Below are 57,671 nucleotides of genomic sequence, written 5' to 3'. Positions count from 1 at the left end.
ATGCGAAAAGTACCGTGTCTTATCAAGCAGAATTTACCATACGGAGCATCCCGGTATACAGCGATTACAATTTGTTGAACTCCCAGCAAACTATGGGCGTTTATCAGGAAATGGAAAGAAAAGGTTTCCTGAACCTTTCCTCCTCTACACAAGGAAGATACGGAGGTGTCTACAATATCATGTACAGAGCCATAAATACTCCGGATCCGGTAACCGGTGAATTTAATGTGGTCAATACCCCGGAAAGCAGGAATCAATTTCTCCGACAATATGAAATGGCTAATACCGATTGGTTTAAGACGCTGTTCCGATCGACTCCTACGCAAAACCATACGCTCAGTTTTTCGGGAGGGGGAGAAACATCTTCGCAATACGCTTCTATAGGATACTTTACCGACCCGGGATGGAGCATTGCAGACCGTATCCGAAGGATTACCGGAAACGTAAGGAACACCTATCATTTTTCCGATGCCATAACTGCCGGAGTTTTGGTACAGGGATCGATACGGGATCAAAAAGCTCCGGGAACGTACAACCGTCAAACCAATACGGTGGATGGCGAATACACGAGAGATTTTGATATCAATCCGTTTAGTTATGCATTGAATACGTCAAGAACCCTAAGACCCCGGGACAATAACGGCAACCTGGAATATTACAGGTTCAACTGGGCGCCTTTTAATGTGCTCAATGAAATGCAGAACAATGCTATAGATCTCAAAGTGCTGGATTTAAAGCTACAGGGACAACTGGAAATCAAGTTCAATAAAGACCTGAAATATAACTTCCTCGGTTCGGTACGCTACGTAAAAAGCACCAAGGAACATAATATTTCCGAAAACTCCAACGTAGCAGCAGCCTACAGGGCCAACGAAACCAAGGTGGTGGCGGACCAGAATATATTTCTTTACAGGGACCCCGACAATCCCCTGGCCCTTCCCCAGGTAGCGCTACCCAACGGTGGTATCTATAATCTTGCCGAAGACAATCTACAAAGCTTTTATTTCAGAAATGCTCTTGATTACTCTAAAACATTAAATAACAAACACGATATAAAGCTATATCTCGGACAGGAATACCGCTACACGGACAGGGGAAATAACTTCTTCACCGGTTTCGGTTATCAATACAGTCGTGGTGGAATACCATTTACCGATTATAGGATATTGCAGAAAAACCTGTTGGAATCCAACGACTATTTCGGAAAAACAGAAACCAGGGAAAGAGGTGTCGCCTTTTTTGCACAAGGCACCTACGCCTTTGATAATCGCTATGTCATCAGTGCTACCGGGAACTATGAAGGGTCCAACAGATTGGGAAAATCTTCCAATAGTTCCAAATGGTTACCTACATGGAATATCAGTGGTAAATGGAACGTGAGCAATGAAGATTTTTTAAGGGACAACCAGATCATCTCCAATTTGTCTGTCCGGGCAGGATACGGGTTAGTCGCCGGATTGGGAACTGCCAGTAATGCACTTGCCATATTCAGGAACGGAATAAGCAACAGGTTTAATCCGAATGACCGGGAAAACATTATCCTCCTGGACCAATTGGAAAACAGTGAACTTACCTGGGAAAAACTGCATGAAGCCAATATAGGTATCGATCTCGGGCTATTGGATAACCGCATTTCTCTAAGCACCGATATCTATCAGAAAAAATCGTACGACCTTATAGATTATGTCAAAACTTCGGGGATTGGCGGAGAGTACATCAAGCTCGCCAATAATGCAGATATGACAACCAAAGGGATAGAGATCGCTTTGTCTACCAGAAATATCGTAACACAAGATTTTTCATGGAATTCTACGTTGAATTTTGCCTGGTTTGACCAGAAAATCACCAAAATACAAAGTCAACCCAACGTATTTAACCTTGTACGGGATGTCGGCGGAAATGTTGTGGGATATCAACGGAACTCCATTTTTTCTTTCGATTTTGCCGGTCTTAACGACGAAGGTATCCCCTCCTATAATTTTGCAGACGGCCGCAATTCCGTAACAGGTATCGATTTTCAGGAAATAGAAGGTATCATGGATTACCTGAAATATGAAGGTCCTGTAGAGCCTAATATTACAGGGGGGCTCTCCAACATTTTCAGATACAAAAACTGGGAATTGAGCACGCTTATCACCATGCAGGCCGGAAACAAAATAAGACTCACTCCTGTATATAGCGATTCCTATACGGACCTGAGTGTATTCCCCGGGGAATTTAAAAACAGGTGGCTTATACCGGGAGATGAAAATACGACCAATATTCCGGTCATTGCTTCGAACCGGACGATCAACAATTATGAAAGCAGGGCTTTATCCCGGGCTTACAATGCTTACAATTATTCTACGGAGAGGATCGTAGACGGCTCTTTTGTGCGAATGAAAAATATAGCGTTGACCTATAATTTTCCAAAAACACTGACCGACCAGCTCGGTATGCGATCTTTTCTGTTACGCGTTCAGGCCACCAATCCCTTTCTCATCTATTCCGATGCTGCACTGAACGGCCAGGATCCCGAATTTTTCCGGTCAGGAGGGGTAGCCTATCCCATAACCCGGCAATATACGCTAACATTAAATGTAGGTTTCTAAACAAAAAATGATGAAAAGATATATACAATACATCGTTCTGAGTGTGGGGATTTCGGTGCTCCATAGCTCCTGTAGTTCTTTTTTGGACGAGGTGCCTGATAACCGAACGGAAATAGACAGCAAAGAAAAAATTGATGAACTTCTCACCGGGGCTTATCCGACCGGAACTTATTTTCTATTTGCAGAAAGTATGAGTGATAATGCCGCTGATAAGGGACCCAATGCCATCACCAACGATCGGACAAATACCGAGATGTTTTCCTGGAGGGACCTCAACGACGACACTGAGGATACTCCTACGTACTATTGGAATGCCTGCTACAAAGCCATAGCACAGGCCAACCATGCTCTTGTAGCCGCAGAAGAACTGGAAAAAAACAACGGGGAAGACCTATCGCCGCAACGGGGCGAAGCCTTATTGGCCCGTGCCTATGCACATTTTATGTTAGTCACGTTTTGGTCAAAACCCTATAACCCGGATACGGCAGACTCCGACCCGGGTATTCCGATTGTATTGGAACCGGAAACCGTGGTTATGGAAGATTATGAAAGAGGTACCGTAAAAGAAGTTTACGAACAAATTGAAAAGGACCTGGAACTCGGCCTGGATCTTATCTCCGACCATTACGAAAAGCCTAAATTTCACTTTACCGTAAATGCGGCAAAGGCCTTTGCCACCCGCTTCTATTTATTCAAAGGCGAATGGAACAACGTCATAGCATATGCCAATGACGTCCTGGGCTCGGATCCTGCCGCAAACCTTCGACCCTGGAACGAGGAGACCTATACAGGCCTGGGCACCTCAAGAGAATACGGTATTCAATATCAGTCGTCCGGAGAAAAATCCAATTTACTGATAGCCTCGGCAAAGTCTACATATACAAGACTGTTTGATGATGAAAGATATGCCCTGAGTGCAAGATTAAGTACTTCCCTCTTTTTCGGAAAAACAAATCCCACGGGAGGTCAATGGAGTTATCCGGTTTTCTCCAGCGGAGATTACAACAAGAATGTTCCGAAATTCACGGAGTACTTCATAACTACCAATATCAGTGCCCAGACCGGTCTTGCCTATCTTATGTGCGTGCTTCTTTCTTACGATGAGGTGATTCTTAACCGGGCAGAAGCCCTGGCAATGGTCGGAAGAGAAAATGAAGCCATTCAGGATATCAATAACTTTTTATCTAAAAAGACAGAAGACTATTCTGCTTCCGTACACACAATAGATAAAGACGATATAGACAATTTTTACAGAGTTGAAACCAATGAATTTTTTCCTTTTTACGATATCCCGGAATCCGCTAAATTTCTCATTAAGTGCTTATCCGAATTAAGGAGAATAGAATTTTATCATGAAGGAATGCGATGGTTGGACCACAAAAGGTGGAATATGGAAGTTATGCATGAAGATTACTTCGGAAACGCGACAATTCTATCCAAAGACGACCCCAGGAGAGAATTGCAAATACCGGCCGTGGCCAGGGCCAGCGGAATAACCCCGAACCCCAGATAAGTATATTTTGTTAATCATAACAAAAACATCATAAAATGAAACAAATATTCAAATATACCTCTATATTAAGCCTTATAATCCTATTTGGTGGCTGTACCAAAGAGGATGCGATCTCCTCCGAAAGCGTATTGGACACGGAAAAGCCACAACTTTCCGAATTAGATGTGTGGATCAGGGAACATTTTGTAGCCCCATACAATATAGATGTCCTTTATAAGTGGGATGACAATCAGGTAGATCTCAATAAATACCTGTACCCCCCTACATTAGAAAATGTACGACCTTTACTGGAAGTAGTGCTTGAAGTATGGATGGAGCCTTATAACGAAATTGCCGGTAAAGACTTTATTAAAAACATTTCTCCCCGTCAGTTGATTTTGGTTGGAGGGTATAATGTCAACGAATCGGGTACCATAACCCTCGGATTTGCAGAACAGGGATTAAAGATAGCGCTCTTTAATGTAGATCAACTCGATTTGAGTGATCTGGAAGATACACAGCAATATTTTCATACCATCCAGCATGAATACTGTCACATTCTTAACCAAACCAAACCTTATGATCCTACCTATGCTAAAATTACACCCTCGGGATACACTTCCCAATGGTTTGGAAACGGCAACAGCTATTCCCTTCGGACAGCCCTGAAAAAGGGGTATATCAGCAGGTATGCAAGAGCCAATGATTTTGAAGATTTCGCCGAGATGGTCTCTGCCATGCTTATTATGTCCAGAGAAGAATTTGATAACCAGGTAAACCTTCTTGTCAATGCCATACACAAACAACTGGAGGAACTCGAAGAAGATGCAGACGATAACGCTTCTGTACAGTCCGATATAAACGATCTGAAAATAGAGCTTGAAGAAGCAAAAAAAGGAGTAGCCCTCCTGAGAAAGAAAGAAGCTTTTGTCGTTGACTATTTCAAATCGGAATGGGACATTGATATCTATGAATTGCAGCAAAAGACCACCACTGCAATGAAAGAAATCGTAACTAACCATAAAACTGCAGGAAAATGAGAACTATAATCAAGAATGTATATGTCCTATGTGTTATTTCAATTTTATTTTGTGCCTGTAAAAATGACGATGACCAGGAACTTTTTAACGAAACGGCTACGAAGAGAATCAGTGAAAGGGAACAGGAGCTCAAAAAGCTTCTGACTTCCTCTGCCCACGGATGGAAAGCTATATATTTTACAAATCCTGATCAGTTCGGAGGGTTTACGTTATTAATGGATTTCGATGAAAAAGGTCATGTGAAAATGGCTTCCGACATCGATGAGGATATCGAAGAGAAGACAAGTATATACGATATTAATCTCGGAAATACGGTAAAACTTACTTTCTCTACCAAAAATCATATTAATAAGCTCAATGATTCTTATGTACCCGAAGTACTGAAAGGGACTGGATTCGAAGGAGATAATGAATTTAGCTTCTACGGTACAGATGGGGATATGATCATTTTTCGAGGCGTTAAAAATAATACCGAAGTTATTTTTGAAAAAGCTTCCGAAGAAGACCGGACTAACCTCATTACACAGAACAGGGAAATGATAAACAATATTACCTCCCGTCCTGAAGATCCCGTTTATCAGGTAATAAAAATCACCGGGAACGGAAAGAGCTCGTTGTATAATTTCAACTATAACTCCCTTATGAGATTTGTAAAATCCGTAACCCCAACAGATGGCAATAAACTAATCGAAAGATCATTTGGTGTAGGGTTCACCCCGGAGGGCCTGGTCCTCAATCCGCCTCTGGAAATAGAATCGGAAGAATTTACGGACTTCACATGGGACAAGGAAAACAGAAAATTTGTATCCCGATCCGAAGGATTCGTTGCCGAAATCATGTATTCGAACAAACCCGCTTATATCAATGATGATTATAAAAATATTGGTTCTTCTGTTCACTCTTTGGCTTTTTCTCCCGGGGAAAGGTTTGATCAGGTACTAAATACTCAAAGATTCAGAGAAATGTATTCTCAGGTAAACATAGATGCACAAAAAGATCATCCGGAGTTCCGACTACAGGACATTGTTTTAAAATTTAATAAACAAGCAGACGATCCGCAAAACACACATACCTTGGATCTTTACTTTTTTTATGGTCAGACACGATATTTTGCATCTTATGCCGTAGAATTTAAAAAAGAAGATAAAAAACTTAAATTCAAATACTTAAATGAAGTAAATGGAAATGCTTCTGATTTTAAAGAATACCTAATGCCACTTATAAATTTCTTTACCAATCCGGAAGGACTCATTGTGAATAATGAAGGTAGGTTTTGGCCACAATATACTAATCCGGGGTATACATTAACCAGTGCAGAAGATGCAACCTTAAGAGTTCATTGTGCAAGTAACTTTTACAATAACAATTGAATAAAATAAACCTTGTTCTCATGTTTTAGGTTTTTTTACCTTCGGGCCGTCCGTACAGACCACCGGGCGGCCCTTTTTAAGCAACAACACCCAAACTTATGTGTACGATGTATACCAGCACTCCCGAAACTAAAAAGATGAACAGGTACAGGAAGCTCCGGGAATTACACTCCTTATCCGCCGTATTCCTGCAAACCAGGGATAAAAAAATGGCGCGCTTATTGATAGACAACATTTATGAAAAAGTAAAAACCTGTCCTTATCCCGAACACCTGCTCGATGACATAGAAAACACATTTTGTGAATTCACACCGGCTATAGGTTCGTACATAAACAAGTTACCTCATATGCCCCCGAAAAAAGTTAAAGCACGCACCTATGAGTCTCTGGCAGTCATTATAAACCTTATAAACTTTTCAGAATTCTGAAAAACACTGTTTTTATAAAAAAATAAATTATGGAGAAAGTAAAAACAATCACAATTGGCATGCTCCTGCTCATATGCCTGGTTTCCTGCTCAGGCGATGATGATTCTATCGGCAACAATGTCTATATCCAAACCTTCGAATACAGTACAGACAAAGGAAAAGGATTAAAAACGGTTTCCCGGGGAGATAAAGTGTTATTGGAAGCGCGTACTTCATCCTCGGCCAATGCATCTTATACTATTATGATGTTTATAGAACCCGAAAATCAGAAGACCAGTAAAAACTGGAATTTTAACAAAAATTATTATTCTCAAAGCTATATAAAAGAAGAAATAAACATTCCCGAAAATGTCCCGTCCGGGGCATATAAAATAGGGATTGTCATACAGGAGATCAAAGGTGAAAATTCTGAAAACTTCCTATCCCAAATAGATAACCTCCCTTCCTTTGCAAGAAGAATTAAAAGTATTGAAATCCGATAAAGTAACCCTATCCCTGTCTCTCCCTGATCCATAACAAAAAAATCCCATTTTGCTTTTAGTACCATGAATACGCTTATACGAAGAAATATCAATAAGGTAATCCGGAAAAAGATTGAAAACTTCAGCAGTTCCGGTAAATTGCATTATCATCCGGAGCACCTGTTTTATTATACGGATGGTGTAAAAGCGGTTATGTCCCTATTCAGGGAAGATCACCTGTTTTGTGACATCGCTTCACAGGCCCGGGAATTGTCCGGAAACTACGGTTTTATACTTATTCGCCTGTACCTTACGGGAGGTGATAAATACTGGATAGAATACAATACGAAGAGCGGGGAAACACTTGAAATAATGAGGATATATGCAACACTTCCCATGGATAAGGGTATTTCTCTTTGTTTATATTTTAAAGTTTTCAGGAAAAAGCTGTATCGGTTGAATACTAAGCTTTTATAGAGATAACCAAAGAAGTCAGGTAACGATTTGGTAACGGTGCTTGTTGCTTTGTATTTCAATACGTTTCCGTTAGCTCATAGCAAATATACTGCTTTTTTAAGCTAGGTGGGTTCTTTATTGCTGAAATATTCCCGTGCAATTTCCGATACACCCACACTAAAATATTTTTTTCCATTGCAAACTCCCTCGATTGCTTTCTTAAAATTGTCTGCATCGCTACCAATAAGCAAGTAACTGTTAAACCCGATTTCCAAAAGAGATATTACGAGTTGCTCGCTATCATCGTCACTGTGGGCAATAAGTTTTAAGGTCGGGTATTTTGCTTTAAGTTCGTGAAGCTGTGCCAGTACCTTGCTATCCGAAAAATCAATGTCAATAATACAAACTTGGGGCAGTTCTTCTAATGCTGATAATTGAGATTTTATCAGTGATAAACGCAATGCTGATTTGTTCGATAGTGTTTGCCATAACTATTTCTATTACTTAGTTATACAAACTTACACAAATATTTCAAGGGAGATTATGTTGCCTATTATGACTATTCTTAATGGTTGATTTGCGAAGGATTCCCCTATAAATCCTTGCCCATATATTCTTCCAAAGAAGATTTCAGTTGGTCTAAAAATGTGGTTCGGGAACCTGCTCGATATTTCATTCGGTGGAAAGAATGGTGCAAATCCCCTAAAGTAATCTGAAACAGTTTTTCTAATACCAAACTCACTTTTCGTATCCCTATTTTACCGTAGGAAATAGAACCATTTGCATAAAGAGCGTAAATCAATTCTATCAAAGCATTTTTGGTATCCGTCCAAAGAATACTATCAGATGACATATCCCTTGAAGAAAATGAACCTGCCATTTCATCATCATTTATTTTTTGGAGAATGTAGTTATAGAGTAACTCGTTGGCTATTATACGAGCCACTTTGTTATCATAGTATGTTGAAAACAGCGGGTCAATTTCAAAAACAAAACTGTTCAGACCGTCGTGGAAATTAATGTTGCCTAATCTAAAGTAAGTCTCATCACGGTCTGTTCTTCCCGAACGATAATACCTGTAAAAATCTGAATTATAAATATGCTCCCTGTATTCCTGTTTTAATTCCTGTAATTGTTCTGAAAAATAACTTGCGTACATTTTCCCTCTGTCCACAGGACAAGCTGTCTGTATGCGGAATATCTTATTATGGTAAATGAGTTTGGAGAGGATGTACGGTTTAATATTACGAAAGAAATTGATTTCCTCCCATTGGTTTTTAAAACCTTGTTTTGTAATATCCTCTCTTACAGACAATAAGTATTCTTGCAGGTATATTATCATTTGGTACGCTTCATCAATGATATTGGGTGCGGATAGCGAAATTGCGTTTTCTTTTCGCTGTATCTCTGAGATGATATGATTTAATGAAACTGCCATTTCGGTTAAGACTAATATATATTACGTAGGATGACCATTTCAAACACTAAAAGCAATAGTTATTCAGGCTATTGCTTCAATCTCCACTTCTGTTTATTTTATTTGGGATTTTAATGGCATACGCATACTTATTGCAAGGCGAATAAAAAGCACCTGCATTACTTGGTAAAATCTTTTTGTACTTATTTAATTAAATGAAGTCCGAAACTCCAAAGGTGTTTGATTAGTCTTATTTTTAAATAATTTGCTGAAAGATTGAGAGTATTCAAAACCGAGTTCAAACGCAATTTCGCTAACGGTAAGATTTGTTGTCGTGAGAATGTATTTTGCCCTTTCAATTATTTTGTCTTGTATATGCTGTTGGGTACTTTGACCTGTAAGATTTCTCAACATATCACTCAAATAATTGGCAGACATATTTAATTCGTTAGAAAAAAACTGAACGGATGGAATGCCTTTTTGCTGTAAGCGTCCATCGTTTATATAGTCTGCTAATAATTTTTCAAACCTAACCAGCAAATCATTATTAACCGCTTTCCTTGTGATAAATTGACGATTGTAAAATCGGTTGCAATAATTCAAAAGTAATTCTATTTGAGAAATCAAAATATCCTGACTGTAAACATCAATGCCCGAAATGTACTCTTTACGGATAGTGTCCATTATGCTTTCAATTATTTTTGATTCTTCATCAGACAAATGCAATGCCTCATTTACAGCATAAGAAAAGAAACCAAATTGTTGGATATTTTTATCCAAAGGGTATGCTCTTAAAAAATCGGGGTGTATTAACATTGTCCAACCTTTCAACTGTACATTATCCGCTAATTCAGACACAATAACTTGTTTGGGTGCGTGAAATACCATTGCACCTTCCTGAAAATCGTAATATTGCTGACCGTACTTCATTGTTCCGTCATAGTTGATTTTTCGGCTTATCGTAAAAAAGTTATAAGTTTTATTCTTTAATCTTTCATCGCTGTAGTTTCTTATATTTTCGTGATTTATCAAGCCAATCAAAGGGTGTTTTGGCTTTTCAACACCTAACAAACTATGATACTCCGAAATCGATTTTATGTTATATGGTTTTTCCATTTTCATTTAGTAAATTTATTCCAAATTAGTAGATGTAGAAATGTGCTTATAGGCTTCAAATTTTTCGAGGTTTTTAGCCATTGTATCTGTTATCATCTTAAAACTGTCTGCTCCTAAAATTAAATGTACAGGTGGGTTTTCCATATTAGCTAAATTAAACAATTCAGTTACTAATTTTTTAGGGTCGCCCGGTTGTGTTCCCGCTCTTCCTGAATAACTTTGAAACGTTTTATCACTATCGTATTCTTCTATTCGGTGTTTTGTGTAAGATAATGAGCCTTCATCAAGGAAATTAGTTCTGAAAGAACCTGGCAGTACAACCGTAGCTTTCACATTAAGCGGTGCAATTTCTAATGCCAATGATTCAGTAAGCCCTACCATTGCAAATTTTGAAGTAACATAACTTCCGATATTTGCACCTGCAATATAGCCTGCCGCAGAAGCGATATTGATAATATACCCCGAACGTTGCTTTCTAAATTGTGCCATTGAAGCCCTGATAACATTAACCGTTCCGAATAAATTTACGTCCAATGCTTTTCTAAATTCATCATCGGTTAATTCTTCCAAACTTCCGATATATGAAAATCCTGCATTATTAACGGCTACATCTAATCCTCCAAAATGTTCAACTGTTTTGTTGATTGCCTGTTTAACATCTTCGCTGTTTGTAATGTCTAATTCAATAGGCAGAAAATTATCGTTTTCAATGCCAACACTTTGTTTTAATTGATTAGTATTTCGTGAAGTCGCAGCAACTTTTTCGCCTTTATCCAATAATAATTTTGTCAGCAAAAGTCCCAAGCCTTTTGATGCTCCCGTAACAAACCATATTTTTTGTTTAATATTTTCCATTATACTATAATTTTTATTTGTAGGGCGATATTTCTTATCACTGTCATTTTTTATCAAATAGCTTTGCAATACGTTGAATTTCGGATAAGAGTTCATCCATTATCTTTTCATCTGTTTTCGGATTCATAAATGTAACTCTCAAATAAACCGAGTTGTTTAAAGTGGTTTGTACGATATAGAAATCTCCATTGTGCAATAAACATTCCCGTATTTCACCATTAAGACGGTTTAATTTGGACTCACTCAAAGTCTTTAATTTATATCTGAAGCAAACAATGTTTGAGTTGGGTTGAATCAACAGTTCAAAATCATTTCGGAATTTGATTTTCTCTGAAAATATTTCGGCTAAGTGATACAGTCTTGTAACAAATTGCCCGAACACATCTTCTCCATAAAACTTCAATATTGAGTAAAACTGAATACACATCATACTTTTAGTGCATTCAAAAGTTCTTTTTGCCAAATCGTACCAATCTTCTTCCTGCTCTTTTTCCCATAAGTATTGGGCTTTTTGCATAAATGCAGCATAAGAGTTTTGTTTTTCCTTAAAAATTAAGAAACTCATAGCAGATGATGTCATCAACATCTTATGTCCGTCAATTGTTACAGAGTCGGCATTACTCAATCCTCTTAATAAATGCTTATATTCAGAAGAAAAAATTGCCGCACCACCGTGTGCTGCATCCACGTGGAACCATATTTTTTTTGCATTACAGAACTTCGCAAGTTCTTGTAAATTATCATACATTCCTGTTGAAGTAGATGGGGCACTTCCAACAACTGCAATTACTTTTTTTCCTTCTAAATGGGCTTTATTATAATATTCCTCAAGCAAATCAGTTTGCATATTAAAAGCATCATTAACGGGTACGTTAATGATGCTTTCATTTGAAAGCCCCATAATTTTAAGAGCTTTCTCAATACTGTAATGAGCTTCAGATGAAACCATTACTGCTAAACTATCATTTGAAACATCAGATGTTGACATCACTTTTTTTGCGGCCAGTAGTGCTGTAAGGTTTGCCAGCGAACCGCCTGATGTAACAAAGCCATCAGCATTAGAATCGTATCCTATCTTTTCTGCTATTTTATCAATAACCACTTTTTCTATTGCGGTACCTGCCGCTCCCATTTCATACACAGCCATTCCGTTGTTTAATATGGCACTCACTAATTGAGATAAGGCTGCCAATGGAACAGTGGGCGATATTTGATGACCGATATATCGTGGGTTATGAATATGAATTGACCTGTCTATAATATCCTTAAAAAGTTGTTGGGGCGTATTGCTATCCAATTTATAATTTTTCCAATATGCCAATTGTTCTTCAGGTGTTACCCAATGACTGACTTTTACTTTGTTATCATAAGAATTTTTAAGATGGTCGGCAATTAGATCTATTAGTTCAATACCGAATTCTTTAAACTTTTGAACGTTATATATGTCTGCTAATTTATCTTCCATTGCCATTGTTTTCCTTCCTAATACTTTTTGAGAAATTCGTCAATTTTATCTATTGCTGGGTCAAGATATTTATCTATATCGTACAAGTCCATATGCGATGCACCCTCTATCACAAACCATTCTTTTTCTCCGGCTGCCATTTCATAAACTTGTTTGTCCATATCGTGGGTAAACGCTTCGCTTCCCGCAATTACCAAAAATGGTGTGGTAAAATATTTTGCCTGATTTACAAATACTCTTGCAGGGTCAACAGGCATACCAATTGTAGGATAATAAGGCGAATAATTTGGAATTTTGTCGTGTCCTGCTCTGTTGAAGTAATATTCATAAGCATCTTTCAATGCTTTTGAAGCATTTTCTGGCGGTGGTATTGGCATTCCTCCAAATGTTGGTGCAGTGTCGTATTCACCCGTTTCGTAGTAGCGTTGTTTGCCTTCTGCGGCTACTTCCAACATTTTGTCAAGCACTTCTTTGGGATAAGCACCAAATAAACTTGCGGCTGCATCAAAATTACCTACAAGTGTTGCAACGGCTTTAATCCGAACATCGCCAATTGCTACATTACAGATATAGGGTGCGCCCGCACAAGCTCCAAGCCCATAAAATTTCTCTCTGTCCACAAATTTTAAAGTCCTCAAAAAACTAATCGCATCTGTTGTATTCGGAATCATATTGTGCATCGATTCGTAGTTTCTTACTTCGCCCTCGCTATCTCCAAAATTTATAGGGTCAAAAACCAAAAAGACATAACCTTTGGCAGCAAGCTTATTACCATAAGTTGCGCCAGTTTGTTCTTTAACCTGCGTACCAACACGTGTATATATGATAGTTGGATACTTCTTTTCACTATCAAACCCTTTGGGTAAATATAAATCTCCCGCCAATTTGTAACCCTGACTCATAAAATAAACCCTGTTCTTTCCTTCATTTAATTGCGTATAGTCTACAGTCAAGACTTCTTGATTTTTCATTTTATTACTATTTAAATTGTTATGTAATTCTATTTGAGAGAAACCCGTTGTATAAACGCACATCATAATGGTTGTTGTGAAAGCAATATGTTTCACTTTCCTGGACAGCCATAAATTCTGGTTTTTGGTACGTTTGTTCATATAACTTTTACTTTTAAATTTCTAAATCAAAATTAATGAGTATCAAGATGTTGACTGTATCCAAATCTCTTAGGGTTGTGTTCAAATACAAGATTTTATTCAAATCCGGTTGAGAAGCTCAACGCTTTCAGTTGTTCCAGATTTTCAAGCTGAGATTTGTAATAATTTACAGCTCTTTCATAGGCATCTCCCCCCATCAACAAATGTAAAGGAGCATTTTCCTTTCCAGCGGTATCAATTAAAATCGTAACCAGTTTATCGGGATTTCCCGGCTGTTGTCCGTTAAATTGATTCATAGCATCAACCAGATGTTGTGTGCCGTATGCTTCAATTTTATTTTGGGCTACCGGAAATGCGCCTAAAAAATTTGTTCTGAAAAGCCCCGGAGAAACAATGGTCACTTTCACATTGAATGGTTTTACTTCCAGCGCCAATGCTTCAGAGAATCCAATCACAGCCGATTTAACAGCGTTGTAGCTTCCTGCACCTGCATCGGCAGAATAACCCGCAGACGAAGCAAAATTGAAAATGTGCCCGCTTTTTTGTTGTCGGAAATAAGGCATTACATTCCTGATTACATTTTGGAATGCAAACACATTAACAGCCACTGACTGCTGAAATTCTTTGGCAGAAACTTCCTCTAATGCTCCCAAAAGCATATAACCTGCATTGTTTACGGCAACATCAATTTTTCCAAAAGTTTTTACCGTTTCATCAATTGCCGCTTTTACTTCGTTATCGTCGGTAATATCAACTGTAAGTGCTAATAAATTCGGGGTCTTACCGATTTTTTCTTCAATGCTTGTTTTATCTCTTGAAGTTGCGGCAACTTTATACCCATTGTCTAATAATTGCTTTACAAGTGTTAAGCCAAAACCATTTGAAGCTCCTGTTATAAACCAAACCTGTTCTTTTTGATTACTCATCTTAATATAATTTTTATTGTTAATACGTTTTATTGAAAATTGTTTATTTAAGTCCTCCTGAGACTTCGATGCGGCTATCGGTTAAAAATTCCGAATCGTCGCTTGCCAAAAACACGGCTACTTTAGCTACATCCTTCGGAAAGCCCATACGGCCTAATGGAGTGGCTTTTATATATTGTTCAGCAACGCCACCACCAAAATCAACCTGTGTTCCTTCAGTTTCAATTGCTCCTGGAGCTATAGCATTCACGCGAATATTTTTTGGCCCTAATTCTGCGGCAAGCGCGTGCGTAATGCTTTGTACAGCACCTTTAGTTCCTGAATAAATTGAATAGGTAGGTACGCCTTTTTCACTCACTACAGAAGTCATATTAATAATGCTGCCGCCTTTTTCTCCAAAATATTTTACTGCTTCCCTTGTCGCCAAAAGATTCCCAAGAACATTGATACTGTAATGACGATTGAACTCCTCTACGCTTATTTCTTCTATAGGGATTGATTTGAAAACACCCGCATTGTTTACCAAAATATCCAAACGACCAAACACTGTATTTGCTTCTTCAAACATTTTTTTTACTTCTGCTTCTTTTGAAACATCAGCATATATTGCAATAGCTTTACCGTCCTTTGCGATAATTTCATTTACGATATTCTCTGCGCTTGCTTTATCACTTGCGTAATTGACTACTACACTGGCACCTTCCTCGGCAAATGCTCTGGCAATACCCGCGCCGATACCTTTGGATGCCCCTGTTACAATGGCTACTTTTCCTTCTAATTTTTTCATTTGATTATTATTTTACTTTTAAAATATCTTGTCTTCTCTCTTCAGAAAGCCAAGGATTTTCTACATCATCAAAGTCGGTAGAAATGCTTACGGATTTCCATTTCTCAAATTCTGCTTTTCTATCGGCATCAACGACTTCTAAAATAGCCACAGCATCTGAACCCAAAACCAAGTGAACAGGCGGTTCCGAATGTTCTACCAAATCAATTATCACTTGTGCCGCCTTGTCCGGATTTCCTAACGGCATAATGTCTTTGAGATAATCTTTAAGAGATTGCAGGATATTTTTGTAATCATCAATCGGTTCGGCATAAGTCATTGAATTGCTTGCCCAATCGGTACGAAAACCACCTGGTTCAATAGAGGTAACTTTGATGCCAAGTGCGGCAACTTCTTTACTTAAAACCTCGGTAAATCCTTGTAACCCGAACTTTGCTGCCTGATACATAGAAAAGCCGGCTGAACCAACTCTACCACCAACTGAACTCACATTGAAAATGCTACCAGAACGTTGTTTACGCAGATAAGGCAACACCGCTCTTGTAATTTCGATAGGTGCATATAAGTTCACATCTAACTGGCTGTTCATCTGCTCATCAGTAAATTCTTCTATAGCTCCTGTAATACCAAAGCCCGCATTGTTTACCAACACATCAATTCCTCCGAAGTGTTTTACCGTTTGTTCTACTGCTTTATGGATTTGAGCCCTGTCGCTCACATCTAATTGCAAAGCAAGAATTTGATTGGGAAATTTTTCCACCAAATCATTTAATTGTTTCGGGTTTCTTGCTGTGGCTGCAACGTTGTCACCTTTCGCTAAAACAGCTTCTGTTATACTCCTACCCAAGCCTCTTGAGCTTCCTGTAATAAACCAAGTTTTACTCATCTTTATCAATTTTTATTTGTTTACAACAAAAGTATCCACAAAAAGATATACTTTTGTTACTTGTATACAAAAGGATACTTAAAATGAATAAGCGTAGAAAAGAAGAAGAGTGGAATTTTCAGGATAAAATAAAATTTGTGCAAGACACACATTTTGTACTTGGCGGTAAATGGAAACTGCCTATTATCATTTCTATTTATAACGGACACAATCGCTTCAACGAAATTTTGCAATCAATTCCGAAAATTACAAATCGTGTTTTATCGAAAGAATTAAGGCATCTGGAAGAAAATCTGTTAGTTTCCCGAAAAGTCTATGATGATTATCCTGCAAGAATAGAATATACACTTACGGAATATAGTAATAGTGTTACTGAAGTTTTGGTAGCTATGGAGAAATGGGGAAAACAACATCGGGAAAGAATTAAAGATAAGATGTAATAATATTAGTAGATATATTTATCTACTACGCTGTCTAAAATGGTTTCTATGCTTATCAACGGCATCATCCAATCAATTCTGCGTTTGCATCTCCTTTCCATCTTATTTGGAAGTAATTTTTACCCTGTGCTTCGGGTAACAAACTGAATAATCCAATATCAAAACTGTAGGGATGCTCCTGTGGGATAAGCTCATTTTTGACCTTTATTCTTTTTTCAGATGCTCTGCTTCAAATTCTTCGGTTAGTTGAATAATTTTTTGACACAATAACGTCATTTCTGCCGTTTGCTTTTCTAACTTATAAAGGAAAGCTGCCGCTTTTTTCTCCGAGAAATTATGGTATAACATCTTCACGATTTGGTTGTAGTTTACACCAATACTCCTGAACTGGCTGTGGAAATTGGTTAACCGCATATAGTAATCCATTGTAACCGTATCAATTTTTATCGTCTTTATTTCTTTTCCAAACAACACGGAAGTAATGAATTTAGCCTTTGTATGCACACCAGATTTCTCAAACATTGCCAGAAATCGGGCGTTTTCTTCATCGGTAAGCCTGAACATATACCTGTTTTGTGCAGGGTTAAGCTTTGGTTTTCTACCGCCTTTGTTCCATTTTTTTCTTTGATTTCCATTCATAACAATCCATTTTTAATTTTTCAACCATTCGACTTCGGAGAAATGGTTTAGCCCCCTGCGTAAGGGCAAGTGGTTTTGAGCAGCGGAATTTATTTCGAGCAGCTCAAAACACAACTTGCCGTGTTCCGATGAACACAATAATCCGTCCTGCGGAACGGATTGGAGTTAGCAAAAAAAGCAGTCTGAAACTGCTTCCCATTTTGTCAATAAATACTTGTTTTTTGTATTAGAAATATCTCCATAGTTCCTTTACAAAATAAAGGAACGCTTGTCATTCGATACTTAGCCAAACACTACCACTGAACGCCAAAAGATGCCATTCAAGAATAAAAGACTGATAAAATCCAAATGAGTAAGATGAAGAAGCAAACAGGATAAACCGTTGCAAACAGGAAAGCATTTTGAAAGAAAACAATTGTACAGAACTGCATACATATTTACTCATTTAAAGTTCTTTGTACTCCTGCAAATAAATATGCTTTTGCGCTTTTATAGTTGTATGCTTTTAAAAACGTACATAGGTAGATACGTACCAACGTTTAAAGTCAATGTGTTTCTTCCTCATAAATTGTTTCCAAAAGAAAAAAACAGAAAAAAAGAAAGCCATTCAATTAAGGCGGACAAGCGGAAAAACCAAAAGGAAACGGAATAAGTCCCGAAGGGTGGCAGGGCAACACAATAACTCGGCGAAGCCACCTTATTTGCCCTGCCATTATGCCGTAGTCTTTTGGTTGGGTGGTGCGGCGGGTGTCCGCTTTACCTTTGCTACTTTTTTATTCTTTTTGGGTACATTTTCAACTATTCAATTTGGCAACTGAACGCCAAATGCTACCTCTGAAAGCAACATTAGAAAGCTCTGTATAAGTACCTTATATTTTTGAGGTTCAAAATGATGTAGATATGGAAATAACGGTTTTGGACATTCAGATTTTGAAAGCACTGCACAGGGAAGTAAAGGAAGTTTCCAAATTAATTGCCGAAATTACTGCACCCTACAAAGCCTTACAACAGGCAACGAAATGGCTCGACCAACAGGAAGTCTGCCAATTACTCAATATCAGCAAAAGAACTTTACAGACGTATAGGGCAAAAGGTATTCTTCGGGCAACGCAAATCAATCGGAAGACTTATTTCAGATTGTCCGAAGTGGAATTACTGATGCAGGGAGAGCGACCATTAAAAAAGCAAAAGAAATGAAGCAGATTGAAAATTCAAACGAGGATATGCTTGCTCTGCTCGAAGCTGTGGTAGGCATTAAAAATGAGCTACTCTATATCAGGGAATATTTCCACCCACTCTTAAAAGGGGAAATCTACCTGTCAGGCGAACAAGTTTGCGAGATGCTTCACATCAGCAAACGAACATTGCAACAGTACAGAGATGACGGACTGATACCCTTTATCAAGCTCGAACGGAAAATCCTTTTCCGTGAAAGCGATATTATCAAGGTGTTAGAAAATAACTATCAGCGCTAGCCGATTGATTAAAAGAATGTTTTGAAACTGTAGCCGTATTATTTAATTAACCTTAAAGCATTAATGATTTTTTACAGATGAACTACTTGTTGTTATTTCAATAAAACATAAATTTTCCACTTTTTTTTTCATATAAATACTTTTCATTTCTAAATCCCATTGTTTTACGATATTGCTCATCAAATATATCTGCTAAATCTGGAGTAGTTGCGATTGTATTAGCGTAATTTATCTGTTTTTGATTTAGTTTCTTATTCAAGAATGCTCCACATACTTCCAATTCATCTGTACAAATTAGTTTACCGTGTAAAAGCTCCCTCATTAATAAGAATTCCACTAAGTTTTCAGGTTTCTGTTTACGAGCCATTAACGTTAAAAGAAACACTTCGAGGTCATCAAGTTTAACAACCCAAGGAAAAATATCATTATCCTTTTCTAATTGAATTAGTGTAGATAAATCACATTGGATTTGACCAAATGTTTTAAGGTTTACTATAATTGGAAAGTCTTCTTCAAATTGTGTTGTATCAATTTCTTCAATAAGATTACCATTTTTATCGGTAATTTTTAGAGGTTCTTGATTAATAAATTTCTCTTCTACTCTACGAGTTTGTTTGTAACCATAACCAATGCAAGCATCAAAATCATCTTTTATCCGAACAAATGCTTTTTCAGGATTTCTAAAGGGTTCTCGGAGTGAATAACCTTTTGCTTCTATTATGAAAGCGTAGTTTTTCCATAGAAATAAAATATCTTGTTCGCAACCGTCCACATAATAGCCTTGATATAATTTAAAGTCAGAGCCAAAGAAATTAGAAAAGAGTTTCACTATATTTTTTTCTAATAATTTACCCTTTACATCTACATATTTGGTTTTATGTTCTGTTGTTGTAGTCGTTACTTTTTCAAGCAATGTTTCAATAGCGTGTATAACTTGTTTTACCTCAAAAACTTGATACATTTTTTCATCAATTGATAATATAGGCTTTTCGTATAGTGGATTGCCTGGTTTAGTTTCTGTATAGTATAAAAAGTCCTTTTCCTCTCGTTTTGTAGATAGTAATTGTAAAATCTTTTGAACTTTCTCAATGGTTAGGATTTCAGAAACAAGCTCTTCGGGATAAAATCTATCCATTATTCCGTGGTCAGCCATAAAAGTATAAAGGTGCATATCCTTTTCGCCCATTTCCCTTATAAAATCAGGTACTCCGTCAATTACACCAATTTCTACTTTTGTATATTCTTTCCAATTAGGTCTTAATAATGCTTTGTTAGTTGAGAATGCTTGAAAGTTTCTTTGATTTAGTTGGTCAATATTTTCATAAAATTGAATAAAATCTTGTGTTACCAATCCTATCTCATTTTCAATAATATCATCCATTGGAACAAATAAATCTTTAATCCAATTTATTACCTGTTCTTCATAGTTTAATGGTCCTTGATTAAAATAAGAAAGAAAAGAAGGCATTGCAACCTGCCTTATCCTTTTCCATTCTTCGGTAATTTCTTCAGGATTTTCTGTAAAGAACAGTTTATGATATTCTGCTTCTATTTCATTTAATAAGGGAACTATCCGGTCCCATTTTTCGGGGTCATATTGAATATCAACACCATTTGCAGGATTTGAACTTACATTTAAACCTGCAAGGTAATATAATTGCCTAAGTGGTGAGGATAATTTTCCTAATTGGTCTTGAGCCCGACCTATATTTTTCATTAAAAAAGATATGTCCCCAAGAAACCATTCTGCGTTATATGTTGAAACTATCTCTTTTAGAGCCTTTGATTTTATTTCTAAATTCATTTTTTTTATATTATATCATTAAATATTTATCTTGAAAAACTACCAATGCGATTAAATTTATCAATGTACTTCCCATAAAGCAATAGTATAAATATTCCCCAACTCTCTGTACATATTTTTAATCGCTCAACCCATTTAGATATTATTTCCATATTCATTACCAATTGATAATCTTCTTCATCTCCTTTTGGTTCAGGGAAAATATGGTCTTTAATATTTATCATTGCTTTAAGATATTCTTGCTCTTCTTCACTATCAAGGTAACTGTCTTCGTCAAATGGAAACATATTGATCCATACAACTAATGAATCTAGTATTGTTTGAAAAGATTCCTGTAACTCTAAACCTATTTTTTGTATGTATTGCTGTAATTTCTCTTGATCGGATTCCGTCAGTTCAATTTCATCAAACAATCTCAAATCGTAAAAGTGATCTGTCAACAAAAGTACTTTCCCATACACTTCCGTAGCTTTAGTTATATCATTAAACTCCGGATATAAATTTACCCATCCCTCAATATTCAGATTTTCAATAATTTTTGCCTCAATCGGTTGTGGTATCGAATTAATTAAAGATAATTCTTCAAACAACTTATCTTTTATGTTGTATAATCTGACTTCATTCCATTGATTGTTTAGGCTTTTTTTCTGAATGGTCTGGATGAAATAAAAATTCGAAAACCAAAATTGTAGCATCAAATATTTCAAACTTGTGTATTCAGGATTATCTATTGTCTGTTGTACAATTTGATAAGCTTCTTTATACCCCATTAACGCCCAAAAAGGACTTTCTCCATCAATTAAAATAATAGGCTTATCATTCGTTGTCTTATTATTAATATACCTGATTGAAAAAGAATTGGATTTTGAAGCCTGTTTAAAGTCTTTTATTATTTTGTTTTCGAAATCTGATTTTAGCTTAAAAATCCGTTTTGCTGACCGTTCTCCTTTACTATTATTATTCAAAAAATCTTTCCATATTGAAGCTGTAGTAAATAAGGTATTCGTTTCGATTTTTGAATGATGTGTATTATCAATATTCCCTAAGATAGTGTTGTATTGACTATTATAAACTTGAAGCTTTTCAATTGCATTGTAAAGATTGATTTGAGATAAACGTTCGGTATTCTCATCGTGTATATGCTCTTCATCAGTTTTTAATTTAGCCTTTGAATATAATGTACCGGCTGACTGCTGGATAAAATTTTCTATATCTCCTCTAAAGTCTGAAACACTTTTAAAGAACAATTCGTATTTCGATTGCAACTTTTTATTACGTTGCTCTCTTTCATTTTCATTGGTTGCTCCTTTTTTCTTACCGCCATAAATACCTAATGGATCTGTAATAAATTTAGGCTCTTTGATGCCTTCCGATCTTTCAAAAAGCATATTCTGCATAATTGGAACTACGGGCATATAATTTACACTGCCTTTAAACAATTTCTCAAATAAGGTATTAAACTCTTTGATTTTATCTTTGATATTTATTTCCCAGTCATTTAGTTGATTCGTGTAATCATTCCAATCTTCTGGTCTTAATTGATATTCATATAGTTTGATGATTGAGGAATTGATATTTACCCATTCTTCTAAAGGAAGATTTTCGATAGATATTGTTTTGTGTGTATCATCATAATCCACTCCTAAAGTTTGTAAACGATGACCATATCCTTGGGAATTAAATTGTTTTTTGTCTGGAAGAGCGGTTCTGATAACATCTAAAACATATACAATAAAATCATTGGTTGACCTTTCTACATCATTTTTTAGAATATCAATGATGTAATGTACATTCACTTCGTTGTCATCTACAGATAAATGGATTACATCAAATTCTTTTTTTATTTGTTCGACGAAAATATCAAGATACTTTTTTCGTATAGCATCCATTTCTACTGAATAAGAATACATACCTAACATCAATTTAGATAAGCTTTTACTATCCATTATTTTGAATGCAGATTCATAGGTAATTTCTGCAAATGGTGGTAATTTCTCTTTTTGATTGCGTATGTTTTTAAGCCAAAATAATGCTTCTCCAAAAGATTTCCATCCAAATATGGTTAAAGGTATTTCTTCTGGAAAGTCAAGTTTATGGATGACTTCAGCTGCTAAATTGAAAACATTCTGATTAGGTAATAATCTCTGATTGATGTCATTTATTTTTTCTCTCCGTTCGTCATCCACTTTCAGTATATCAAGCATTCCATTTTTGTCATAATTGCTTCCAAACAGAAAGTCTGTAAACATTGTCCAAACACCACCACAAATGGTTCTGCATTCATCTATAACTTTACGGTTATTTTCAACATAATTTTTAGTGCCCAGCCATATAAAAGAATTTAAAATTGAAGTATATATAGACCAATTCCTTACAACAATTTTATTGTTTAAATCAGTAACAAATTGATTAGGCTTCAGTATTTCAAGATGGAACATTTGTAATAAGAACAAGTACAAATCTTTCTCGTCTATCAGCGGAACACACTTATAAGCATATTCTTCTTTATACGTTGTAAATTCATCAAAAAGTATTTCCACTAACTTCTGTGAACGAATTAGATGTAATCCCTGAATGTATTTCCCATTCAATGATTTCTGGACTAAATATTCATTCTCTAACTTTTCGATTATAAATTGATAATCAATGTTTGAATCTAATTTAGATACATCAATCTTAGCTCCTAAAGAATCAGCAAGGCTCACAATTCTTAAAAACTCAATCTGCGGATTACGACCTTGATGACTTTCGTTACGCAACTGTTGAATCTGTTGTTTCAGCTTATTTTGTAACGAGCTTCCCTGAGTAATGGAATACACAAATTCTAACAGTGGGGCATCATCACCAATTTGAATCCAAGCCTGTTCAAAGTCTGTAAAATGTGTAATTTTATTTCGTTCGTTTAATTTAGTGTAGATAATTTCCGCTTCTTCATTAGATAAGGATAAGTCTATTTCTTTATGCTCAAATTCTACTCCGATTGCCGATGCCCTGTACCAATCTTCATTCCTTATGGCTACTAAAAACCTAATATGATTTAAATGGGCAGATTCTTTTATTATCTGGAGCCAATCTGTTGAATTGGGATTTACATTGATTACAAATACGGTTGGAACTTCCAGTTTCCTACTTATAGAAGCAATAGCTTGGATTGACTGTTGAGTTGTAATGGGCTCTTGTTGAATATTCAATTCGTAAGAAAGCCAATCATTGACATAATTATGAACATAACTATACAATAAAGCTGTCTTCCCTTGACCAGACGCACCTTTAAGTATAATAGTGTTATTGTCTTTTAACTCATCATTTATTAGTTCCAGATATTTTGCCCTATTAACATCAAGACCCAACAAAATGTGTTCATACCTGGTTAAAGTCGCATTGTAGAATTCTTTTTCTAAAAGCGTTTGATTAGCATTTTCTGTAGAAACCTTATGCAATGGTTTTAATACTACGCCATATTGATTATGAACAGCAATTCTCTCCGTTATATATATCGCAAAATCCTGAATCTTGCTATAAAAATCCTTAGTAGTTGTAGGATGTTGTTTTTCTGCAATAAACTGTAACCAGTTCAACAGAAATCCTATTGTAGGAATAGGATCAACTTCAGGGAAATTACTTTTAATCATTTTTTCAATTTCTTCAGCAATCTCTTCCTCGCTAATCTCTATAAATTGAGCTTTACTTTTAACCAATTTCCATTCATCTGTTGTTATCTTATATTTTTTCAGAATTGTTTTCTGTTTTTCGGAAACAGTATCTTTATGCTTTTCCCAATTCTTTAGCTCTTGGCTTATTTCACCATAAGAAACCAATATTGGAATTGCGTCTGAATATTTAGCTAAAAACCTCTTAATGAATGAAGTTTTATGCTCGGATAGAATATCAGATAATGTAATTGATCTTCCTAAATTCTTTAATTGTATGGCATATAAAAGTTGACCACTACCATCCAATACGTCTAAATCTTCTTCTCCTTCCAATCTAAATACAAGGTCTTTTGACAAGGAGGATAAGATGTGATATAATGAATATAAAAATTGGGTTCTATAACCACGTAAGGCTGCTATTGCTGACATTAGAAATTCTGAATTGATAATATTGTTAGGCTATAAATTTACGAATATAGTTGCCTCATTTTTTTACCAATAAAGAAAATGCGTGATAGAGTTACATTTGCCTAAAAGAGCTTTCCATACTTTTAAATTTATGTGATACTTTTTCCATATCCTTTGCAACTTTCTCGTTGAGTATCTTGGCATAAATCTGTGTAGTGGCAATATTCTTATGCCCTAACATTTTGCTCAAGCTTTCAAGCGGAACACCCTCGCTTAAAAACAGCGTAGCGAAAGTGTGCCGTGCCAAATGAAAAGTTACTTTCTTTTCTTTAAGACAGTCGATAAGTTTGGATATTCGTTTCAAACTATCATTGCAGACCGTGTTCGAGGGAACAAGAAACACCTTGCCATCTTTTGAAAATCCTGAGTATTTCTCGATAATCATTTTAGGAATATCCAACAGCATTACATTGGATGATGTTGATGTCTTTTTTCTGCGTATGATAATCCATCGGTTACCGTCAAAGAAATCTCGGATATTACTGTTTTTAAGTCCTTTCATATCTGAATAGGAAAGCCCCGTGAAGCAACTGAAAACAAACAGGTCTTTTACCAATTCATCTTTCTTTGTAGCACAGTTGAATGTTACAAGTTGTTCCAATTCATTTCGTAGTAGATAGCCACGGTCTTTATCTTTTTTGGTGTTTTTGTATTCACTAAACGGATTGAAAGCAAGATGTTTTCTGCTCATTGCCAATCGACAAACTGTTGTAAAGCCAATCATATAAATCCAAATGGTATTATGCCCTAAATTTTGGTCATCACGCAAATAGTAATCAAAGTCCTGTACAAAATCACAAGTAAGGTCATTAAATGTTAAATCTGTATAACCATATTTTACACGAGCAAAATTGCGAAGATGTTTTAAGAGTGTTCTATATCTTCGGTAAGAGCCTATAACTCTAAGTCCACTATTAACTTTTTTCTCGAAATCTGAAAGAAATTGTTCGTAGAATTTGAAAAAGGTAAGTTCTCCGCTTTCCATACCTAAAAAGGCATTTTTAAGTTTTGCACTGTTTACCGTTCCGTCGTTTTTCAGGACTTTGGAATAACATTCCTCGATGCCCAAACGTATTTTGTCAAGTTTACTGTTTACCTGCTGGGCTTCTCGGCTTTTTCCTAAAACTCTGCCATATTTCAAATCCCAATTTGTTGAAGAAGTATCCAGTTTGGTACTGAATGCAGTCTGTGTACCGTTTACGGTAATTCGGCACATAATAGAAACTAATCCGTTTTTCTTTGGGGCATTCTTTTTAAGGTAGAACAGTACCTTAAACGTTGATTTTTTTGTCGTTTCCATACTCACGATTCTTAATGATAAAATTAAACTTATGTGAGCCACGGAACAATATGAAAAACTGTGCAAAAAGCTGAAATACAAACTATTAAAGCATTCATTTTCGATATTTAAAAGTAACGTTTTAGTAACCTTACTTTTGCCAAACCTCGCTTTTTTCTGCTTTTTACCGCATTACAAAAAAACACAAAACGGCTGTAAAGCCTTTATTTACAACCGTTTTACCTGTTTTTAATCTTTGATGTATTTTTACTGAAAATTTATTTTATAGGCCGTACCTTACTTCTGCCTACGGAGTATTAAAGCCCCTTGCATGCACCCTTCTTTATCTCATCAGTTTTTAATGTATTAACCTGCCGTATAGGTTTCCAGTACCGTTTTCAACCACCGCTCCAGGTCCGTTCCCGTAGCACGGTCCGCACGGTCCAGATAAAAATGTTTAACAATTTTCAGTCCGGAGTACGTGTAAATCCCCGAATCCGAAGTAAGAGCCAACGCCCTGTCCATTCCCGTTTGTCTGTATTCTTCTGCAGATTTTCCATGGGTGTTCACGATTACTGTATCTTTCCCGCTGAGAAGCCCTTTCTGTACTCCATTGTCATACCGGTATGCAAAACCATAACTGAATACCCTGTCTATATACCCCTTCATCATTGCCGGAAGACCGGTCCACCAGACAGGATAAATAAACGTTATACAATCTGCCCAGGAGATATATTCCTGCTCGGCCTTTACATCGTCGGCAACAACCCCCTTGCGCTGTCCCTGAACATCACTAAGGGAAAGTACCGGGTTGAACCGAATCCGGTATAGATCCCTTGTGCGTACTTTGTGCCCGTTTCTTTTCAGGTAATCCTCCAGGTTCTTTTTCAACCATGCGTTCGCGCTTTCCGGATTGGGATGTGCATAAATAATTAAATGTTTCATGTGCTTATTTTTATCGTTTTTTAATGGTCACATGAAACCTTAAATGATAAAAATAATCATTACCCCTGTGTGTTTAATGATTATTTTTATCATGTCGGTTTCATCTTTTCTACTTTTAATGTTGATAAGATAAAAGTAGAACACACGAAATTCCTGAAATTGTAAGAAAACGAAATTCAGCTTACGGGATTGCAGATCTCCTTCTGGAATTTGAGGTACTTCACCGGGGTGAGCCCCAGGTAGTATTTAAAATCACGTATAAGCTGGCTTTGATCGTAGTATCCGCACGTATGGATCACCTCAAACCAGTTAATGTCAGATACCGGCACATGCTGTTGCAACATTTCAATAGCCTTTAAAAACCGGTAATAACGGCGTATCTCTTTTGCGGAATATCCGAGTTGTCTTTTATGCTGAATCTGGATATTCCTTTCGGTCTGCCCGGTTTCTTCCGCAAGGGTTTTGATAATATCCAGGTTTTCAGCTCGGAAATTGACTAGGAGGCTTGCAAGAACATTCCTGTCCTTCAGATATGGCCGGCAAAAATCGAGAATAAAATCTACCCGGCCCTTATTCGCAGGCAAGTTTTTGAGTTCGGCCCATAACCCGGAAAAACAGTTGTCGCCCGTTAAATGGTCCGGGTGGACCGCTATTCTTTCTTTTATTAAAACATTCCCGAAAAAACGAAAAAAAGCATCATCCTTAAAATTGGCAACCAGGATTTCCGAACCGGGTACAAGGGTGTAGTCAAAAACTTTTTTTACCGGCCCCAGCAATAAGCATTTCCCTATCTCCGTCTGCTCTTCTCCGGATTGTATTAAGGTCTTTCCGCCAAAATTGAATATCAGTATGGTTTGATATGAAGGTAAAAGGCTTTTGCGTATATTTTCTTCCGAGCGGTTTGCTGCAAAGTAGAAATGTGTAAATACTTCCAGGAACTCAGGAGGTACCGGAATACGATAGGATTCATATGTCCCGGAGTTTGACATTTTTATGGCCGATCAATTGTTTTTATTTGCTTACTGGTCAAGCGTTAATTTTTAAACGAGTTCAATATATAAAATACAGAACATTACCGTAATTTTCGGTATTTTGATTTGAATTGAGCTTTTTTGGGCCCTTTGTGAAACCTCCGTGTGTCTCCGTAAAATAGTTATTGCATAAAGAGATTAAAGCAGTATCATTCCGGGCGGAACCGGGAAGCCCGAATGCCCCCAATTCCGCCCGGAATGACGAATTAAACGGTTTTTACCGTCTTTAAGAGTGAATACTACTTGGCTCCCCACTCCTGCAATGCATCCTTATTCAGTTTCACATAATCCGCATTACCTGCCTTTTCTGCCGCAGCAAGGGATTGTTTTGCAGCTTCGATAGCTCCCTTTTTATCTCCCGCTTTATGGTAGATCAATGATTTTTGACGCAACATCCAGAAAGGGGCTTCTTCTTGCATGGATAACGCTTTATCTATCCATTCCTTGGATTTTTTAATGTCTTTACCTTCCTCCAGGTAATATACCGCAGAAGAAAAATAATCGCGGGCAGAAGGACCGTTGAGCGTACTTTCTATACTTGCTACGGCTTTAGTTTCTGTAGGTACTTCTATTTCCACTCCTGCATACACATTTGCCCACATGATACCGAGTTCTGCCGAATTATTGGTAATATCCCCGAATAATATCGTAAAAGACTCGATATCAAAAGGAAGGTTGTCCGGTGTTATGGTTGTTTTCAATGCTACTTTACTGTCGTCCCATTCCTGCGGATTTCCCCAGTTATTGGTATCGCTGTAAAATATAACCTCCCACGAAGAGGCATTGGGAATAGTATAAATAGCATAGCTGCCTTTTTTCAGTTCCTTCCCTCCTATCTTAACATCGTCACTAAAAGTGATCTTTGTGTTTTCATTGGCGCCGGTACGCCATACTTTTCCGTAAGGGATCAGGCTGCCGAAAATAGTTCTTCCCCGCATAGCAGGACGGGAATATTCCAGGGAAATATCTGTCAGTCCCACTGTTTGTTCAACTTTTGAAGACGGACTCGGAGCCGGAGTCTTTACTTGTGCTGTAGCCATCACGGAAGCAATTGCAAAACCGCATAGCGCTAAAATGTGTTTTTTCATGGTTATTGATATTGAATTAGTTATTATTAATGAATACTATTTTCGCCTTAAAGATAATGAAGAAATACAATTCACGAAGGCTAAACTTTACTTTTCCTGCAATCTTAATCCCCTTCTTTTGTGGTATTGAAAAATCGTTTTCGGCAATTCGGAAATAGACTTTTCATTTTGTACTTTAGGAAAACTAACTCATTTATAAACCAATACTTTATGAAAACATTCTCCCCTTTACTGGCATTGTTTCTATGCTGCGCTTTTTCCGCCCTTGCACAAAAAGGAATGACTCCGGCCAAAAAAGCGGTCATCGGGTCCGTAGAGGCTCATGAAAAGGAACTTATTACTATTAGTGACAAGATCTGGGCACATGCCGAAACTGCTTTTGACGAAACAGAATCTTCCAAGTTGCTGGCCGATTATGCCGAAGCCAATGATTTTACCGTTGAGCGCGGTGTCGCCGGAATGCCTACCGCTTTTGTAGCCACCTATGGCTCCGGAAGCCCGGTAATAGGTATCCTGGGTGAATTTGATGCCCTGCCGGGAATATCCCAGAAAGCGCAACCTGAAAAAGAACCTTTGGAGGAAGGAAAACCCGGGCATGGTTGCGGACACAATCTCTTCGGAACGGGAAGCCTGGGTGCTGCCATAGCTATAAAGGAACTTATGGCGGAAGGCAAGCTCAAGGGAACCATCAAGTTTTACGGTACCCCTGCTGAAGAAAAGTTTTTCGGCAAGCTCTGGATGGCCCGTGAGGGACTGTTCAGCGACCTGGATGTATGCCTGGACTGGCACCCTTCCGCAGAAACCATGGCCAATGTGCAAAGTTCCCTCGCACTGGTAGACTTCATTGTGGAATTCTACGGACAAGCCGCCCACGCTTCCGCCGATCCTTGGAACGGCCGCAGTGCCGCCGATGGCATGGAACTGTACACGACCGGGCTCAATTTTCTCCGGGAACATGTCAAACCGACGGTCCGTATACATTACCACATACAGGATGGCGGACAGGTGGTTAATGTAGTCCCCGAATATGCCAGGGTATGGACGAGGGTCCGTGATACCAAACGGGATGGTGTAATGGAAGTTTACGAAAGAGTAAAAAAGATCGCGGAAGGAGCGGCAATGATGGCCGGTGTAGAATATAAGATCTCCCTGGTATCCGGGCTCCACGAAGTGCTGGTCAACCGCACCGGAGGGGCCATTATGCAAAAAAACCTTGAGCTGTTGGGATCTATAACCTATACGGAAGAAGAAACGGCTTTTGCAAAAAAAATACAGGAAGCTACCGGAAAACCTCTTGTTGGTATGGACAGTGAAATCCGTCCTCTCGAAGAAACCCTGGAACATCCCGGCGGTGGTTCTACCGATGTGGGCGATGTTAGCTGGGTGGTCCCGGAAATACGACTGGGGGTTACTACCGCGCCAAAGGACACCCCCTGGCACTCCTGGGCTGTAGTAGCCTGTGGCGGTATGTCCATAGGGCACAAAGGGATGTCATATGCCGCCAAAGTGCTTGCCATGACAGCATTAGACCTGTTCGAAGACCCGGAAAAAGTAGAAGGGGTCAAAAAGGAATTCCGTGAACGAAAAGGAGATTCCGAATATAAGGCCATCCTGCCCGACGGACCACCTCCGCTGGACAGTAAATAATTTTCTCTGTCACTTAGTCAATGAGTTATTCGGTTATTAGGGTTATTTAGACAACATAGAAAAACTTCGACAGTCTCTTAGTGCCCCAATAACCGAATACCTCATTAACCCGGAATACAATTTTTCAGAAGCTAAGCAATCCCGTTAACCGCCTGGAGTACGGGAGCACTTGTAAACATCCGTGTATTTGTAGCCGACAATTTAGCGCTGATTCTTAAAAAATATTCTCCTTTGTTCTGAAATCCATAAATACCAATTGGTATATTTTATTATATTTGCATATAATTACCCTTTATTATGTTAACAAAATCAGAGAGAACTTCCAGGTTTATTATTGAAACCACGGCTCCTATTTTTAATAGGAACGGCTATGCCGCTACCAGTATGAGTACCATTACAGGAGCTACCGGACTGACCAAGGGAGCGATATACGGAAATTTTAAGAATAAGGAAGAACTGGCCATAGAAGCCTTCCGATTCAATGTAAGACATGTACTTCAACAGGTAAGGGAATACCAGGAAAAGGGCTCCTCTCCCCTGCAAAAACTCCTGCTCATTGTGGATTTTTACAGTAAGTACTCCGATTTTTCCAGGGCAATGGGCGGATGCCCTATACTCAATATAGGGGTAGATTCCAATCACCAGAACGAAAAACTGCTGCATGGCGTCCGTAACATTATACGTAAAATCGAAAAAAGCCTGGCAGATATCATAGAAGAAGGTAAAAGTAGCGGGGAACTGAAAGCTAATCTCAATGCTTCAGAAAGCGCACGGCAGATGTTCAGCATGATCGAAGGGGCTATTTTCATGAGCCTTACCATGGACGATACATCCTATATCCTTAGTACTACAAAAATACTGAAACGTATTATTCACGGAGAATGGCGCAATGCTTAATGCCATTAAGAAAATACCTTCCTGAATTTTTTAAATAATAATATACCATTTGGTACAAAAATAAACAGGTAAACATGGAAAAAAGACCGAGTATTTTAGAAAGCAGGACGAAAATAAGGTTTCAGGACTGTGATCCCTTCAACCATCTTAATAATGCCAGGTACCTGGATTATTACATCAATGCCCGTGAAGACCAGTTGCTGGAACAGTATGACCTGGACATATTCCGTATCGTCAGGGAGCAAGGGCTCGGATGGGTGGTAAGCAGCAGCCAGGTAGCCTATCTGAAACCCGTTTTTACTATGGAGGAAATAGTTATAGAAACACAACTTATTCAATACTCCGATAAACACCTCCTGGTAGAAGCCCGCATGTGGAACAAGGACAAGACCGTCCTTAAATCACTGGCATGGGTGAATTTCGTTCACTTTAACCTCCAAACTAACAGGGTACAAAAGCATGCCGAAGAATTCCTTGAGCTTTTCCGTGAAGTTATGCTCCCGGTAAAAAACACTACCTTTGAGGAACGCCACCTGAGTTTCCGTTCTCCGAAAATGGCATGATAGGTATCGCCGGAATTCCCGCCGATCAAATAAATACCCGATGTATCCGATATGCGCATAAACCAGTATATAGATCATACCCTCTTAAAACCAACGGCAACCTTGAGGGATATAGAAAAATTGTGTCAGGAAGCTGCCGATTATCGTTTTTATTCTGTTTGCGTACACAGTTGCCATGTTCTCCAGGCCCGGGAATTACTGATAGATTACACCGATGTGCATGTATGTTCCGTTGTCGGTTTTCCCCTCGGTGCTATGAGCAATAGGTCTAAATTGTTCGAAGCCGAACAGGCTGTTGCAGACGGTGCCGATGAGATAGATATGGTACTTAACCTCGGGTGGCTAAAATCCGGTAACCCCGGAAAAGTACTTCAGGAGATCAATGCCATAAAAAAGGCCATCGGGACCCGGATCCTCAAAGTCATTATAGAAACCTGTTACCTCGATGACAAGGAAAAAACACTGGCCAGCACCCTCGTAGCAGATGCCGGGGCCGATTTTGTGAAAACGTCCACAGGTTTCGGGAGCGGCGGAGCCACTTTTCATGACATAGAATTAATGCGGACTGCGGTAAAAGGCCGCGTACAGCTAAAAGCATCCGGAGGTATAAAAAGTTTTGAGGTTGCCAAAAAATACATAGATTTGGGGGTTACCCGTATCGGTACCTCCAGCGGTATCGCCATTGTGGAAGGGTACGCCTCTAATGAATCTTATTGATATGAGTTTACACATACGAGCAGAAAAAGGAGATATTGCAGAAACCGTATTACTCCCCGGCGACCCGCTCAGGGCACGGTGGATAGCGGATAATTTTCTCGAAAATGCAGTACAGTACAACGATGTACGCGGTATGTATGGCTATACAGGCACTTATCGCGGAAAAAAGGTGTCCGTACAAGGCACCGGCATGGGAATACCTTCCATAAGTATTTATACACACGAGTTAATAAACGACTACGGAGCAAAACAACTTATCCGCATAGGAAGCGCCGGATCGTACCAGCCCCATGTTAAGGTCCGGGATATTGTGCTGGCCATGTCGGCATCCACAAATAGCAATATCAACCGTATCCATTTTAACCAGGACAGCTTTGCCCCTGCTGCGGATTACCAGCTTTTTATCAAAGCCGTCAAAACTGCCGAGTCGGGCGGGATTGCCATAAAGGCCGGAAACATCCTTACCAGTGATATCTTTTATGACAATGACCCGGATTACTATAAAAAATGGGCGGAATACGGGGTGCTTTGTGTGGAAATGGAAACCGCCGCACTTTATTCGATAGCTGCCAGATTCGGAGTACAGGCGCTGGCCATCCTTACCGTTACCGATCATCTGGTCACCGGGGAAAGCATTACTACAGAAGAAAGACAGACTTCACTGGAAGAAATGGTAACACTTGCCCTGGAACTTGCATAATCACATCGAAGGTTCCAAATTCAAAGTATCGTAATTCCGATAATAGTTATTACTTTTGCTGTCCTTATGCAAAAAAAGATCAACATACAAAACAAACGTGCCCGCTTTGAATTCGAATTGCTGGATAAATACGTAGCCGGAATTGTCCTTACCGGAACGGAAATAAAATCCATACGTCTCAGCAAAGCGTCCATTGCGGAGAGTTTTTGTGAATTCAATGATAAAGGAGAGCTTTTCGTTGTCAATATGTATATCGAAGAATACACGCATGGCACACACTACAATCACCAGCCCCGCAGTGAACGTAAACTTCTGTTGAACAAAAACGAACTTCGGAAACTGAATAAGGAAGTGAAAAACGTGGGACTTACCATTGTTCCCCTGCGCCTGTTCATCAACGACCGCGGATTGGCTAAGATAGAAATAGCCCTCGCGAAAGGAAAGAAGACGTATGATAAAAGGGAAACGATCAAGGACAGGGACAACAAACGAAACCTGGACCGGATCAAAAAAGCGTACAAATAAAAGATTATTGCTTTCTAAACCTCAATAAGCTTGTTTTTTATAGCGTACAATACCAGTCCTATCCTGCTCTTCACTTCCAACTTTTCAAAGAGCACCTCGCGATAACCATCGATGGTTTTAGGAGAAAGGAACATGTCTTCCGCTATCTCTTTATACGTGCGTTCCGTACAGGCCAGTTTCAGGAACTGTACTTCTCTGTCCTTAAGGTGAAATCCGGAAGAATTGTCCTTTTTGTCTATTGAATCCAGGATGGTGTTAGTGATCCTATCCGAAAAATAGAATCCCTTGGTCAGTACATCGTCTATCGCTTTTTCAAAAATATTGGGGTGAATGTCCTTCAGCAGGTAGCCCTTTGCTCCCAGGCGGAGCATTTTTATAATGGTTTCTTCCCGGTCGTCCATGGAGAGGGCAAGTACCTTCTGGCCCGGGCAATGCTCTTTGAGCCATGCCATGGTCTCCAGACCGTCCATTACCGGCATATTGATATCAAGGAGCACCAGGTCCGGATAGTTTTCCCGGCTATCCATCCGGGCAATGAATTCCTTGCCATTCATGGCGTGAAAAAGCACCTCATATTTTTCGAAGGTGGAAACAAGGGAAGTTAAGGATCGTGCAAAAAGTAAATGATCATCGACTATGGCAATACCATTCTTATTCATTTTGGGTTTTGGTTGGTTTAAAGGGATAAACCAAAGTTACTGAAACTCCTTCATTTTTTTTAGCTTTTATGGATAATTTTGCCCCGATGAGCTCCGCTCTCCTTCGCATATTGAGAACACCTACCCCGTCCCCCGCTTCCTGCATGTCAAACCCAATGCCGTTATCCGTCGCGGAAACCAGGATATCTTCCGGGGAGTATTGCATAAAAATCGACAATAAGGTCCCCTTGGAATACTTGATACAATTGGAAAAACATTCCTGGAAAATGCGAAAGACGATAACCTCGTCCTTTTTATCCATAGGCATGGGTTCCCCTTTTACCTTAAAGTCGATCTTGAGAAAATTGAGCCGTTTAAAGCGGGTGGCCTCGGCCCTCAGGGCTTCTTCCAGACCTACATTCAGAATAAAATCGGCATTCAGGGAATGCGATAACTGCCGTATTTCACTGACTCCCCTGCCCAGGACCTCCGTGGCTTCCGCAAATTGTTTCTTTTGCGCATCCGGGACCTCGCGTTCCAACATATTGAGCTGCATCTTCGCGACGGAAAGCAACTGACCAATATTGTCATGCAGTTCCCAACTTACGTTTTTCAGGGTCTGTTCCTGTATTTCCGTTTGGGTCTTGGCGAGTTCTTCTTCGAAGTATTTTTTGTCTTCCGCTTTCTGGATAAGAAGCTTGGTCTTCCTCCGGTGGAACAAAGAAAAGATGATGACAAGGGCCACCAGCAACATCAAAAGGATGATGGATGAGGCCAGGATCAGTAATTGTACTTCTTTTTGCTCCATAATACGCCTATAACAAAACAACTGTGCATTACTACGTTGAGTATAAAGATAACCAAAGAATACAAATCGCCCCCGTAATGGAAAAATTCCGAAGCAATCATAAAGGGAAGAAAGGGAATGAAGAATAGCAAAATCCCCAGGCTAAACCAAAAATAAACAGAACGTTGAAAGTGAAGGATAAAATCATCATTGAATACTTCCACAAAATAGAGACAGATCGAAATAATAACAAAAATAGTTCCTATAATATACGAATAGGTTTGTCTTTCATAAATAAAATCCTGTAAGAAGATAGTATTCAAAATATTAAACACCATAAAGAGGAATCCCATTATCAAAATCCAATTCCTATAATGTGTCATTTTTATTAGGTATCTATACCAAAAGAAATAAAAAAGGAATTGAACTACGGTGTACGTATTGACAATAAAATGAATTGGATATTTACCGTCTAAAATTTGATAATAAACTATTTTATACGAAAATTCCGTTATCACGGTAAACCAAATAGAATATAAAAAATATTTAGCTCTTCCCCTTGCATATCTTGAATATGCAAGGGTAGCTATAATAGCGGATAAAAGAGCTATATATCTAATACTTATTGTAAGTGTTTCCAAATTTAACCTTGTACTGTCATTTCGAGCAGAGTCGAGAAATAACAGGATTAAAGTATTCCCTCGACTCCATTACTAATGACCATTGAGACTAATTATGAGCAATTATACTAATATGATGCCTTAGGCGGATCTCCAGCTCCACCATAATTATAAGGATCAATTTCCTCAATATTCTCGGCCGCATTATAAAACATAAACGGCACATTCACCACAGCCCCTTCCTGCCGTTCCGATTTTCTTCCGGCCGGGGAGATGAACATGGTCATAAAATTCCGTTTTTCTCCCAGTTCTTCATCATCGGGATAAATACCGAAATAGAACCGGTAGCCTTCCAGCTTATATCCTTTTTCTTTAGCTTCCTGTTTTACCCAGGCAAAATAGTGTTCCAGTTCCTCTACCGTATAATAGGTATGGCTGGTCAGTTCGAAATCCGCTTTTGCCGTGGGGATAAACCCGGCCTTTTGCATCCTGTTGAGCCTGGCTGTATCCTGTGCTCCTTCCATAAGCTCCGTGAGCTCCTCTACAAACCTGCTGCTCAGTTTCGCAGCCCGGTCCCTGTCAATGGTCTTTTCAGGTTTTTCCACTTTCGGAGGCTGGCACGATCCCAGGACGATTAAAAAAGATAAGGCCAGTAATCGTACAGCCGGTTTACATAAGGTAGTTTTCATAATATATGTTTTTTTTATTGGTTTAGTTAAAAGTATGGAGAAAAGCATGAAGAATAAAGCCTCTTTTACGAAAAGGGGAAAAATCCCCTTTTAATTCCGGGGAAAACACCCTTGTACTCTTTGTGGTGTAGGGATACTTTTGAATATCAATTAAAACTATCCCACAAAATGCTTTTTGAAATAGCGCAGATAATAACAGAACAGGTCAACCAGTACCTGGAAGATTCCGGCCTGGATAAGTCCGTAATACTCGAAAATATCGCCATACTGGATTCCCAGGGCGAAAATGCCGACAACCTGACGGACAAGGTGGCCCTTACCCTTATTAATTTCCATGAAGAGGCCACTTTAAAAAACTTTCCGAACAATACATATGAACAGGACAAGATGATCTACAAAAACCCGATCATTCACCTGAACCTCTTTCTTCTTTTCAGCGCCAACAGGAATACATATAACAAATCCTTAAAAGACGTATCCAAAATAATGGAATTCTTCCAGGGCAAAAGAGTCTTTACCCAGACCAATACCATATACGACCGGGACAGTATTTCCATGGCGGATGTTAAAAACTTCAAGTTTACCATAGAACTCTACACCCCTACTTTCGAAGAACTCAATTTCATATGGGGCACCCTGGGGGGCAGGCAGCTTCCCTCCGCCCTGTACAAACTGAGCATTGTTCAGATAGAAAGAAAGGACAGCATAGTCGGCGAAAAAGGCCTTATCACGGAAATAAACGGAACTCTAAACAAAAACTGAGATGTCATTTCAAATCCGATATAAAACCCTGTTCCGTGTGTTTCTCTACCACAATTACCATCTCAACGACGGTACGGATGAATTTAACGCCATGAACAACGAAGAAAAGGATATCCGGTTAAAGGACTATGACCATCGCGCCTTCTTGGGGATCACCCCCACCGGTGATACTTCCCGGTTCCTGGCCGGTCACAACCTGGTTTTCCGTTCCCGGAAGGATCACTTCAGTATAGGGGTGAAAACAGACCCCGACAACGAACAGCAACCGTTTATCCCTATCGACACTACAGCCTCCCTGACCTTTCTCATCAGGATAAAAGACCCGTATTTTATGAACTATACCCGGTATACCGCCGAAAAGGACCGGGTGCTGTACCTCACCAATGTAAAGCCCGCCACCGAAGGCATGGACTTTGCTTATATCCCCGGGTTTGCGGAAAACGTCTTTATCGATGAAAACCACATCCTGAGCGAAGACGGGACACGGGATTTTCTCGGGGAATTGAAAGACCGTGAAAAAATCGGGATATCGGGCTGTATAAAACTTCATATGCAGGGCGATTCCCCCGATGATAACATACTGGAAAACACGGGCGATTTACCTGCAATTGTTCCCCGATTCAAAATACATTTTGACAACCGGAAGACATTCTGGAAATACCTGAAGCCTTCGGAAGGCTTCGAGGCAGAGACCCAGGCGGAAAAACCGCTGACTAAGAACGGATTCATAGAAATAGACCCGGATACCGACTTTGCCGCCCCCCCTCCCGGGGCCGGGACATACAGGTATCCCAATCCTTCCGTGTATTCCATTAAGACCGTAGCGAACAAAACCTATTCGGAAATATTCATTTAAAAACCAACATTATGGCAACAACGTACAAAACACCAGGTGTGTATATAGAGGAGATCTCCAAGTTTCCGCCATCTATTGCACAAGTAGAAACAGCCATTCCGGCCTTTATAGGCTATACGGAATTTGCGAAGTCCAAACCTTCGGTAGAGACAGACGACCTGATCCTTAAACCCAAAAGGATAACCTCTCTGCTCGACTATACCACATACTTCGGCATGGCGCAAAACGAAAGAGGGATCACCGTAAAATTAAAGGATGCTTTGGTGGACGGCTCGGAAAACCGTACCATCAATGTACCGGAACCCGCGGTAAAATCCCCGTATCTCATGTATTATTCGTTACAGATGTACTTTGCCAACGGCGGAGGGCCCTGTTATATCGTTTCCACAGGCGCTTATGAAGATTGGACGGATTCCGAAACCCCTCCCGGTATTGACTTTGCCGATTTAAACGGAGGACTGGGTGTGGTACGCAAGGAAGACGAGCCCACACTTATCGTTTTTCCCGATGCGACAAACCTCGGCGTTGACTCCGACTTCTATTCGCTGTACAACAACGCGTTGATGCAGTGCAAGGACCTCCAGGACAGGTTTACCATTATCGATACCTTTTCCGACAGGGAGTACAACAACGGGTCCGAAGATCTGGAACCCCTTGCCGCCCTCAGAAACGGTATCAACCTGAACAAGGATTACCTGAAATACGGAGCTACTTATTTTCCGTTTATCCAGACCATCCTTAACTACCAGTACAGTGGAGATGATATTGTGATAGAACACCTCTCTTACAATCCCAATGCCATTGCAACCGTACAGGAAAACCTGGATGCCATCAGTGCTCCGACAGCGCTTCCGGTACAGATCGAGGCTCTAAGAGACCTTAGCGGGGCAAATGTTACGGGAAAAATACGGGAAGTCCTGTTTTTTATGCACGACGATACCGACGGATTTGATATCGACGGTACCTTTGCTACCAATTCCGTAAAGGTCAATGATTTTTCTGCATTGGTAATCTCTATGCTCACCAATTTAAATAATGTCATAGACACCAAAGAACAGGTGAATAAGGAAGCCCATGCGGCAATCGCATCCTCAGAAGAAAACAGTGCCATACAAACAGCGATCTCGGATGCGCTGGACGTTTTTAATACCGATTTTGAAGGTACGGACAAAATAATAGCCGTCACCAAAAACCTCGAAGACCTGCAGGTCAAACTCAACCAGGCAGATACCAGTACCAAGGTGGAAAACATACTTCACATCAACACTCTGAATTTCCTGGAGGAACTGCAAAAATTACTGGCTTATGATCTCAGTACCGAAACATCAGCATCTGTGATAACGGATCTTTTTTCTGATATCGAGACTAATCTGGGGAATATAATCGCCGAGGTAAATACAGCCGAACCGATAGACGTGAACAACGGAAAACTGAACGGCCGTTTGCTGAGCGATATAGAACCCCTCGATAATGCCACCTACAACACCATTCTGTCCGAAATAAACAATCACAGGGTGGCATTGCCTCCCGGCGCGACTATGGCCGGTATTTATGCCCGCGTGGACAATGACCGTGGCGTATGGAAAGCCCCTGCCAACACAGGACTGAATTATGTGATCCGTCCTACGGTGACCATTTCGCACGAAGAACAGGCCGGCATGAACGTACATACCACCGGAAAGTCTGTCAACGCCATCCGGGCATTTATCGGAAAAGGGACCCTCGTATGGGGCGCACGTACCCTGGCGGGCAATGACAACGAATGGCGCTATGTTCCCGTTAGACGCTTCTTTAATATGGTGGAGGAATCTACCAAGAAGGCCACAGAACAATTTGTCTTTGAACCCAACGATGCCAATACCTGGGTAAAAGTAAGGGCCATGATAGAGAACTTCCTTACCCTGCAATGGCGTGCCGGGGCGCTGGCCGGGGCCAAACCGGAACAGGCATTTTACGTACGCGTAGGCCTGGGGCAAACCATGACCGCCCTGGATATCCTGGAAGGCCGTATGAATATTGAAATAGGCATGGCCGTAGTGCGCCCTGCGGAATTCATTATCCTGAAATTCTCTCACAAAATGCAGGAATCTTAGTCTCTTAGTCCACTGAAACAAAACTTTAAAACAACAATATTATGAGCTATCCATTACCGAAGTTCCATTTCTCAGTAGACTGGGGAGGAACGCAAATAGGATTTACCGAAGTCTCCGGACTCGACGTGGAGACGGAAGTCATCGAATACCGTCACGGCGCCAGCCCTGAATACAGCAAGATAAAAATGCCGGGGATGCAGAAATTCTCCAATATCACCCTCAAAAGAGGCACATTCAAAAGTGATAACGAATATTACGAATGGTGGAACACCGTAAAACTGAACACCATAGAACGCCGGGATATTACCATAAAGCTGCTGAATGAAGAGCACGAACCCGTGGTGACCTGGAAAATAAAAAATGCCTGGCCCACCAAAGTGCAGTCTACGGACCTCAAGGGAGACGGCAACGAAACCGCCATAGAATCCATGGAAGTGGTCCACGAAGGTTTAACCATCCAAAACGAATAGATCATGGCAACGTACTATCCGCCGGTAGGCTTTCATTTCCTGGTGGAGTTTACGGGTATCGATTCTAAGGAAGAAGACCACAGGTTCCAGTCCGTCTCCGGCCTCTCGGTAGATATCGAGACCGAAGAGATTGCCGAAGGCGGAGAAAACCGGTTCAAACACAAATTCCCGGTAAAGACCAAGTACCCCAACCTGGTCTTAAAACGGGGAATGCTGGTCAGTTCCAAAGTGATCGACTGGTGCAGGGATGCCATAGAGAACTTCGAGTTCAAACCCGTGGACCTCACCGTAAAACTCCTCAACGAAGAACAACAACCGCTGCTTACGTGGAACATAGTACACGCTTATCCCGTAAAATGGACGGTAGAGGACTTCAATGCGGAAGAGAGCAAACTGGTGGTAGAGTCCGTAGAACTGTGTTATAATTACTTTAAAACCATCAGCAATGGCGATTGAGATCAAAGAACTCCACATTAAGATCCATGTGGATGAGAGTAAGAAGAACTCCTCTCCTGCCGGTACGTCCAAAGAGAATAAAAAGGATATGACGGCGGAATGTGTGGAGTATGTCATGGAAACCCTGCAAAGGCAAAAAGAACGGTAAAACAAGGCAAAATGAGCACAGGTGAACTCGAAAAACTGAAAGTAGTAGCGTATAGCGACCCGGAATTCAACAATAAAGTTGGCGATGGTGAATTTACCACCCTGCTGAACCCGGAGAAATATACCTATCACTACAAGACGGAACAGAATGAAGACCAGGCTTCGGGCACTAGTGCGGCCGCACCGAAATTCAATAAGAAACTACCGGAAGAACTGGAACTGGAATTCGTGTTTGACCGTACCGGTGTCATCGCAGGCCATGAAAATACCGATGATGGTATTATCGATGACCTGGAAGCCTTTAAAAAAGTGATCCTCGATTATGACGGCGAAGAGCACAAGCCCAATTACCTGATGATCGCCTGGGGCAGCCTGCTCTTTAAAGGGGCCATGACCGAAATGGACATCGAGTTCAAACTCTTTAAACCCGACGGTACGCCGATCAGGGCCGTGGCCAGAGGAAAGTTCAAGGGATTTGTAGAAGACAACCTAAGGACTGCTAAAGAAAACAACCAGTCGCCGGACCTGACCCATTACCGTGTGATCAGGGATGGGGATACCCTGCCGCTCATGACCTACCGGATCTACGGTGACTCCAGGTACTACCTGGAAGTGGCCAGGATAAACGGACTGGGCAATTTCCGGAAACTGAAAACCGGGCAGGAATTGTTTTTTCCACCCTTGCAAAAATCGAACCTATGAACAACAGTGATGTCATACAAACAGGCCGCAGTGCCGATCTCGTAACCCACAAGGTACTCATTGAGGGCGAAGAACTCTCAGGGGAATACCAGGTGAAGAGTATTGCTGTTGCAAAGGAAGTCAACCGTGTCCCCACCGCCCAGCTGGTTTTGATCGACGGTGAGGCTTCCGAAAGAGATTTTAAGCTCAGTAATGAAGAATTGCTGGTTCCCGGGAAAAAAATAGAGATCACGGCCGGGTATCATTCGGACGAAGCCACAATATTCAAAGGGATGATCATTAAGCACAATATCAAAATACGAAGCAATACCTCCCTTTTGGTCATTGAATGCCGGGACGAAGCCGTTAAATTGACCGTGGGCCGGAAGAGCAAATATTTCTACGATGCGAAAGACAGTGATATTTTCGAAGAAATCATAAGCTCCTATGCCCTCGAAAACGAGGTGGAAGCGACCAAGTACACACATAGGGAACTGGTACAATACAACGCTTCGGATTGGGATTTTGTCGTTTCCCGAGCGCAGGCCAATGGAAAATTGTGCTTTGCCGATGACGGAAAACTCGTTGTGAAAAAACCCGACCTGGATACGGAAGAAGTGGAAACCGTGACCTTCGGGACCACCATGCTCGATTTTGATGCCGAGATCGACGCCCGGAACCAGTTCAATAAAATATCCTCCTATGGCTGGAACCCGGCCGACCAGGAATTACTGGAGATCGAGGCCGACAATCCGGACGTAAGCCTTAACGGGAACCTCTCCCCGGACGACCTGTCGCAGGTTATCGCGTTGGAGAATATGGAATTGCGCCACGGCGGTGGTGTCTCAGATGTTGAGCTACAGGACTGGGCCGATGCCAGGTCGCTTTTTCAGCGACTTGCCCGGGTCCGCGGCAGGGTAAAATTCCAGGGCATTCCCTCGGTAAAACCAGGAACGATCCTGAAACTGGAGGGTGTGGGCGACCGGTTTAACGGTAAAGCCTATATTACTGGAATTCAACACCATATCAGCGAAGGGAACTGGACCGTGGATGCCCAGTTCGGACTCAATCCGCAGTGGTTTTCGGAAACTTATGACATCCACTCCCCTTCCGCTTCCGGATTGCTGCCCGCCATAAAGGGCTTACAGGTGGGGGTTGTTTCCCAGCTACAGGACGATCCGGACGGTGAAGACCGGGTATTGGTAAAATTTCCCATTGTAAACAACAAGGAACAAGGCATCTGGTGCCGGGTGTCCTCTCTCGATGCCGGTGAAGACCGGGGCGCCTTTTTTCGACCCGAGATCGGGGACGAAGTCATCACGGGTTTTATCAACGAAGATCCCAATGACGCTATTGTTCTCGGTATGTTGCACAGCAGCGCCAAACCCGCTCCCATCACCGCGAGTGACGATAATCACGAAAAGGGTTTTATCACCCGAAGTAAAATGAAAGTGTTGTTTGACGACGATAAAAAATCCATCCGAATCGAAACCCCGGGAGGCAAATCCATTACCCTCGACGAAGATGCCGGCGTTATCAGAATGGAAGATGAGAACAGTAATATCATCACCATGGACAGTAGCGGGATAAGTATGGAAAGCCCCGGTGATATCCAACTGAAAGCCACTGGAGATGTCAATATAGAAGGAACCAATATCAACATGAAAGCCAATGCACAATACAAGGCCGAAGGCAGCGCCGGCGCAGAAATGTCGTCCAGCGCCCTGGCTGTACTGAAAGGCGGGATCGTACAGATCAATTGATATAGATCCCCGTAAAGACGCACGGCCGTGCGTCTCAGACATGATAGAACCAATAACCATAAAAACTTAAAAAAATGGGACAACCAGCAGCCAGAATAACCGATATGCACATCTGCCCGATGGTAAACCCCGGGGGCGTACCCCATGTAGGCGGCCCCATCCTCCCGCCCGGAGAACCTACCGTTCTTATCGGCGGATTACCGGCGGCAAAAGTCGGGGACATGGCCACATGCACCGGCCCTCCGGACAGTATTGTTATGGGTTCCGCTACCGTATTTATCGGCGGTATGCCCGCGGCGAGACTGGGTGACACCACCGCACACGGAGGCACCATAATCCTGGGAGAACCCACCGTATTAATCGGATAAGGCAAATACCCCGGATACATCCCGATTATTATCGGGACGAGGTATAGATCTTACTTAGCGAGTCAAAAAAGATGTCTTCTCCCCTTGAAGGGAGAAACAGAGGGGTGACAATCCATGAACGTATTCCCCTCTACAACCAATAAAATTATAAAAAAATGAACCAGAAAGATTCATTTCTCGGTACCGGGTGGAGTTTTCCTCCGCAGTTCAACAAGGCAGGTAAGTCCGTCGCCATGACCTTCAATGAGGAAGACATCCGCAAAAGCCTGGAAATACTGCTTTCTACCAGGCTCGGAGAACGTATAATGCAACCCAGATACGGTTGTAACCTGGATGACCTGTTGTTCAACCCTTTGAACAGGACCCTGAAAACCTATGTCACGGAGCTTATAAACAACGCCATCCTTTATTATGAACCCCGGATCGATGTGGAGAAAACAGACATCACCCAGGGCGACGAATTAAAAGGTGAATTGCTCATACTGCTTAATTATAGGGTCCGAGCAACAAACTCAAGGAAAAATCTTGTTTTTCCTTTCTATAAAGGAGAAGGAACAGACAGATAAAATATATAGCAAACCAACAATAACCACCTCAAAACTTGAAAAATGGCAGACTGTAATGACATACTGCAAATCCTTAAGAGGGACGGCACCGGACAAGGGCAGCGGTATACCGACGCCCTTGACCCGGACTACTACCGGTTACAAGACCTGGACATAGCCGACTGGATGTTGTTTGCCTATAAATTTGCCGAACACATCAACTACTTCGGTCCTGATAATAAGGTTTCGGGCAACTGGCAGAATTTCTTCGCCCATTTCGGCATGGACAAGGAAGAGGTAAGTGTGGATATGCCGACAAAGTTCAACAAGGTAAAGGAAGACATCCACAATGGCCTCAAAACCCTGGAAAACGAACACTCCCTCACCCCTCACCTCACTCTTTTCCTCTGTTTTTTAAAATTATTGGAACTCAGTAAGCAACGATTTAACCAACTGACCAAAAGACACCTGGACTTCTACTATCGTGAAGTACTGAAGATAGACAAGCTCCCTCCCACTCCCGATAAGGTCTATATTTTGTTTGAACTTGCGAAAAACCTATCCGAAGAAAAGATCCCCGAAGCTGCCGGACTTGACGGAGGAAAAGACAATTCGGGCAAAAAACGCGTCTACACCACCACAGACGAACTGGTGGCCAACAAAGCCGTAATTACCAGTCTCAAAAATGTTTACAGGGACAACACAGTTATCAAACACAGCCCGATAGCCAATTCACACGACGGGCAGGGTGCCGGTTTTCCCGAAGACCGTGTACAATGGTATCCCTTCGGACACAGCTATACCGGGGATGAAGCCATCGGGAAAGGACTGCACGAATTACAGGATGCCCCGCTGGGCTTTGCCGTTGCATCCCCCATCCTGGAACTGGCGGAAGGAGAAAGGACCGTCACTATCGATATAACCTTTAACGAATCCGTACCCCATGTTACAGGAGACGAATTAAACGACGGATTACAATTCTATTTCAGTGGGGAAAAAGCATGGATAGGTCCCGCTTCCCCCGATGAAAACATATCCGGAACCGATGGGAACACCTTGACATGTACTATAATATTAGATAAAGATATCGATGCCGTTATTGCGTATGACCAAAAAGCGTTAAAAGAAAACTTCCGCACTTCCCTGCCCCTCGTAAAGGCTGTGTGCAGGACCGGAACAGAAAACGGCTACGGACTGTACAAAAAACTGGCAGGAAAAACCATTAAGAACATTAGCATCGGTATCGGCGTAAAAGGTATTAAAAACCTTTCCATAGAAAATGACCACGGAGCGATGAACCCGGAAAAACCCTTTTACCCGTTCACCACACGTCCGGTAAAAGGGTCGGCATTTACTATACACTACCCCGAGATATTTAAAAAATGCTGGGAAGAAATAGATATAAATATCACCTGGAAAAACACCCCCGACAGTTTTAGGACCCTCTACTACGCCTACAGGGAAGATGACAAGTATAAATCCAGCCAACACAAATACAAAAGCGGGATATTTGATAATTACCAGGCAGCTACCCGAAAAAAAGAGAGGGTTAATAACATATTCACCACCCCGTCGTTCAATGAGGATAACCTGATCGTAGAGGGCAACGACCACTTTAAGGCCATTGTTCTGATATCCAACAAGGAAGAATGGGAAAGCGCGGATACTCCCGATGGAATGGTCACTTTGTTTACAGATAAAAGCGGGGTGTTTGAAACCGATCTCACCGTCAATAATCCATCACCTCCCTATGCACCCGGCAAGAACGGCCCCCTTCGATTATCGCTGCAACAACCTTTCCTGCATGAAATGTTTCCGAGGATATATGCCATTGCCCTGGCCAGCGACGATGATAACGTACTTATTCCCAACGAACCTTATACCCCGTTCGCTGACAGTATTTCCGTGGACTACACGGCAAGTGCGGAAAACGGGGATATAGACGTATTTCACATTCATCCTTTCGGACAGTGTGAAACCCCGGAAAAGAAAACCCTTTTACCCGTATACTGTAATCATGGCGGCGAATTTTATATAGGCCTTGAACACTTGGTTCCCGGACAGCAATTATCCGTATTCTTTCAATTGCTGGAAGGTAGTGAAAACCCTGAAAAGGAAAGTTTCAAGGGAAATCAGAAAGTCGAATGGTCTGTTTTGAGCCATGACCAATGGATCCCTATGGATGATAACTATATAATTCACAACGGGATCGACAATTTTCTCCGGTCCGGTATTGTAAGGTTTTCCATTCCCCGTGAAGCTACAGATAACAACACCAGGTTACCTGAGGGCTTGTACTGGCTGCGTGCCAAGCTGTACAAAGACTTCGATGTGGTCTGCAAGGCTATTGGCATACACACCCAGGCCGTAAAGGCGGTTTTTGAGAACCGGGATAATGAATTGTCCCATCTGGGCGACGGACTGCCTGCCGGGACCATATCAAAACCCGTTGAACGCCTCAGTAGTATTAAGTCCGTTACCCAGCCCTACAATTCGTTCGGAGGGATCTCCCCGGAAAACGACCGGAACTACTATCGCAGGGTAAGTGAAAGGTTACGTCACAAAAATCGGGCACAGACGCTCTGGGATTGCGAGCATATGCTCTTAGAACAATTTCCTGAAGTCTATAAATCGAAATGTCTGAATCATACCCGGTATTGCAGCAAGAAAAATCAAATGTATTACCAGTCTCCCGGTCATGTAACCCTGGTGGTCATCCCGGATATTGTCAATAAAAATGTCTTTGATATTTATGAGCCGCGCGTGAGCACTACCCTTTTAAATGAAATGGAGGAATACATTAACCGATACAATTCCATGCATGTAACAACAGCAATAGTGAACCCCGAATACGAAACTGTAAAAGTGGAACTAAAAGTAAAATTTCATACCAGGTTTGACGAAAATTTTTATAAAAAACAACTGAATGAAGACATTACCAGGCTTCTCTCGCCCTGGGCTTTTGATCGAAATAGAGGTATAGAGTTCGGGACATCCCTGCATAAGAGCGTTCTCGTCAATTATATCGAAAAACTGAATTATGTGGATTACCTGCAGGATGTTTTCATGTTCAAGAACGGGGATATCCAGAAAAATTCGGTTGCTCCTTCCAGTCCTGCCGCCATCCTGGTCTCCGCCAGGGAGCACAAGGTAGATACCGGGACCATAAAAACATGTACTAACTCCAATATAGAAAACCAGGAAAAATGTCAACCCTAGACAAACACATCAGTATACCCAAAAGTACCGCCACGGGAGATGATCTTGATTTTGATTTCCTCCGGGAAAAAGGAATGGAACATATCGAACATCTGGGCAGTAAGCTGTGGACCGATTATAACATACACGACCCGGGCATTACCATGCTTGAAATGCTGTGCTATGCCATAACCGACCTGGGACAACGCATTAATATGCCCATTGCCGATATCCTTGCTGAAGAGGACCATAGCGGACTCGAAAAGCAATTTTTTAAGGCCTCCGATATTCTGTCCTCCAAACCGGTAACCGCGACGGACTACAGAAAACTTTTCATAGATATCCCCGGGGTGAAAAATTGTTGGTTAAAAGCGTACGACAAAAAAGTGTATGTAGACTGCAAACAGCAGCTCCTGTCCTATAATAAAGAAGACTTTGCCGCGACCCCCCGTGGTTTCAAAAAAGATTTCACCCTTAAGGGACTATATTCCCTTTGGGTGGACTTCGAAGACTTCGGCACTCTCAGCAAGGCAGAACAAATGGCAAAACAAAAAAAGATAAAGGAAGCCATTCTCAAAAAATACCATCAAAACCGGAACCTCTGTGAAGACCTGGTTGAAGTGAAAAAAGTACAGTCACATCCTATTTCGGTCTGTGCTGTTATAGATATATCGCCGGAAGCGGATGAAGAATTTATTCATGCCAGGGTGCTGCGGGCCATTGAAAAGTACTTCTCCCCTGCCGTTACCTTTCATTCCCTGGAGGAAATGTTGAACAAAGACTATACATCCCATGAAATATTCGAAGGTCCCCTGCTGGAAAACGGCTTCATAGACACCGAAGAACTCCGGGAAACGGAACTTCGCACGGAAGTACGCCTCTCGGACATCATAAATATTATTATGGCTATTGAGGAGGTACGTGAAATCAAGGAAATTTCCCTGAACGACTGCGATACTCCCGGTGAAGATGACAACTGGATCATCTGTGTGGATAAGGACAAAAAGCCACGGATATGCTCCAAAAGCACTTTTAGCTATACCAAGGGGATTCTTCCGGTAAATATCGATAAAAAAGCGGTGGAAACCCATAAAAAACAGTTAGAGGCAGAAGAAATGACAGACAGGGAAAAGGCCAGGTTTAACAAGGAACTGGAGTTTCCCGGCGGAAAATATTCCGCTCCCGGTGCCACTACCACAATTCAGAATGATTTTCCCGACACCTACGGCATCGGCATAAACGGCTTGCCGTCTACTGCTGATGCTTCCAGGAGGGCATTGGCCAGGCAACTAAAGGGCTATCTCCTGTTCTTTGACCAGATACTCGCCAGCTATTTCAAACACCTGGAAAATGTAAAGGAACTGCTATCCAAGGAAGGTGAACTGCCCGTAACCTATTTTGCACAGACGGTTAAGGACATCCGGGATCTTAAGGCTTTGGTAAACGATGACTATGAGGATGACGACAAACTTACGGATATGCTCTTCGCTTCCCTTGACAATTCGACAGAAAGAAAGAACAGGCTTCTCGATCATTTGATAGCAAGGTTTGCCGAACGTTTCGGCAACTATGCCTTTTTGATGAAGACCCTCTATGGTGCCGCATCCGACGAAATAGTACTGGCCAACAAGCGTGCTTTTCTCAGGGAATATGCTACAGTGAGCGCAGAAAGGGGAAGCGCATTTAATTACTACCATCAACCCGGCGAGCAATTATGGAATACCGATAACGTTTCGGGTGCACAAAAAAGGATCGCAAGGCTGGCGGGGATCAAAAACTATTTTCGCAGAAACCTGTCGCGTTCCTTCGTACAGGTCTATAGCCTTGTCAACGGTGGCGGGGATACGGTCTACAGGTGGAGAATACGAAATGAGAACAATCATGTTGTCCTCTCCTCCATGAAAGATTATAAGACCATAAAACTGGCCACGGAAGAACTCTGTTTTGCAGTGATAAAAATCATAGAAACCCGAAAGGAACATGTGGAAAAGGCCTTAGAAAAGCCCATTTCCGATGTGGTCACGGGCAATATCCAGGTCCGTCAGTCGGTCAGCGGCAAATTCTCATTTCGCGTCATCAATCCGGAGATCACCGACATAAGCGACCCGGACAGGATCATTGCCAGGCAATCCAAATCTTACGATACGCAGGAAGAGGTCAGGGATGCCATTACGGACCTTATCGACTTTATGAAATTTACTTTTACCGAGGAGGGCATATTCCTGGTGGAACACCCGCTTTTACTCCCGGATGTGACCAAAAACATTGCCGATGCCGGTTTTCTACCGATTTGTACTGACGACTGCGAAGAATGCCATACCATAGACCCGTATTCCTACCGCGTGAGCATCGTACTTCCGGGCTATACCCTCCGGTTTTCAGATCCCGATTTCCGGGAATATCTCGAAAACCTGGTCCGCCAGGAACTTCCTGCACATATCCTGGCCAAAATATGCTGGGTAGGATACCGCAAAGGCGAAGTTCCCGATGAAGAAAACGACCTGTTGCGCTTTGAAAAGACATACAAGGCCTTTTTGCAGGCCAAAACATCCCTGGGAACCGCCCAGGATAAGGATATACTAGAAGCATTCACAGACGCTTTGTCACAACTCAACACCATCTACCCCGTGGGAAGGCTGTACGATTGTGATGATGAAGAAGAACACCTGGAAGGAAAGCTCATCCTCGGAAGAACCAACATAGGAACACTATAAAACATACAGCCATGGAAACTAAACTAGATACCATAACCACCCAGTACCACTCCTATAAAAAGGACCAGGTACTCACCCATACCCAGCTCAACGAATCTATCGATTACTTTGAGGACCAGATAAGGCTGTCGAGGATATCCCTCAGCGGTGTGGGGATCGTTTGCGGATTCAACCTGCGGTTCAACCCGGCAGAGAACAGTATCACCATTACACAGGGTACCGGAGTGACTACCGACGGCGACCTTGTAAAACTGCGAAAGGACATACCGGATTCCGCATTAAAAAATATAGATATCCCTGAAATAAAATACACCGCGTTCAAAACCTTTATCGATGATAAGGCATTCTACAAGCCGTTCTTTTATAAGGGTGAGGAACAAATAGAACTTTGGGAACTTATTCCGGAAGACAAGGTAACGGACGAAAGTGCGCTGTCCGAACTACCGGATACCGAAAACATGGTGGTCCTTCTCTACCTCGAAAGCTATCCCAAAGACCCCGACCTGTGTTCCGGCATTGATTGTGATAACCAGGGGACAGAACATATCTCCCGGCTGCGTGTTCTCCTCGTAACAAAAGACGATGCGGACCACATTATTGCCCAGGACGGAATATATCAGAAGTACCATCTCAAGGCTATTTATGACAACCTCAAGGATATAGCCCTGAAGCGCGTTATCCTGAACAATGCCAACACCAATACCTTAAAAACCCTGCAGGCAAGCTATCGCAACGCTATTTTTAATAACAACATCATAGAACACCTTAAAAAAGGCTTTGAAGCGATATTATCTCATTTTAACCTGAATACGGACAATGCTATTATCCAGAACCGGATCAACAACTGGTTCGGGTTCAGTATATTAAATACTCCTGTGCAATTTCAGTACCGGTATGACCTCCTCAAAGACCTGGTAGACACTTACACCGAATTAAAAGAACTGTTCATTCGCCTGACCACCGAATGCTGCCCGGACATAGGTGCCTTTCCCAAACACCTGATGCTCGGAAAAGTAACCGATACCGAAGCTCATATGTCATACCGTCACCGGTTTTACAAGTCACCCGTCCACAACGATCGCGACTATGGCAAAAAGTTCATGAGCCTGGTGGACAGGACAAAGAACATACTGAATTTATTTTCTGTTCCCCCCGGAGAAGTTGAAATAACCCCTTCTCTCATTAAAGGGATGCTTGGCCATAAAGCGATTCCGTTTTATTATAAGGTAGATGAAGAGCTGCTGAAAAGCTGGAACTATTATAAAACATCCATCTACAAGCAAAAGAACAACCTGAGCTACCATACCGCCGGCCTGGAGAATATTCCCCAGGTACAACAACCGCTGCAATACGGACCGGACACCTATGATTTTTACAGGATAGAGGGCCACCAGGGCAAAAATTACGCGGATACGCTGGAACAGATCGAAGCGATAAGAACAACAAACAGTCTTGCTTTTGATGTAAAGGCGATATCCATAGGGTTAAATGAACAGGAAATTGAGATGGACGACTACGAATGTGAGTTCGAAGACCTCCAGGTACTCTTGAAAGCCTGGATCGCAGAACAGGAGTGCATTCTTGCTGAAGTGGCTGCCTTCTTTTCCGGGTTCAGTATAGCGGAACCGGGGACCAATGTAAAAACACCAGTACGGGAACTGGCCGCTTCCTCAGATTTTACGCTCTCCATGCGAGCCGACGCCACAAAGGTCCCGGAAACCAAAGAATATGTTGTCATAACAGAAAGAAAAGTTGTGGAAGACAATCTTACCCTGGATGAAAATGCCCTGGGAAATATTGTAAAAACAGCTTTTGATAAAAACAAGACAGGTTCCGTAAACGACATTATAGCAGATGCCGGGCTCATCGCTAACGACACCCTCGACCCTGAAGTCTGGGGAGGAAAAGCCGAGATCAAAAAACTCGTCATCGACGACTCCATAAAAATACTAGCCTACACCCATGTACTGTCCGGAAAAATGCCCGGCGGACTAAAAGGTGTTAGTAATGATATCATAGCATCTTACAACATCACACTGGAACAGCTATGTTCTTTCGTAAAACAGTTGCAGAGCACATATCAGAATGTTGAACTTTCTCAGAATCTGAGGGCATTTTACGGCCTGCTCATCAACCAGCTGGCCTCCATATGCTGTTCCGGAAAAAAACTTCAGCTTTTATTAAAAGAGATCGAAGACCGGAAAGAAAGAATACTGCTGCACCTGCAATTATCCGGTTTCGCCGAAAAACACCCCGGACTGGAGCACCACGCCGGAGTGCGGAAAGGCGGCACCTTTGTACTGGTCTATCTTGCCAAAACGGAGAGGGTCACTCCCGGCAGGGACATGGCCTTAAAAGATCCGTTTATCCGTGCGAATATAAGAGAACCGGAGGTGTCCCGGGAATTATTGGCACTGGAGACAAGAATAGGAAATGCAGGATTAAAAGGCATAACGAGTATTCCCGGAGGCACGGTCATCGCGGATTTCTCCCTGCCCTATCTCTGCTGCTCGGATTGCTCGCCTGTAAACTTTATCGTTCCCAAACCGGTAGTTTTCCTGCGTTTGGAAAAAGATACCTTTTGCCTCGGCACGGACGAAAGCCCGCTGCTTTTTGAGGTCTCTCCCGAAGACGGCATCATAAAACCCGATACGGAAATCGAAGGCCTGACCGTAGAAGGTAATCAACTGATCATCGATAACGAAAGTTTCCCGGAAGAAATGCTCGGCTCGGAAATACGTTTTACCGTAAACGACCAAGTAACCTATGTAACTCTTACCGTTTACAGGACTCCCGTATTTGATTTTAAAGTGCCCGAAAGCCCGGCAACCGAACCCGGGATCACCTTTTTACCTGAAGGAGACGGACTGGATAAAGCGATGTTCCGGTGGGATTTCGGTGACGGAAACACCTCGGAAGAAAGAAACCCGACACACACCTACAAACTCCCTGTGAACGAGGAAAACAAGGTTACCGTATCCCTTACCGTCACTCCCGGTAATGGCGCCTGTCCGGATACCGTAGAACACACCATTGCCTTCGAAACGGTTTCCAACGAGGGTTGTATCGAAGAAACGGAAGCTCTTATCCGTGAAGAACTCGAACGTATATCACAACTGATGGATGTGGATGAAGATATCCGTAAAAATATCATTGATCCCACGGTTAAAATATATGAAACAGTCCTCGAAGACCTCCGTTACCTTGACGGTGACCTCAATGGTGACCTGGAAAAAATGTTCACCGAATTGGTCCGGACTACCGCACAATACCTTTTGAAATGGCAGGACAGTCCCATAGTATTCCAACAGTTGTCCACAATGTTCATTGCCCAGGTAAAACTGCTGTATCTCATATTGCACTGTCAGCCTCTGCCGGTCCTGGAAAAGTACCAGGAAATACTTACCGGGCTACTGGACTCTGTTACGGAAATACTGCAAACCCTTTTCAAAAGACAGATTTTCTTTGATAAAGACAACGAATTGAAAAATTTCCTGGAAGAATATCTCTTTGAAATACAGGCAGATTTCATCAAAGATTATATCAATAAACAACTGGAAGCCATTCTCTGATGCACAACGGACAGAAACATATCATTCAACGGGTTTTCCTTGAGGTAGAGACCGGGTCGTTGAAAACGGCACACTACCTCCGGGAACACCTGGATACTTTCCTGAAAAATGAAGTGTTCCCGATGCTGGAAACATATTTCAATACTGTGCAAATATCAAAGGAAACGGTTTTCATACAAACAGAAAAGCTGCATCTCGACCTGGATGTGGAAGAACAATATCTCCGGGGAAATTTTGACGAACTGAAAAGGATATTTCAGAAGCAGATAAAAAAGGAGATAGAAAAACTGTCAGTTACGCACCAACAGGTACAATATCAGAATAATAAAGAAGCAAAACCGGTTTCTCCGGAAAGAAAACTCTACAACACATTCTTCCATTTTGTGAAGACAGGAGAAACTCCCTGGTGGGCATCTGCGGAAGATGTGGATATGCTGTCCGACCCGGGGAATATACCTCTCCTCATCTTCCAAAAAGGATTTGCGAGGGATTTCATGGATGTACTCCGGGACAGCATTTCCGTAAAAAGGCTTATCCGGCAATTCCCGGACAAGGTTTTGATCCCGCTCATCACGCACTATGTCAAATTCACTCCATCTTTTCTCGCCGTTTATTCCCGGATCTTACAGGAAAATGAAAAAAAAACCGACGAGGAAGAAAGCCCGGTACGCAATGTACAGGAACAGGCATGGAATAGTTTTACAGGATATTTGAAAGAGAAAGCCGAACTGTGTAAAGTAGAAAAAAAAGAGCGATTTTGGAGCCTTATCACAAGCATGATACTGTCTGCAAATGCAATCGACCTCAAATCGGGCATGGCCGAGCTATCTGCATTCTTCCCCGGAATAAAAGAAACAGAAAATACTGCAGGGGCGTCACCGTACAATTGCGATGAAGACAACGAGAATTTACCTGATATATCCTTTCCTCATTCTTCCATGGACCCGGGAGAACATGTCCTCATTTCAGACCAAAAGACAAATAATCAACCGGACACCCCGGAAGAAATGGTATTTGCGGAAGCGGAGAGTGAAAAGGAAGTATTTGTCAATAATGCGGGGCTTATCCTGTTACATCCTTTTTTAAAACCCTTTTTCCTCGATTGCGGGCTTATTGGTCCGGATAATGTTTTTACGGATAAAGAACTCGCAGCGCACCTACTGCATTATACGGCCACCGGGAAGGAAATGGAAACCGAAAATGTTATGCTGCTGGAAAAATTCCTGTGCAACATTCAGCCACACGAACCCATTTCCAGGGAAATCCCTCTCCCCGACCGGCTTAAGGAAAAGAGCCTGGAATTACTGGCTTCGGTAACTGAGCAATGGAAAGCGCTCAAAAACACTTCTGCCGGGACCATCAGGAATGAATTCATACAACGTCCCGGGAAACTTGTGGTTGGGAAAGACAATCCCAGGATCATTGTGGAACGTAAAACACAGGACATCCTGTTGGAAAAACTGCCGTGGAATATCAGTATTGTAAAAATTCCGTGGATAGAGAAACTGATTTTTGTAGAATGGTAATACGAGAACCATGAGAGAATTCAAAAGAAAAAAGAGCGATGCTTCTACAGCATTGAAAAACGAAAACAACCGGGACTTCTTTGGAGTACAGGCCAAGCTGAATGTAGGTCGTCCGGGAGACAAATACGAAAAGGAGGCCGATCATGTGGCGGATAAGGTAGTGAATAAAACTGCAGATCAACCCGGAATCCAGAAAATGGGAAACGGTGAAGAAGAATTGCAGCAAAAACCACTGGCAGAAACCATATCAACCGTGCAAAAACAAGAGTTAAAAGAAGAAGAAAAACCCGTACAAAAGCAGGGAAACCAAGAGGAAGAAAAAGAAGTACAGGCCAAATGTGCCGATTGCGAAAAGGATGAATCGGTGCAGAAAAAGGCAGAGACGGGGGAAAAAGAACCTGTTCAAAAGCAGGAGGAGGAAATCCAGGCCAAATCAAAGACTATGCAATTGGGTATTCCGGATAACAATGAACTGGAGAGTAAACTTTCCGACAAAAAAGGAATGGGTAATAAGATGGGTACCGGGGAAAAGCAGGAAATGGAAGCCGGTTTCGGTGCCGATTTCAGTAATGTGAATATCCATACAGACGGCAATGCCGAGCAAATGAGTGAGCAACTTGGTGCACAAGCTTTTACTCATGGTAATGATATTTACTTTAACAAGGGAAAATACAATCCCGGTTCCGCAGAAGGTAAACATTTACTGGCCCATGAGTTAACACATACCATTCAACAGGGAACAAATAGATCCCATCCAAACGTACAGGCGAGTTTTAGCAGTACTATAAGTATAAAACACCGCTTTTTACAAAGCAGGGTGTTTGATGTCAATGGCGGTTTTGTCCGCGCAATGATAGATTCCAATTGGAGCCCTCCCGGTTGCGCGAGCATATCCCACTTAAGCGTCACACTTGTAAAACAGGTGGATAATTGGTTCGATTCTGAACAGGGTACAAAAAGATTTTCCATTGGCGGACCTGATACCAAAACATGGTCCGATCTGGAAAATGGCAGGTATTACCTTCAGTTTTGGTTTGCCGGCAATACTAATCCTCATTGCGAATTATCAGGTCCCATAACCGTAACCACATAATTGTTATGCAAGCTTTTGCCAAAAAATCAGGGATTACTACCAATCCGGCCTCCAGCAATAAGGGTCGCGAGGATTTTTTTGGTGTACAGGCAAAACTTTCTGTTGGTAAAGCTGACGACAAATACGAACGTGAAGCTGACCATAATGCGGACAAAGTGGTACAAAAACTGGACAACCCATTACAACACCAAAACCATACTCCTTTTTTCGCAGCCTCTCCTGTTGTTCAAAAAAAAGAATCTCAGGATGAAAAAGAACTTAAAATACAGGAAAAACCTATTGTAGAAAGTATTACTCCTCTTGTACAAAAACAGTCTCAAGAAGAACAAGTACAGGAAAAGGAAGAAGAGGAAATCCAAAAACAGGAAGAAGAGCAATCTCTGCAAAAGCAGTCCCAGGCCGATGATGGAAATACGGATG

The 57,671-nt window shown here is 41.2% G+C and carries 52 protein-coding genes (2 of these 52 only partly in view); 32 read left to right on the top strand and 20 right to left on the bottom strand.

The window, feature by feature from the left end:
- From ACVBDY_RS09320 to ACVBDY_RS09290, 7 genes are all read left to right on the top strand, one after another.
- On the top strand, window positions 1-2,591 hold the 3' portion of the coding sequence (locus ACVBDY_RS09320) for a SusC/RagA family TonB-linked outer membrane protein (protein WP_447175223.1). The gene continues 742 nt to the left of window position 1, outside the view; the window shows 2,591 of its 3,333 coding nt (coding positions 743-3,333); its start codon lies beyond the left edge, outside the window; it ends in the stop codon at window positions 2,589-2,591.
- 7 nt (window positions 2,592-2,598) lie between these two features.
- Window positions 2,599-4,104, top strand: coding sequence for a RagB/SusD family nutrient uptake outer membrane protein (locus ACVBDY_RS09315; RefSeq protein WP_447175205.1), 1,506 nt, complete (start codon window positions 2,599-2,601; stop codon window positions 4,102-4,104).
- A 35-nt stretch (window positions 4,105-4,139) separates the two neighbouring features.
- Entirely contained in the window at window positions 4,140-5,123 is a 984-nt protein-coding gene (locus ACVBDY_RS09310) for a zinc-binding metallopeptidase (RefSeq protein ID WP_447175204.1), read from the top strand.
- On the top strand, window positions 5,120-6,493 hold the full coding sequence (locus ACVBDY_RS09305) for a DUF4302 domain-containing protein (RefSeq protein WP_447175203.1): 1,374 nt from the start codon (window positions 5,120-5,122) through the stop codon (window positions 6,491-6,493). The genes ACVBDY_RS09310 and ACVBDY_RS09305 overlap by 4 nt, the downstream gene beginning before the upstream one ends.
- 107 nt (window positions 6,494-6,600) lie before the next feature.
- Entirely contained in the window at window positions 6,601-6,921 is a 321-nt protein-coding gene (locus ACVBDY_RS09300; RefSeq protein WP_447175202.1) for a hypothetical protein, read from the top strand.
- 29 nt (window positions 6,922-6,950) lie between these two features.
- Window positions 6,951-7,403, top strand: coding sequence for a DUF4625 domain-containing protein (locus tag ACVBDY_RS09295; protein ID WP_447175201.1), 453 nt, complete (start codon window positions 6,951-6,953; stop codon window positions 7,401-7,403).
- A 63-nt stretch (window positions 7,404-7,466) separates the two neighbouring features.
- Window positions 7,467-7,859 carry a hypothetical protein gene (locus ACVBDY_RS09290; protein ID WP_447175200.1) on the top strand — a complete coding sequence of 131 codons (393 nt, stop codon included), beginning with the start codon at window positions 7,467-7,469 and terminating at the stop codon, window positions 7,857-7,859.
- Between the two features lie 101 nt (window positions 7,860-7,960).
- Here ACVBDY_RS09290 and ACVBDY_RS09285 read toward each other — a convergent pair whose 3' ends face one another.
- From ACVBDY_RS09285 to ACVBDY_RS09245, 9 genes are all read right to left on the bottom strand, one after another.
- Window positions 7,961-8,299: a response regulator gene (locus ACVBDY_RS09285; protein WP_447175199.1), complete on the bottom strand. Its 339-nt coding sequence runs from the start codon at window positions 8,297-8,299 to the stop codon at window positions 7,961-7,963.
- A gap of 131 nt (window positions 8,300-8,430) precedes the next feature.
- Window positions 8,431-9,276: an RteC domain-containing protein gene (locus ACVBDY_RS09280; protein ID WP_447175198.1), complete on the bottom strand. Its 846-nt coding sequence runs from the start codon at window positions 9,274-9,276 to the stop codon at window positions 8,431-8,433.
- Window positions 9,277-9,462: 186 nt separating this feature from the next.
- On the bottom strand, window positions 9,463-10,377 hold the full coding sequence (locus ACVBDY_RS09275; protein WP_447175197.1) for a helix-turn-helix domain-containing protein: 915 nt from the start codon (window positions 10,375-10,377) through the stop codon (window positions 9,463-9,465).
- Between the two features lie 9 nt (window positions 10,378-10,386).
- Window positions 10,387-11,226 carry an SDR family oxidoreductase gene (locus ACVBDY_RS09270; RefSeq protein WP_447175196.1) on the bottom strand — a complete coding sequence of 280 codons (840 nt, stop codon included), beginning with the start codon at window positions 11,224-11,226 and terminating at the stop codon, window positions 10,387-10,389.
- Between the two features lie 43 nt (window positions 11,227-11,269).
- On the bottom strand, window positions 11,270-12,691 hold the full coding sequence (locus tag ACVBDY_RS09265; RefSeq protein ID WP_447175195.1) for a pyridoxal phosphate-dependent decarboxylase family protein: 1,422 nt from the start codon (window positions 12,689-12,691) through the stop codon (window positions 11,270-11,272).
- Between the two features lie 17 nt (window positions 12,692-12,708).
- Window positions 12,709-13,803, bottom strand: a complete 1,095-nt coding sequence (locus ACVBDY_RS09260) for an alpha/beta hydrolase (protein ID WP_447175194.1) — start codon at window positions 13,801-13,803, stop codon at window positions 12,709-12,711.
- A gap of 95 nt (window positions 13,804-13,898) precedes the next feature.
- Complete coding sequence (locus tag ACVBDY_RS09255; RefSeq protein ID WP_447175193.1) at window positions 13,899-14,729, bottom strand: SDR family oxidoreductase; 831 nt, start codon at window positions 14,727-14,729, stop codon at window positions 13,899-13,901.
- Window positions 14,730-14,772: 43 nt separating this feature from the next.
- Window positions 14,773-15,516 (bottom strand): SDR family NAD(P)-dependent oxidoreductase, encoded by a 744-nt coding sequence (locus ACVBDY_RS09250; RefSeq protein ID WP_447175192.1) that lies wholly within the window; start codon window positions 15,514-15,516, stop codon window positions 14,773-14,775.
- 7 nt (window positions 15,517-15,523) lie between these two features.
- Window positions 15,524-16,402, bottom strand: coding sequence for an oxidoreductase (locus ACVBDY_RS09245; RefSeq protein WP_447175191.1), 879 nt, complete (start codon window positions 16,400-16,402; stop codon window positions 15,524-15,526).
- Window positions 16,403-16,485: 83 nt separating this feature from the next.
- Between ACVBDY_RS09245 and ACVBDY_RS09240 the strand changes: the two genes are divergently transcribed.
- Complete coding sequence (locus ACVBDY_RS09240) at window positions 16,486-16,842, top strand: winged helix-turn-helix transcriptional regulator (RefSeq protein WP_447175190.1); 357 nt, start codon at window positions 16,486-16,488, stop codon at window positions 16,840-16,842.
- Window positions 16,843-17,046: 204 nt separating this feature from the next.
- Here the strand turns inward: ACVBDY_RS09240 and mobA are convergent, their stop codons facing one another.
- Entirely contained in the window at window positions 17,047-17,481 is a 435-nt protein-coding gene (gene mobA, locus ACVBDY_RS09235) for a conjugal transfer protein MobA (RefSeq protein WP_447175189.1), read from the bottom strand.
- A gap of 900 nt (window positions 17,482-18,381) precedes the next feature.
- Here mobA and ACVBDY_RS09230 point away from each other — a divergent pair.
- Together ACVBDY_RS09230 and ACVBDY_RS09225 are read left to right on the top strand one after the other, a co-directional pair.
- On the top strand, window positions 18,382-18,678 hold the full coding sequence (locus tag ACVBDY_RS09230) for a helix-turn-helix domain-containing protein (RefSeq protein ID WP_447175188.1): 297 nt from the start codon (window positions 18,382-18,384) through the stop codon (window positions 18,676-18,678).
- The gene (locus ACVBDY_RS09225; RefSeq protein ID WP_447175187.1) at window positions 18,675-18,956 is read left to right on the top strand and encodes a helix-turn-helix domain-containing protein; all 282 of its coding nucleotides are present in this window, start codon (window positions 18,675-18,677) and stop codon (window positions 18,954-18,956) included. The genes ACVBDY_RS09230 and ACVBDY_RS09225 overlap by 4 nt, the downstream gene beginning before the upstream one ends.
- Window positions 18,957-19,053: 97 nt before the next feature.
- On the opposite strand, the gene ACVBDY_RS09220 is transcribed toward ACVBDY_RS09225, so the two are convergent.
- From ACVBDY_RS09220 to ACVBDY_RS09195, 6 genes are all read right to left on the bottom strand, one after another.
- Window positions 19,054-20,760, bottom strand: coding sequence for a hypothetical protein (locus ACVBDY_RS09220; protein ID WP_447175186.1), 1,707 nt, complete (start codon window positions 20,758-20,760; stop codon window positions 19,054-19,056).
- Window positions 20,761-20,786: 26 nt separating this feature from the next.
- On the bottom strand, window positions 20,787-24,842 hold the full coding sequence (locus ACVBDY_RS09215; RefSeq protein WP_447175185.1) for a hypothetical protein: 4,056 nt from the start codon (window positions 24,840-24,842) through the stop codon (window positions 20,787-20,789).
- A gap of 91 nt (window positions 24,843-24,933) precedes the next feature.
- The gene (locus ACVBDY_RS09210) at window positions 24,934-26,181 is read right to left on the bottom strand and encodes a site-specific integrase (protein WP_447175184.1); all 1,248 of its coding nucleotides are present in this window, start codon (window positions 26,179-26,181) and stop codon (window positions 24,934-24,936) included.
- 345 nt (window positions 26,182-26,526) lie between these two features.
- On the bottom strand, window positions 26,527-27,105 hold the full coding sequence (locus ACVBDY_RS09205; protein WP_447175183.1) for an NAD(P)H-dependent oxidoreductase: 579 nt from the start codon (window positions 27,103-27,105) through the stop codon (window positions 26,527-26,529).
- 176 nt (window positions 27,106-27,281) lie between these two features.
- The gene (locus ACVBDY_RS09200) at window positions 27,282-28,094 is read right to left on the bottom strand and encodes an AraC family transcriptional regulator (RefSeq protein ID WP_447175182.1); all 813 of its coding nucleotides are present in this window, start codon (window positions 28,092-28,094) and stop codon (window positions 27,282-27,284) included.
- A gap of 281 nt (window positions 28,095-28,375) precedes the next feature.
- The gene (locus tag ACVBDY_RS09195; RefSeq protein WP_447175181.1) at window positions 28,376-29,224 is read right to left on the bottom strand and encodes a DUF2911 domain-containing protein; all 849 of its coding nucleotides are present in this window, start codon (window positions 29,222-29,224) and stop codon (window positions 28,376-28,378) included.
- 210 nt (window positions 29,225-29,434) lie between these two features.
- Here ACVBDY_RS09195 and ACVBDY_RS09190 point away from each other — a divergent pair, with 210 nt between their 5' ends.
- The 6 genes from ACVBDY_RS09190 (at window position 29,435) to smpB (ending at window position 34,273) form a co-directional block, all read left to right on the top strand.
- The gene (locus tag ACVBDY_RS09190) at window positions 29,435-30,871 is read left to right on the top strand and encodes an amidohydrolase (protein ID WP_447175180.1); all 1,437 of its coding nucleotides are present in this window, start codon (window positions 29,435-29,437) and stop codon (window positions 30,869-30,871) included.
- 297 nt (window positions 30,872-31,168) lie between these two features.
- Window positions 31,169-31,768 (top strand): TetR/AcrR family transcriptional regulator, encoded by a 600-nt coding sequence (locus ACVBDY_RS09185; RefSeq protein WP_447175179.1) that lies wholly within the window; start codon window positions 31,169-31,171, stop codon window positions 31,766-31,768.
- Window positions 31,769-31,842: 74 nt separating this feature from the next.
- Complete coding sequence (locus tag ACVBDY_RS09180) at window positions 31,843-32,331, top strand: acyl-CoA thioesterase (RefSeq protein ID WP_447175178.1); 489 nt, start codon at window positions 31,843-31,845, stop codon at window positions 32,329-32,331.
- A 51-nt stretch (window positions 32,332-32,382) separates the two neighbouring features.
- The gene (deoC, locus tag ACVBDY_RS09175; protein WP_447175177.1) at window positions 32,383-33,048 is read left to right on the top strand and encodes a deoxyribose-phosphate aldolase; all 666 of its coding nucleotides are present in this window, start codon (window positions 32,383-32,385) and stop codon (window positions 33,046-33,048) included.
- A 1-nt stretch (window position 33,049) separates the two neighbouring features.
- A complete protein-coding gene (gene deoD / locus ACVBDY_RS09170) occupies window positions 33,050-33,748 on the top strand; it encodes a purine-nucleoside phosphorylase (RefSeq protein ID WP_447175176.1) in 699 nt (232 codons plus the stop codon).
- Window positions 33,749-33,814: 66 nt separating this feature from the next.
- Window positions 33,815-34,273, top strand: a complete 459-nt coding sequence (gene smpB, locus ACVBDY_RS09165) for an SsrA-binding protein SmpB (RefSeq protein WP_447175175.1) — start codon at window positions 33,815-33,817, stop codon at window positions 34,271-34,273.
- Between the two features lie 14 nt (window positions 34,274-34,287).
- Here the strand turns inward: smpB and ACVBDY_RS09160 are convergent, their stop codons facing one another.
- The 4 genes from ACVBDY_RS09160 to ACVBDY_RS09145 all read right to left on the bottom strand — a co-directional run bounded on the left by ACVBDY_RS09160 (window position 34,288) and on the right by ACVBDY_RS09145 (window position 37,007).
- Window positions 34,288-34,932, bottom strand: coding sequence for a response regulator (locus ACVBDY_RS09160; RefSeq protein ID WP_447175174.1), 645 nt, complete (start codon window positions 34,930-34,932; stop codon window positions 34,288-34,290).
- Window positions 34,925-35,719 carry a sensor histidine kinase gene (locus tag ACVBDY_RS09155; RefSeq protein WP_447175173.1) on the bottom strand — a complete coding sequence of 265 codons (795 nt, stop codon included), beginning with the start codon at window positions 35,717-35,719 and terminating at the stop codon, window positions 34,925-34,927. Before ACVBDY_RS09155 ends, ACVBDY_RS09160 begins: the two co-directional genes overlap by 8 nt.
- Window positions 35,692-36,021, bottom strand: coding sequence for a hypothetical protein (locus tag ACVBDY_RS09150; protein WP_447175172.1), 330 nt, complete (start codon window positions 36,019-36,021; stop codon window positions 35,692-35,694). The genes ACVBDY_RS09155 and ACVBDY_RS09150 overlap by 28 nt, the downstream gene beginning before the upstream one ends.
- 425 nt (window positions 36,022-36,446) lie before the next feature.
- Entirely contained in the window at window positions 36,447-37,007 is a 561-nt protein-coding gene (locus tag ACVBDY_RS09145) for a hypothetical protein (RefSeq protein WP_447175171.1), read from the bottom strand.
- A 168-nt stretch (window positions 37,008-37,175) separates the two neighbouring features.
- Here ACVBDY_RS09145 and ACVBDY_RS09140 point away from each other — a divergent pair, with 168 nt between their 5' ends.
- From ACVBDY_RS09140 to ACVBDY_RS09065, 16 genes are all read left to right on the top strand, one after another.
- Entirely contained in the window at window positions 37,176-37,769 is a 594-nt protein-coding gene (locus ACVBDY_RS09140; RefSeq protein ID WP_447175170.1) for a contractile injection system cap protein, read from the top strand.
- Between the two features lies 1 nt (window position 37,770).
- Entirely contained in the window at window positions 37,771-38,625 is an 855-nt protein-coding gene (locus tag ACVBDY_RS09135; protein ID WP_447175169.1) for a hypothetical protein, read from the top strand.
- Between the two features lie 11 nt (window positions 38,626-38,636).
- Window positions 38,637-40,718, top strand: a complete 2,082-nt coding sequence (locus ACVBDY_RS09130; RefSeq protein WP_447175168.1) for a phage tail sheath family protein — start codon at window positions 38,637-38,639, stop codon at window positions 40,716-40,718.
- Window positions 40,719-40,759: 41 nt separating this feature from the next.
- Window positions 40,760-41,188 carry a phage tail protein gene (locus tag ACVBDY_RS09125; RefSeq protein ID WP_447175167.1) on the top strand — a complete coding sequence of 143 codons (429 nt, stop codon included), beginning with the start codon at window positions 40,760-40,762 and terminating at the stop codon, window positions 41,186-41,188.
- A gap of 3 nt (window positions 41,189-41,191) precedes the next feature.
- Window positions 41,192-41,644 carry a phage tail protein gene (locus tag ACVBDY_RS09120; protein WP_447175166.1) on the top strand — a complete coding sequence of 151 codons (453 nt, stop codon included), beginning with the start codon at window positions 41,192-41,194 and terminating at the stop codon, window positions 41,642-41,644.
- Window positions 41,634-41,792, top strand: a complete 159-nt coding sequence (locus ACVBDY_RS09115) for a DUF5908 family protein (protein WP_447175165.1) — start codon at window positions 41,634-41,636, stop codon at window positions 41,790-41,792. The genes ACVBDY_RS09120 and ACVBDY_RS09115 overlap by 11 nt, the downstream gene beginning before the upstream one ends.
- A gap of 11 nt (window positions 41,793-41,803) precedes the next feature.
- The gene (locus ACVBDY_RS09110) at window positions 41,804-42,493 is read left to right on the top strand and encodes a CIS tube protein (protein WP_447175164.1); all 690 of its coding nucleotides are present in this window, start codon (window positions 41,804-41,806) and stop codon (window positions 42,491-42,493) included.
- Window positions 42,490-44,235: a type VI secretion system tip protein VgrG gene (vgrG, locus tag ACVBDY_RS09105; protein ID WP_447175163.1), complete on the top strand. Its 1,746-nt coding sequence runs from the start codon at window positions 42,490-42,492 to the stop codon at window positions 44,233-44,235. Before ACVBDY_RS09110 ends, vgrG begins: the two co-directional genes overlap by 4 nt.
- A 74-nt stretch (window positions 44,236-44,309) precedes the next feature.
- On the top strand, window positions 44,310-44,603 hold the full coding sequence (locus ACVBDY_RS09100) for a PAAR domain-containing contractile injection system baseplate protein (RefSeq protein ID WP_447175162.1): 294 nt from the start codon (window positions 44,310-44,312) through the stop codon (window positions 44,601-44,603).
- Window positions 44,604-44,758: 155 nt separating this feature from the next.
- A complete protein-coding gene (locus tag ACVBDY_RS09095) occupies window positions 44,759-45,169 on the top strand; it encodes a gp25 family contractile injection system sheath assembly initiator (RefSeq protein ID WP_447175161.1) in 411 nt (136 codons plus the stop codon).
- Between the two features lie 42 nt (window positions 45,170-45,211).
- A complete protein-coding gene (locus ACVBDY_RS09090; protein ID WP_447175160.1) occupies window positions 45,212-48,367 on the top strand; it encodes a baseplate J/gp47 family protein in 3,156 nt (1,051 codons plus the stop codon).
- Window positions 48,355-51,060, top strand: coding sequence for a contractile injection system baseplate wedge protein (locus tag ACVBDY_RS09085; protein ID WP_447175159.1), 2,706 nt, complete (start codon window positions 48,355-48,357; stop codon window positions 51,058-51,060). The genes ACVBDY_RS09090 and ACVBDY_RS09085 overlap by 13 nt, the downstream gene beginning before the upstream one ends.
- Window positions 51,061-51,071: 11 nt before the next feature.
- Window positions 51,072-54,632: a PKD domain-containing protein gene (locus ACVBDY_RS09080; protein ID WP_447175158.1), complete on the top strand. Its 3,561-nt coding sequence runs from the start codon at window positions 51,072-51,074 to the stop codon at window positions 54,630-54,632.
- Window positions 54,632-56,158 carry a contractile injection system tape measure protein gene (locus ACVBDY_RS09075; RefSeq protein WP_447175157.1) on the top strand — a complete coding sequence of 509 codons (1,527 nt, stop codon included), beginning with the start codon at window positions 54,632-54,634 and terminating at the stop codon, window positions 56,156-56,158. Before ACVBDY_RS09080 ends, ACVBDY_RS09075 begins: the two co-directional genes overlap by 1 nt.
- Before the next feature lie 10 nt (window positions 56,159-56,168).
- Window positions 56,169-57,251, top strand: coding sequence for an eCIS core domain-containing protein (locus ACVBDY_RS09070; protein WP_447175156.1), 1,083 nt, complete (start codon window positions 56,169-56,171; stop codon window positions 57,249-57,251).
- Between the two features lie 5 nt (window positions 57,252-57,256).
- On the top strand, window positions 57,257-57,671 hold the start of the coding sequence (locus ACVBDY_RS09065; protein ID WP_447175155.1) for an eCIS core domain-containing protein. 3,524 nt of this gene lie beyond the right edge of the window; 415 of the gene's 3,939 nt are visible here — the first part of the coding sequence; it begins with the start codon at window positions 57,257-57,259; its stop codon lies beyond the right edge, outside the window.

This window comes from Sinomicrobium halophytocola, from assembly GCF_052983395.1.
This window is presented reverse-complemented; position numbering and strand designations above follow the sequence as displayed.

Coding starts and splice junctions, on each gene's coding strand:
- ACVBDY_RS09315 (WP_447175205.1), top strand. CDS start 2,599: ATGATGAAAAGATATATACAATACATCGTTCTGAGTGTGGGGATTTCG.
- ACVBDY_RS09310 (WP_447175204.1), top strand. CDS start 4,140: ATGAAACAAATATTCAAATATACCTCTATATTAAGCCTTATAATCCTA.
- ACVBDY_RS09305 (WP_447175203.1), top strand. CDS start 5,120: ATGAGAACTATAATCAAGAATGTATATGTCCTATGTGTTATTTCAATT.
- ACVBDY_RS09300 (WP_447175202.1), top strand. CDS start 6,601: ATGTATACCAGCACTCCCGAAACTAAAAAGATGAACAGGTACAGGAAG.
- ACVBDY_RS09295 (WP_447175201.1), top strand. CDS start 6,951: ATGGAGAAAGTAAAAACAATCACAATTGGCATGCTCCTGCTCATATGC.
- ACVBDY_RS09290 (WP_447175200.1), top strand. CDS start 7,467: ATGAATACGCTTATACGAAGAAATATCAATAAGGTAATCCGGAAAAAG.
- ACVBDY_RS09280 (WP_447175198.1), bottom strand. CDS start 9,276: ATGGCAGTTTCATTAAATCATATCATCTCAGAGATACAGCGAAAAGAA.
- ACVBDY_RS09275 (WP_447175197.1), bottom strand. CDS start 10,377: ATGAAAATGGAAAAACCATATAACATAAAATCGATTTCGGAGTATCAT.
- ACVBDY_RS09270 (WP_447175196.1), bottom strand. CDS start 11,226: ATGGAAAATATTAAACAAAAAATATGGTTTGTTACGGGAGCATCAAAA.
- ACVBDY_RS09265 (WP_447175195.1), bottom strand. CDS start 12,691: ATGGAAGATAAATTAGCAGACATATATAACGTTCAAAAGTTTAAAGAA.
- ACVBDY_RS09260 (WP_447175194.1), bottom strand. CDS start 13,803: ATGAACAAACGTACCAAAAACCAGAATTTATGGCTGTCCAGGAAAGTG.
- ACVBDY_RS09255 (WP_447175193.1), bottom strand. CDS start 14,729: ATGAGTAATCAAAAAGAACAGGTTTGGTTTATAACAGGAGCTTCAAAT.
- ACVBDY_RS09250 (WP_447175192.1), bottom strand. CDS start 15,516: ATGAAAAAATTAGAAGGAAAAGTAGCCATTGTAACAGGGGCATCCAAA.
- ACVBDY_RS09245 (WP_447175191.1), bottom strand. CDS start 16,402: ATGAGTAAAACTTGGTTTATTACAGGAAGCTCAAGAGGCTTGGGTAGG.
- ACVBDY_RS09240 (WP_447175190.1), top strand. CDS start 16,486: ATGAATAAGCGTAGAAAAGAAGAAGAGTGGAATTTTCAGGATAAAATA.
- mobA (WP_447175189.1), bottom strand. CDS start 17,481: ATGAATGGAAATCAAAGAAAAAAATGGAACAAAGGCGGTAGAAAACCA.
- ACVBDY_RS09230 (WP_447175188.1), top strand. CDS start 18,382: ATGGAAATAACGGTTTTGGACATTCAGATTTTGAAAGCACTGCACAGG.
- ACVBDY_RS09225 (WP_447175187.1), top strand. CDS start 18,675: ATGAAGCAGATTGAAAATTCAAACGAGGATATGCTTGCTCTGCTCGAA.
- ACVBDY_RS09220 (WP_447175186.1), bottom strand. CDS start 20,760: ATGAATTTAGAAATAAAATCAAAGGCTCTAAAAGAGATAGTTTCAACA.
- ACVBDY_RS09215 (WP_447175185.1), bottom strand. CDS start 24,842: ATGTCAGCAATAGCAGCCTTACGTGGTTATAGAACCCAATTTTTATAT.
- ACVBDY_RS09210 (WP_447175184.1), bottom strand. CDS start 26,181: ATGGAAACGACAAAAAAATCAACGTTTAAGGTACTGTTCTACCTTAAA.
- ACVBDY_RS09205 (WP_447175183.1), bottom strand. CDS start 27,105: ATGAAACATTTAATTATTTATGCACATCCCAATCCGGAAAGCGCGAAC.
- ACVBDY_RS09200 (WP_447175182.1), bottom strand. CDS start 28,094: ATGTCAAACTCCGGGACATATGAATCCTATCGTATTCCGGTACCTCCT.
- ACVBDY_RS09195 (WP_447175181.1), bottom strand. CDS start 29,224: ATGAAAAAACACATTTTAGCGCTATGCGGTTTTGCAATTGCTTCCGTG.
- ACVBDY_RS09190 (WP_447175180.1), top strand. CDS start 29,435: ATGAAAACATTCTCCCCTTTACTGGCATTGTTTCTATGCTGCGCTTTT.
- ACVBDY_RS09185 (WP_447175179.1), top strand. CDS start 31,169: ATGTTAACAAAATCAGAGAGAACTTCCAGGTTTATTATTGAAACCACG.
- ACVBDY_RS09180 (WP_447175178.1), top strand. CDS start 31,843: ATGGAAAAAAGACCGAGTATTTTAGAAAGCAGGACGAAAATAAGGTTT.
- deoC (WP_447175177.1), top strand. CDS start 32,383: ATGCGCATAAACCAGTATATAGATCATACCCTCTTAAAACCAACGGCA.
- deoD (WP_447175176.1), top strand. CDS start 33,050: ATGAGTTTACACATACGAGCAGAAAAAGGAGATATTGCAGAAACCGTA.
- smpB (WP_447175175.1), top strand. CDS start 33,815: ATGCAAAAAAAGATCAACATACAAAACAAACGTGCCCGCTTTGAATTC.
- ACVBDY_RS09160 (WP_447175174.1), bottom strand. CDS start 34,932: ATGAATAAGAATGGTATTGCCATAGTCGATGATCATTTACTTTTTGCA.
- ACVBDY_RS09155 (WP_447175173.1), bottom strand. CDS start 35,719: ATGGAGCAAAAAGAAGTACAATTACTGATCCTGGCCTCATCCATCATC.
- ACVBDY_RS09145 (WP_447175171.1), bottom strand. CDS start 37,007: ATGAAAACTACCTTATGTAAACCGGCTGTACGATTACTGGCCTTATCT.
- ACVBDY_RS09140 (WP_447175170.1), top strand. CDS start 37,176: ATGCTTTTTGAAATAGCGCAGATAATAACAGAACAGGTCAACCAGTAC.
- ACVBDY_RS09135 (WP_447175169.1), top strand. CDS start 37,771: ATGTCATTTCAAATCCGATATAAAACCCTGTTCCGTGTGTTTCTCTAC.
- ACVBDY_RS09130 (WP_447175168.1), top strand. CDS start 38,637: ATGGCAACAACGTACAAAACACCAGGTGTGTATATAGAGGAGATCTCC.
- ACVBDY_RS09125 (WP_447175167.1), top strand. CDS start 40,760: ATGAGCTATCCATTACCGAAGTTCCATTTCTCAGTAGACTGGGGAGGA.
- ACVBDY_RS09120 (WP_447175166.1), top strand. CDS start 41,192: ATGGCAACGTACTATCCGCCGGTAGGCTTTCATTTCCTGGTGGAGTTT.
- ACVBDY_RS09115 (WP_447175165.1), top strand. CDS start 41,634: ATGGCGATTGAGATCAAAGAACTCCACATTAAGATCCATGTGGATGAG.
- ACVBDY_RS09110 (WP_447175164.1), top strand. CDS start 41,804: ATGAGCACAGGTGAACTCGAAAAACTGAAAGTAGTAGCGTATAGCGAC.
- vgrG (WP_447175163.1), top strand. CDS start 42,490: ATGAACAACAGTGATGTCATACAAACAGGCCGCAGTGCCGATCTCGTA.
- ACVBDY_RS09100 (WP_447175162.1), top strand. CDS start 44,310: ATGGGACAACCAGCAGCCAGAATAACCGATATGCACATCTGCCCGATG.
- ACVBDY_RS09095 (WP_447175161.1), top strand. CDS start 44,759: ATGAACCAGAAAGATTCATTTCTCGGTACCGGGTGGAGTTTTCCTCCG.
- ACVBDY_RS09090 (WP_447175160.1), top strand. CDS start 45,212: ATGGCAGACTGTAATGACATACTGCAAATCCTTAAGAGGGACGGCACC.
- ACVBDY_RS09085 (WP_447175159.1), top strand. CDS start 48,355: ATGTCAACCCTAGACAAACACATCAGTATACCCAAAAGTACCGCCACG.
- ACVBDY_RS09080 (WP_447175158.1), top strand. CDS start 51,072: ATGGAAACTAAACTAGATACCATAACCACCCAGTACCACTCCTATAAA.
- ACVBDY_RS09075 (WP_447175157.1), top strand. CDS start 54,632: ATGCACAACGGACAGAAACATATCATTCAACGGGTTTTCCTTGAGGTA.
- ACVBDY_RS09070 (WP_447175156.1), top strand. CDS start 56,169: ATGAGAGAATTCAAAAGAAAAAAGAGCGATGCTTCTACAGCATTGAAA.